We start from the raw sequence: 57,671 nt of genomic DNA on the forward strand, positions 1-57,671 counted from the left end.
GGGATAAACAACAAGATAAAACTAATCAAGCGAATGGGGTATGGGTATCGAGATACCGACTACTTCTTGGAAAGCCGCGATGAACCACAAATAAGCGGCTCTTTTTTAGCCCAACTTTCTGCTCTTAAACCTTATCGACTGTATCCGCCCCATGAACCCACGGGACGATATTGTTAATACGTGAGCGCCGCAATCACACTGTTAGCGCTAAGGAACCTTTGAAACCGTCATCAAAGCTCACTCATAATAAGCTATTATTTACAGTAGATTTCGGTTAATTTTCCAAAGGCCATTATGAAAAACAAACTGAGTTTAGCAATTCAAGCATACTGCAACTGGATTGATTCAAACATTATTGAAATTGCTTATGTCGGTTCCATTCTAGTTGTGATTCTAACGCTCATCATCAATCTTATTTAGGCTTCCATTTCCTAAATATTAGTTTCCTTTACTCATTACCGAGCTTTTCTAAAAGCCTCAGAGTTAAATCAATCACCTCATGGATTTGGAGTTTTACGCCTTCAAATAGCTGCGTGAGCGGATCTATTTTTGAGGTTGCAGCTTCAACAATGACTGATTTACCTCAACGATAAACTGATAACCTCTCATTCAATGAATCCTATCTTTTTAACCATTGCCTTGTTCGTTTGTAGGGGCCCGTCCTCTATACACGACTATTGGTTACGCTTGAATGAGGATACTATTGAATTAGAATGCCCCTCAAACATATATCGCCTTGGTGATTGAGAAACAAACAGAATGAAACAAACAAATCATATCGAACAATGCCAGCAAGAAATTTTGAGCTTTTCGGACCGATTACATCAATCTGGTTGTGCGCCTTACTCGGTAGCTCAATACACTCAAGCTTATGCAAAACGCCAGAACATTGATGTCTCTATTGATGTGACCCCGACAAAAGTCATCACTATTTTTGAGCAACCCACGCAAAAAGTCGTGATGGAAAACAAAAAACCACCCTCGGTTAACTTACGTGATTTAGTCGCAACGCTTAAAGGGTTTTCGACTCATTCCCATTACGAAGGTTCAGAAACCTACTCGAATCGTACCTTGTGCTTTGCCAATTTATTGCTTCCGCCATGTTATTTAATGTTAGTTGGCAGTACTTATCTGGCGGTCGGTTTATCCATTATTCTGGGCGCTATAGCCTGGCTAGCACAAATTTTCCTGACTGGGCCAAGAAGCATTCTTGTCGAGTTCTTTGTCGCCTTAGTAGCCAGTTTTTTAACCGGTATGATAGCGGCACAGGTTCCCGGCTTACCAACATTGGCACTGTGCATTTCTTCCATTGTCCTTTTTATTCCTGGGTTAACCGTCACCAACGGCTTAGCCAGTCTTGCTCTCAATGACTTTCGGTCAGGTATCGAACTGCTTGCACAAAGCGCACTCATAGTAATGAAAATATTCATCGGCATTGTTATGGGGTTAGGCTTAGCCAACATAATCAATCAACCATTATCGGTAGCGGTATTTATTGATGAAATCCCATTCGTTCTTCATGTCACCGCACTGATCGGGATTTCTGTCGCTATTGGCCTTATTTTCAACGCAAGTATGACAGAAATTCTCTTAGGCCTTCCTGTCGCGGCAATTGGCATGTGGGGGCCACATTGGTTTACTTCCGATTGGGTTGTAGGTACATGGGTAAGCACAATACTCATTACGCTTTACGGGTTGGGGATGGGAAAATTGCGTCACGTTCCACCACTCATATACATTATTCAAGGGATCATCATTCTTGTCCCCGGTAGTCGAATCATTGTCGGAGCAAGTGAGTCCTTCTTTGCGACCTCCATTTTACCCATTCCGAATATTGGTCTGTCCGCCTTGCTGATGTTTGGCGCGATTATGGCGGGACAAATCATGGTTTATTCTATATTTAGTCGTCATTTTGATTCCATCATTGAGGACTAACCATCGAGCTAACAATCGCTGATCAACACGCCCCAATAACCCACGATTGAGTCTTTATCTGCTTTTTGACGTTAACCGATTCTGAGAAGGTACTGATGAACAGAGTCTCGAAAATCGATAAGACTATTTTGTTTCAGATGACGAGGGGAATGAGCAATATGGATTTGGAAAAACCGAATAGAATCGAAAGTAGCCAATAATTCAATAAGATAAGGATGCTTAGGATGAGTCAATGCAAACTAGGCAGAGGTAAGCTAGGTGTAGGCAAGCGCTAGGTTGATAGGCTTGCCATCTACTCCATTTCCGTTCTAACTACGCCACCAGTGCGTTCAGTTTTTTACGCATACTCTCTTTATCAAGGCCACCTTTAGGTCCAATGAAGACTAACCGTGACGAACGAGATTCATCATCTTCCCATGCATCTCCAACCGTCACATTGGCTCGCTGGCCCGTGCACTGAAATACACAGCGATGATCAGGACGATCGGTTAAATTTAAAATACCTTTCATGCGATAAGCATCAATTGAAAACTGTTGCAGTAGAGGATACAAACTTTGTAGATTAAGTGGTTGATCAGTTTCAAAGCTGAATGTTTCGAAATCATGGTTCACGTGATGACAGTGCTCATCATGACAATCATGGTGCTGGCATTCCTTTTGATCAGCCGCTATTTTGTTAGTGACAAAGCGCGTACTTTCAGGGGCATCAAATAAGATAGGTAAATCCACTTCGCCGAATGAAATATCAATCAATTTAGCAAACGGAGCTTGTACTCGGCACCATGCTTTGACTTGCTCTAGTTTATCAGCATCGACTAGGTCAACTTTATTAACCAGAACAATGTCAGCCACTTGAATTTGCTGCTTCGACAACGTCTCCATTGGGCCTTCTAGCCCTAAAATGTTTTCCGCATCGATCGTCGTCACGATTGCATTTAAAGGTGCGTGTGCTTGCAGTTCCGGATCTTCAAATTGAAGTGCCACTTCTTTGGGTTCTGCGATACCTGAAGTTTCAACAATAATATGGTCTGGGCGTTCCTCTAATGCGAGTAAACGCATTACCGAAACGACTAGTCCTTCTGCAAGGTTACAACAGATACAGCCATTCTCTAGGCTGATCATATTTTCACTTTCAGATTTAACTAACTCCGCATCAACATTGATTGATCCAAAATCATTGACGATCACAGCCATGCGCATTCCATTTGCATTGGTTAATATATGGTTTAGTAGGGTCGTTTTCCCTGCTCCTAAAAATCCGGCTAAAATTGTTACTGGAATAGGCTTCTTGCTCATAGCATGCTCTCTTTCGATTTTCGTTGTCTATATTTACTCGGTAAGCAATAAAAAAGGTTGAGCTAATGCCCAACCTTTTAAGTCAGGATAACTTAGCCAGTAACTTTGTTGCGAACCGCTTCACCTGGGTTTGAATCTAACAACATTTCACCAGCTTCAATGATAGGTGTCCCGTTTACAAGTACGTATTTCATGCCTGTAGAAAGGGCATTTGGTTTATCAAATGTTGCAACGGCTTTTACTTCATCAAGTTTGAAAATAGCTAAATCAGCATCTTTACCTACTTGAATACGACCTTTATTTGCCATTTGTGGCACAGCATCCTCAAGAATACGACATGCGTTTAAGCTAGTTCTTTCCATCGCTTCTACTAGTGTTACCGCTTTGTATTCCTCGACATATTTTTCAATAAAACGAGAGAAACAAGCAAGTGAGCGAGGGTGAGCTATTGCGTTGCTTGGAAGTGGCCATACATCACCTTCAATTAATACGCCTTTATCATCCATCCAAGGCATTGCATCTGAAGCGATAGCTGCACCTGGGAACAATACTGAACGGTCCATTTTAGCGCGATCTTCTTTGTTCTCATCGGGTTTTAAGAAGTGCATGACAACCACGGTACCGGGCGCTGATGCTTGTAGTTCAGTGACTTTTTCTTGGTTTAGTGCTTTACCATTCGCTTCCATGTAGCTAGCGCTTGGTACACCCCAACGTTGTAACCAATCGTCACCACGGAAAACTTCTGCGCCAATAACGGAAGAGCCAGCACCATAAGGATAAGCTTCAGTAGTAACGGCTAAACCTTGATCAATGGCGGATTGAACTAAATCGGCACAATCTTCGATATCTTGTACTGACGTGCTGTTGAGGTGACAAATGTGCATGTGTGCACCCGTTGTCGCCGACAGGCTAATGAGTTCTTGGTATGCTTCAAAGCTTGATTGTGGCTCTGCGCTGTTTAGGTAACGAACGTGAGTGTAGGTTGGTACTTCATAGCGTTTTGCTAGTTTAGCAAGATCATAGTACTCTTTGTGGCCATAACCTGGTGCGTAACCCGCGTTAATACCAATGCCTAAGCCCCCCTCTTTAAGACCTTGCTCAACCGAGCCCAGAATTTGTTTTAATTCATCTGGGGTTGCTAGGGTATTTTGCCAATTGTTTTTAGAAAAAGCTTTCTGGAACCAAACAATCGTACCATCAGGAGCAGGCATCGTAGGTTCTTTTGCTTGAATACGAGCGTAAGTCCATGCTACAGAAGCGCCGTAATTAATCGGGCGACCTTCAGCAGCAGTAATATCGTAGTACGTTCCGATTGGGAATAGACCAGATTCCATCTCAAGAGCGGTGGTTACGCCATCGAATGCTTGAGCACGGGCAGCAGGAAGTTGTTGTCCGTGAGCGTGCATATCGATAAAGCCAGGTGCAACCACGAGACCTTCAGCATCGATGATTGTTTTGCCTTGCAGCTTTTTGTCTGAGATTGCAGCAATACGCTTACCTTTAATACCGACGTGACGAATTGCGTCGAGTCCAGTTTCAGGATCAACAACACGGCCATTTTCGATAACGATATCAAATGGCCCTTTCTCGTTAGGCATCAGTTTGATGTTTTGGCCAACCAGTTTTTCAGGGGCTGCATGTAAAACAGAGGCAAAAGGCAGTGCCGCAGCCCCAACCGCTAACTTAGTCAAAGTCGAACGTTTATCTGTATCGACACCATCAAGTAATACTTGCGTAGCGTCCAATTCATTTGGGTCGTAATTTTTCATATTGATACCTGTTATGTTTGTTGTAAAAAAATACTAGTTCATGATTGCTATGAAAACTATGCTGCATGTAGAAAAATCAATCGATTGACTAACACCCACCTTTCCATCATTAGAATCCACTGCCAACCGTTATATAAAACGCGCTGTCAACGTCACTAAAAGCGAGGTCTACCCCCATGTGTAACCCATATCGGCAAGCTATCTGATAGCGAAATCCAGCACCATACGCATCGACACTTTCATCGTCTGACAGACTGCCCTCTACTGTCGCTTTACCCAGGCCATAAAACGCAGAAACGGTCCAACGATTATCAATCGCATTATCGTATTCCGCGACAACACCCAGCCCAGAGGTCACCGAGCTTTCGCCCATAAAATATTGAATAACGCCATTGATAGCGTTATTCACATCTTCATTACTGGTCTCAAACTCTACCGAGCTCTGGCCAATAATATGTTTCACACCCAGCATCAATGGTGTGTTTGCCACTCGAAACTGGAGCTGCTGAAGCGCAGCGACTCCCGAGTTTTTTGTGCCGAATTGAATCGTTTTGTTGTACGACGCACCTATACTGAACTCTTTGAAAATATCGAGGTTCGCCTTTCCAGCGCCAACGCCACCCGTATATCGAATGGTATCTTTTAGCCACGACGGTATCACCGTTAATGTCGGTATCAGAACCTGCGCCATATTCAAAGTCCCCACCATGAATAAAGACATACACGGGTAATGACTCTGAACCATTGATCTCCGAAGGACGCCAAATATTAAGATTCAAGCAATCTTCAGATTGCTCTTGCTGGGTTATTTTAAGCTGTGGGCACACGGCGCCAAATTGTGTCGCATCTATAGCGCTATCAGCATTGTGTTCTAATTGACGGAGTGACTGTGCTGAAAACGTTGTTGATCGGCGTAAGTGATTCCTTTAAACGCTTCAATGGATACGCGTTGCTCGTCACCTGCTAAGGTATTGATCACAACAGACTCTCTATTTGCGAAAAGAGTCGCGTCCCCGATGGATACTGAAACCTGCTCTGTTGGTAATGTCTGAAGCGGTTCTGGCTTAATAGGACGTGAGCTGGTTTCATCACTACCCCACGCAGAAAGAGCAACAGTGATAGCGATAACCATGAGTGAGCGATGCGTTAAATTCATGGTTGTACCCATAAATGTGTTCGGCCATCTGACCTGATATTGGTATCATCAAACCTGAGAATCCCTATGCTCAGCCATGCTCATTTCTGGAGTATTTGAAGTATTTTTTCTTTATGGTGCGATATTAATTCACTCTTTAAATTTGAATAAATCGCTTATGCAGGACGTGATCCTACATATATTCACTACCGTGAGTGGATGTCGCTTTTTATTTATCACAAAGACTTCTTGTTGTACCTTCTTTGGCTGACTATCTAGGGTTGATAAAATTTCAACGGGTTCTTGAAACAGCTCTATAGGGGGTTGCTGTGACTCTCCTTCTGAAGCTTCAAACTCATCAAAGAACCCAAATATGTTATTAGAGTCTGATGGCATAGCTAGCACCAAACGTAAGTTTCGAGGCCAAAGCCAATATTGTTGAGGTCGGTTTTGACTTGACCCGAAGAGGTCCAAGGTAGAAGTGCGTCGATATCAGGCTCTGCTTTTGCTAGCTCTTTCATGCACTTGACCATGTAGTCTAAGAGGATAAGACCGTTGGCTTTCGCGGTCTCGATGATGCTGTAAAGCATCGCGCTCGCCTCAGCACCGTTTGGTGTGTTGGAGAATAGCCAATTTTTCCTGCCAATAACCAGCGGTTTAATTGCGCGTTCAGCGCGATTATTATCGATAGATAAGTGACCATCGTCGATATAACGAATGAGTTTAGGCCATTGCCCGAGCTAGTACTTTATTGCTTTGCCTGGTGGGCTAGAGCCTATCACCTTCTGGGTTGTCATCCATTGGTAAAGCTCATCCAGTATCGGCTTGGCATACGCTTAACGCTCTGCTTTGCGTTCTTCAGCAGGCGCACCTTTTAAGCTTGATTCTATCCCGTAGAGCTTTTGGGGTTTAGCCAGCACTTTATCAGCCTTGCCCGATTTACCTTCCCCTTGAAGCTTCTTCGCGTCCATGAACTTGCGTTAAGCACCCCACATTAGTGACGTGATGCAGACCATGATAAGCCGTGTAGCCATCGGTTTGTAGATAACCGTTGTAGTCACCTAAAAAGTCCACGGGGCACACCCTCGCGCGACTGTTTTGATAGTCGTACAAGGCGATTTTTTCACATTCGGCAGTGCCGCTTCGGGCGAGTCAGCGCCTGAGCAGTAAAGCCACATATAACACTGCTTCTCTTCTTTGAGCACATTGAGCGGCGTTTCATCCGCCTGAACCACCACTTGTTGAAGTAGGTTCTCCTTCAAGGCCACATACAGCGGGGCGAACTTCTCACTGACTTGGATAACCCACCTTGCCATGGTGGCGCGTGATAGCTCGATACCCGACTGGGTAAACAGCGATCATCAATCAATGCATTGGGTGCTAACTCTTGTCCTCCACCCGCTAAGCGACCATTACAAAAAGCACCAACAAGGATCTCGCCGGTAAAGCTGCCTTTGTCTATGGGCAACGTGCCACTGTAGGGCTTAAAGCCAAGTGCTTTCACCACACCTGTTAGTGTATACGCACCGCCACCGAGAAAATCTTTAAGCTCGACTGGCGTTTCAGCTGTGACTTCAGCACCAAAACCCGCCGCAGCGACATTCATAAAATAGCGGTCATTCGCACGCGCGCTATCCACCGCAAACGCCTTGCCTTCCAGCGCTAGTTCAAAAGCACCCGAAATATCGTTAGGTATTCCCGTTGCGGTAGCAAAATCATTCGCAGTGCCCATTGGGATAAGCGCCAGTTGTGGTCTTTCACTGGCACGGAACTGGTTGAGCGCGTTAACGGCTTCATTCACCGTTCCATCGCCACCGACAACAATCAGACGCTTAACACCATCGCATATTGCCTCGCTTACCAAACGAAACATGTCCGACGATTCCCAAGTCACTCTAACTTGCAGGTCAATATCATTGTCCCTCGCCGCAAAGATGGCTTGCCTTAATTCCGGGATATTGGCTTTCTTTCCGTTTAAAATCACGCGAATGCTGTCCATGGCTATGTCCTTGTATAGGCTAACTTGATAACTCTTTTGCTGCCGCTTTGATCTTAGCTCGTAACCACTTATGGCTTGGTTCATTAGTACGGCTTGGATGCCAAATCATACACATATCGAGGTCTTCCAACTCGAAGGGCAATGGCAGTGTTTTTACCGCGTACTTTTCAGCAAAACAATGCACTGATGAAATAGGCATTACTCCGATGTACTCAGAGCCTTCGATAACAGGAAGCATCTCTACAACGCCCGCTGCGCGATACACGATTCTACGTTTCTCAAGGTCACTATAGTGCTCAGAGCTTAATAAGCTTTTGCGCGCATGCCACCTAGAGACCACCACATGCTCGAGTGCTAAGAACTGTTCCATATCGATGGTATCGCCAACCGTAGGATGATCACTACTACACACCACCACCAGCTCTTCTGTAGAAATCACCTCGTGCTTAAGCATGGTTCTTCCTTTAGGCGTCATATCAACAATCACGTCGTGTCTTTGCAGCCTTAAATCAGACTCATAGTCTTCGGTAAACAGAGGATGAACCTCTAACGCGATACCTGGTGCGACTTGGCTGATTAACCGCATGACTTTTGGCATCATTTCGTAGCTCGCCGCCGAGACGCAGGCAATGGAAAACACGCGGCCTGAGGTTTTAGGATCGAAGTCTCTTGATGCGGATAAGGTAGAAGTAAAGTTTTTAAGTGCAGCGGCCATTGCAGGATAGATATCAATAGCGAATGTGGTTGGCTCTACGCCTGATGTGGTGCGATGAAACAGTGGCTCATCATAGATATCTCTCAACCTTGCAAGTGCTTTACTCACTGCTGGTTGGCTTATATCCATGCGATTAGCAGCTCTAGATAAGTTCTGCTCTTCATAGATAGCAACAAATATAGGAATTAGATTTAGTTCGGTACTTTTCATACAGTTCCATATTAAAGAAGCAGGTTCCCCATAGTAGAGAACCTGCCGATTATGTTCGATGCGAATAACTAAAGTTTGCTACTTAGTTCTATCTTTTAAGTTTGGCAAGGCTTTAGGGATTTTCAAGCGAGCGGCAATTGAACGAGAATTGCTTGAGTTTGATGTGTCACTGGGCAAGTTACGTAACCCTTTCCATAAACGAGTGAATACGTTTTTATCTTCACATCCTTGTTGAAGGGCTTCGCTATCTTCTAGCCAACGCTTTTGTCCATTTGATTTACCATGTTGCGCTTTATCCAGTTGCACTTTATTCAGTTCTAACTGAGAGGTTTGGTTTCGCAATTGACGGTAGATAAAGGTTCTTAATGCAGCCCAATTACCTTGCTTAACTAAACGACGTAGTACCAGCCAACTCGGTGTTGGGCGGTTTGCGTAGTAACGCTTAACCGAAACAATCAACGCAATGCAGACTAACAACACCAAACCAACACTAATAAACACCGACATGTAGGCCTTGATGAAAGATTGGACTGTGTGTTTGGCTTCAAACACTTCGCCTTTTATCACCACGTTTTCAAGGCGTTGATTTTTGCTGTCCCACCACTGAAATGAAAACTCTGGCAGCGTAAACTCACCACCCTGCTGAATCACATATACAGTCTGTTCAACTCGGCTTGAGCGATAATCACCACGTTCTTGAGTGTCATCCAAACGATTGGGCTGTGGGTAAGCTTGGAACTGCTTAGTGGACTTATTGGTTAGCACATCTGGCAGCAACACAGAAAAGCTGTCTTTTGCCTTAATCGTGATAGTTCGAGTAATAGCATCGCCAACTTTTAGCTCTTCACTTGAGCGTTGCCATTGCTGCTCTATATCTACTTCTGTCGCAGAAAACCAAGGCGTTTCATTATCGAGTAAACCTGAAGGCAACGAAGCTTCAAACTTAATCGGCTGCGTGTAAAGCGTACCGCCCACGTTTGAACCATCAGGAGCAGAAACTTGGATACGAACCGGTACGGTTGGAATAACAAACTCACCGGAAGTCATCGGATAAAGCGTCACTTCCCAACGCTGACGTGACCATGTAGTACCACCGACTCTTTCTGTGTAGTTCGTCGCGAGTTGGTTACGCTGCTTAGCGATAACGTTAGGGATTTCGATACTGCCGATTCGAGTGCCGCCCGTTAACCAGCGCGGTGTCGCCACCTCAATGTTCAGAATGACCTGCTCATTTACGCTCACTTTAGTCGGCGTTATCTTATCGCCTGACTTTGGCTTTTCCCCTACCCAAGCGATAAGCTCAACGTCACCACTTTTTTGGAGGTCGAAGATATCTGTAGCAGAAGCAACAAAAGGAAAAAACCAACTCAATATAAGAATCATCGACAGTAGCCACTTATGGGATCTGAATCGCACTCTCTTTGATTGAATCGCTTCAAGAGCTAAATCATATCGACTCATTGCGTTTGCTCCTGTTTTGACGCTTGTTCGATGGAAGGCGCAGGATCTCTTAACTGAATTTGGAATTTGGATTTCAAGAAGAACTTAGGATCGGCTTCTACTCGCTTTAACCACTTGTCGGCAAGCTCTTGGCTGCCCAAAATCTCATTCGCGTTAAGTGTTTCCTTAAGCATCAATTCCGCTACCGTTTCTTCTTCAGCGCCATCACCCGTTCGCGGCTGATCGTCTTCGAGTTCTAAAGATTCTTCAGGGCCATCTGTGGTTCCAGACTGGCTTTCACTGGTTCGGTTTACCTCTTCGACAATTCCACTAAGCACAGCAAGATTGTTCTCCACATCCGTTCTTAGTTCTGGTGACAGATCCTCTTTCTCACTTAATGATTTCAAGAGGTCTCGTGCGGCAAGGTATTCACGCTGCCTAGCTAACGCACTCGCTGCATTGTACAAACCAAGGTCAGTTTTGGTTTGCAAAAACGCACTGTGAGCGAGCTTAAAATCACGAGCATAGTAATAAGCCGCGCCCTTTCGCATTGGGTCAGTAAAATGTTTGGCAGCTTGAAGATATTCTTTCTGATTCAACAGGCGTTGACCTTGCTGATCGGGCGTTAACCATAAGTCCCACCACCATTGAGCTGTTTTGTCCCAAGTAGTAACCGACTCCACCACAACTGGTTTCTCAGCGGTTAAGTTGACTGTTTTCGCCAAAGTGTCTGGTGAATACATGCTGCTTGTGATCATCAAACCAACGACACACCACTGCACCAACCACCCTTTTCTGAACCATAGCAACATAATGAAAGCCATTGGAATAAGCAGTCCATAGCCCATGTCTTTCCAAGGCATTGAAGATTCGCCGTTGAGCTGCATGTTTCTTTCAACCGCTCTGTTCAGTTGTTGGATATCCGAATCATCAACGGTCACTTCAATCACTCGTCCACCCGTCTTACTCGCTAAGTTACGCAGTGAATCTAGGTCGACAGGGTTATCGCTCACCACATTACTGTTTCCTGCGGCGAGAATGAGCAACTGATACGGATTGTCGTTAAAGAAACTCTCGTACGCCCTAATGGTGCTTGGGTTTACACCATCTGATACCAACAGTACAGAAGAGCCTAACTCACCAGACAGTTGCTGATTAATCAGTGGCAGTGCTTCCTCTGCTGACTTACCTGAAACAGGCATGATATCGGGTGTGATAGCCGCTAGAAACGGTTCAAACACCTTGCTGTCTTGTGTGACGGGCATCGCCACGTGTGCGCTGCCTGCATAAACCACTAAGCCCGTATTACCGCCTTTGCGAGCTGCCAATAAGTCTCTAATTTTCTGCTTAGATCGTTCCAAGCGACTTGGAGGCAAATCTTTAGCAAGCATAGATTCACTATTATCAAGCACAACCAACATCGACGCTTTGTCTTCACCAAAAGGCGATGCTTCACGTTGCCATGTTGGGCCAGAACAGATAATGATGGCGATAGTCACAATTACCACCAATAGCTTCAACGGCAGTTGCTTGCGCCAGCCTGTTTCGCCAATCGTCAATGCATCACGTAAATGTGCAGGTATAATGTCTTTCCACGTTGGTTTGGTCTCTTCTCTCCAACGAACCCATAACAGGAAAAACATTGGAATAAAGGCCAACAACCACAATGGTCGGATAAAATGAAACTGGGTAAAAAACTGTTGTATCGTGAGAGAATCAGGCATCACTCTCTCCTTTCAAATTCTTAACAGAAGAAGCGAGCAGCGATCTTCGGCGTATCGTTGCTAAGCTGAATGCGGTCAAATACATCACTACAACAATCGCCATCAAATAGTGGTGCAGCCCCTGTTTAGGGCGATAAGTGGTACTTTCATATAACTGAGGTTCAAGCTCACCAATCTGAGCATAGGCTTTGGTCAGTTCGTCGCGGTTAAGTGCTTCAAAGGCTTCGCCACCTGACTCTTGAGCGACACGCTTGATGGTTTCCATATCCAGAGCAACCTCTCCAACGGTTTGCGGAGCGCCCATCGCAATAACGTGAATTCGAACGCCTTTAGCCTTGGCGACTTTTGCGGCATCGATAGGCTCAACAAAACTTCCTGTATCATTACCGTCTGTTAATACGATCACGACTTTCTCTTTTTCGTTGGTGTCGACGTTTGAATCTTGAACAGCAGCACTTTGCTTTTCACTCTGTTCAAACACCTTGATCGCCAAGCCAATTGCATCGCCCAAGTGCGTACTTTGCCCTGCCATCGCGACATCGGTTTGATTAAGCAGTTCAAGCCATACATCTTGGTCCGCGGTAAATGGCGTTTGTACAAACGCTGCATCACCAAACAAGATCAAACCGAGTCGGTCCCCTTTTCTGGTTTTCGCAAAATCGGCTAACACCTCTTTGGTCGCATCTAAACGAGAGATTTTATCGCCTTGCTTAGAGGTGAAATCTTGCTCCGCCATTGAACCAGACAAATCGACCACCACCATCACATCACGACCTAATTGTTCGCGAACCTGTGGCTCACCAAGAATGGTTGGTTTCGCTAACGCACACACGACCAATACCCAAGTAATAATGAGCGTGGTTCGTTGCCACCAGCTTGGAGTTAACTGGCTTGCACCTTCTGACGGCGCTTCACCAATCGCTTCTACCAATTCTCGAAAAAATGGCACCTTAATCGCCATTTGCTTAGTTCGATAAGCTGGCACCGCAAAGTAAACCAACAACGGTAAAGGCAGCGCAATAAACCACAGCGGATGCGCAAATTCAAAACTGGCAGATAAAACATCAAACATTGTCTTGCCCCTCAACCGTTACCTGTACATTCGGCTTGTGAAGTTTTAGCCACATCATCGCGGTTTGAATCACCTCTAAACGCTGTTCAAAGCTCAAACGCACATTAGAGTCAATTAGGCTTTGCATCCATAATTCCGAAACTTCATCGGCAAAGAACGCATTGCTGTTTTCACTCGTGTTGGCGCTAACAGGCAAATAAGCGTTCAAACGGTTCACATAAGCTTGGCCAAACAACTTGGCATTACTGCTGTCTAGGTAACGAAGCACCACTTTGAGGACTTTAAAGGTTCGTTCGGTTGAGTTCTTGTCTCTTGCATCCAGTACCATGAGTTCTTGAAGCGCTTCTTTGCGATAACGGTTATTCCACCACCTTAACGCCAAGCGATAAGCCAGATAGATAGCGACCAATAACAGAATAACGCCAAGGATCTTCCAGCCGATCGTTTGAGGAGCCCAGCTCACACTGTCAGGAATGGCGACATCATGTAGGTCGCGAAGGATATAAGTACTTGGAGGCGTATGTTCAACAGCCATTTAGCGCCCTCCCACTAGTTTCTGCAGCTGTGATATGTGATTGCCCGACGTGTCTAATTCTATATAAGGGAGGTTTTTCATCGCCATCAATTTAGCAAGGGACAGTTTCTGAAGTGCCGCTTTTTGGGCAAGGCTTTCACTTGCGAGGTTAACCTTAGATTGGCTATCCAGATTAAGTTGAAAGCGACCATCACCCACCACCCAGTTTGCGCTTGCCAGATCTTGAGGCAATGATTGTTCTAATGGATCGGTGACCATAATGGCTAAGATGTCGTTGTGTTGTTGCAGTTGCTTTAGTCGGTCAAGATGTTGCTCTTGGCAATCTCGCCAATCACTAATAAAGATTAAGGTCGATTGCTTTAATCTCATTCGTTTTATCAGTTCAATCCACTGGCTAAATCCAACACCTTCGCTATCGCTCACACTGACACCTAAGCTTTGATTAGCCTTGGTAAGATGTTTTAACTGAGCCAATAAGTCCGATTGAGAACGCTGCGCTTTGGTATGAAAGAGCTTTTGGTGCGACGCCAAAACGAAACCAACTCGATCACCATCTTTCAGCACTCGCCATCCACACAATGCCGCCACTTCGGCAGCCACAACAGATTTCATGGTGTTTTGAGACGCAAAGAACATCGAACTGCGCTGATCGACACAGATCATCACATTACGGTCTTTCTCTTCGGTATAGCTACGAACATGAGGCTTACCCGTTCGCATCGTAACTTTCCAATCGAGATTACGGATATCATCACCCAATTGGTAATGACGTAATTCTTCGAAGTTCAAACCACGACCACGGAACAAAGAGTTATGTCTGCCTGAAAGTACGCTGCCCGCTTTTAAATGAGGTAACAGTGAAAACGACTCAGCTTGAGCCTGAATTCGCACTAACCTTGAATAATCACAATACAGTCGTGGATCAAGGCCTTGCGATTTGGGAGCTTGTGTTGGCTTCGCCATGACGCCCCCCTAGTTATCCAATCTCAACATTATCGAGCAGTTCTTCAACCACTCTTTGATGGTCAACACCATCGGCCAATGCGTCGTAAGACAACGAGAATCGGTGACCTAATACGGTTGGTAACATGGCACGCACATCGTCCAACATGACATGGTCACGTCCTTGCAACCATGCATAAGCGCGAGCACATTTATCCAACGCGATGGAAGCACGCGGACTTGAACCAATCTCAATCCATTTAGACAAGTTTGATTCTGGGTAACGCTCTGGCTTACGAGTTGCCATCACCAAGGCCACAATGTAGTTCTCAACTAAATCAGAAACGGCAATGTCTGGAAGTTGGCGCCGAGCTTCAAGTACCAACTCAGGTTCAATATGTTGTGGCGTGACTAATTCTGAACTGGTCTCGCTACCGAGTTCCTCACTGCGCACAAGTCGAATGATGTCGCGTTCAGCTTCATCTTCTGGATAGTCGACTGTCACTTTCATAATGAAACGGTCCATTTGTGCTTCAGGCAGTGGATACGTACCTTCTTGCTCAACTGGGTTTTGTGTGGCTAGCACCATGAACAAATCTGGCAGGATGTGAGTTTGACCACCCACCGTAATCGTCCCTTCCGCCATCGCTTCAAGCAGAGCAGCCTGTACTTTTGCAGGCGCACGGTTCACTTCATCGGCTAATACAATGCTGTTGAAAATAGGACCCGGTTGGAAATGCAACTGAGGCTTTCCATCCAGCTCTTGATACACCTCCGTGCCCGTCACATCAGATGGCAGCAGGTCTGGCGTAAATTGAATTCGACCAAAACTGGTGTTCAGTAGATTCGCCAGCGATTTTACTGAGCGAGTTTTCGCTGTACCGGGAAGTCCCTCTAAAAGCACATGGCCATTAGTCAATAACCCTATCACCAGAGCCCGAACGACGTGGCTCTGACCGATAACACTTTTCTCTGTTTGTTCAATCAGTTGGTTTATTGCTTGTTGCGCATGGTTCATAGGTCTTCCCTTCATTCAATCTGGCTGCGTACATCCTACTCACAAGCTCCATAACTATTAGTTATAAACGCGATAATTGGTTACAAGCGGAATAAGCAGCAAGCTCGATAGCCAAGCTCACCTCATCGCTTTATTTAAACCTAGCTTTCAATTGGTTAATGGCTTCCGGCGGTGCCACTTTGCTCAATGATGAAATACATTGCTCAAACGCCTTTGGTACGCCCGGTATATGACTGTTTCGCGCCAACACTTCACACTGGGCATACAGGTGCTGTGGGTTGCGGCTAAATTGGTAAGCCTTATGCAGTGATTGACTTGCCGCAAGCACATCCGATTTTTCCAAAGCCAATCCGTACACATACCAATATTGAGGGTCGGTTTGCGCAGTTTCAGCGGCTTGTTTAAGGTAGTCCGTTGCTTGTTCGTAATCTTTCACACGAAGCAGAGACAATCCTGTGCTGTATGGCAAAACACTCGATTTAGGCTGAGCTTCAATACCTTGCTTCAAGGTCGACAACGCTTTTGCCTCGTTACCTTGCGCTCGATACAAATCCGCTAAATTGGCGTAGCTGTTTTCGAAATAAGGCTCAATCTCGATAGCGCCTAGATAAAACTCAATCGCTTTGTCGTGCTGGCCTAAATCTCGGTAAACGTTGCCTAGGTTAGTACGTCCAAATCCTCTGTCGGCATTAAATTGCTGTATTTCAATGTACTCTTCTAATGCAGGCTTGATTTGGTCTTTCTGCAGAGGGTTCATTTCTCCCCAATAACGCACTAATGCGCCTGCGGTTTCTGAACGAATCGACAATACAGGGTCTTTCAGTAGCGGCTCTAGAATTTGCCAACGGTCAGTGAATGGGAAACCAGACGAGCCTTGTACCACACCCAAACGGATCATTTCATCATCATGTTTCACCGCTCTTGCCAGCGAAATAAGCGTATTCTTACCCGTATTACCGCCCAAACGTTCTAAGCTCGATGCACGAATGATATTGCTTAAGCTAGAGTCCTGAGCCGAGTATGCCAACGCATCCTCTGCACCTCTGTGCCCTATCGAGTCAGCATAAAAGGCAACGGCAAAGTGCTGCTGATTACGATACTTAGAATCTGGGAACCACTCACCGATTTGCTTATCTGCCCACTGGTCGGTTTGATCTGCATGACAGCTAGTGCACACGTTCGGCGTTTTAATGTGTTGGCTAATATCAGGACGTGGGATATGCCAACTGTGGTCACGCCTTGGGTCGACCTCCATGTAAGTCGTCTCTGGCATGTGACAAGTCGTGCATTGTGAAGCTTCAGTATTCGCTTCGTGGAATGTGTGCTTTTCAGGCGTGTATTCTGATGCAATATGACATTGGCTACACACGGCTTCTTCCGCAATTTTTAGTTCAGCGGTATGAGGATCGTGGCAGTTAGTACATGTGACGCCTTTTTCAGCCATCACTGATTGCAAGAAAGATCCGTAAACGTAATCTTCATCGTAGATTTGACCATCGTTGTGGTAAAGCTCTGGGGTAATCAAGCTCAAGCGATACTTATCAAAGAAAGACCCGTTAACGTGATCACCCGTTTCATTTAACTGAGTACGACGGCTGTGGCATTGAGCACAGGTTTGAACTTGATTGGTATGGATGATGTCTTTTGGTTGCAGGGTTGAATTACCCTCTTGATAGATCCACTCTTTGACCGACTTCGACAAGTCGCGGTCAAAACCATAATGCGCCGAGACTGGAGCATCCTTTCCACCGTTAGCTTTTGCTAGCTGAGCCTTTTCAACGTGCTCACTCGCAGGGCCATGACACGCTTCACAACCGACATTAATCTCAGACCAAGTAGTGTTGTAGGTATTACTCGCGCTGTCGTAGTTTTTCTCTAGGTTCGTTGAATGGCAATCAGCACACATGAAGTTCCAGTTTTGACCGCTATTGGTCCAGTAGAATTCATCGGTGTTGGTGGTATCAGGATAGAGGTGAAACCAGCGTTGACCGCCTTCGCCCTCAGTGCGAGAATCCCAAGCGAAAGGAATCAACTGTACACGGCCGTCTTCAAATTCAACCATGTATTGTTGTAGTGGTTCAAAGGCAAAGGTATAGCTGATTTTGTAATCTTTAAAGTGGCCGTCTTGCCCTTCAATATTGACCCAGAACTCTTCGCCCTTGCGGAAAAATCGGTTGGGTTTACCGTCATGAGTGAATGTTTGATCGTTGAAATCGCCTAATACAGATTCGTCTGTAGCGTGCTTCATCGCCATATCATGATGAGAGCCCTCCCACGCTGCGACTTCTTCACTATGACAATCAACACATGCTTCCGAACCGACATAGCTGGCTTTAGAACCGATAGGTAAAGCGTCAGAGCTAACGGGTGACGCTACAGAGTTGGCCTTTGAAATATCAGAGTTGATATTAGGATCTTGCTCGTTGGCATAGGCGTTCAGACTGAACAGCGACAACATCAGTGAAGACAAGATTGCGGATAATACTGCGACTCGCTGGTGTTTCAATCCGTTTACCAGTGAGCACAACCATGCAGACATAACATTCCTTGTTTTTATACATCCTTATGCTTAATAAGGTAGACGTAAAAACAACGAATTTACAATTATTTAGTGGCAATGAGCTCGATTGTTGTGATTCGTATTCACGACCGGGATTTACTCATCGATATGCGCATAAAAAAAGAGCTCCTAAGAGCTCTTCAATCTGTTCAGTTTCACTCAAACAATCACTTACTTGTTATGAGATTCCTGCAGTTTTTCCATTACCTGATCCAAGCTAAAGCTCGCAGCTTTTTGACGTGGCGGATATTCAGCAAAGGTTTCTAGGAACTTGCCCACATACGCTTGTGCTGGAACGAACATATAAGCATGGTCTAACAACCAGTCGTAATATGTGTTCGATGTAATGTCTGCGTTTTCGTATGGGTCCATACGGAGGTTAAACAGCTTAGGAAGACGTAACGTCACGAACGGTTCAGCCCAAATTTGCATAGTACCCGTTGCGCGCTGCTCCATAAACACCGCTTTCCATTGGTTATAACGAAGTGCTGCTAGATCACCGTCATCGGTAAAGTAGAAGATCTCATGACGACGACCTTTTTCTTCTTCGCCAGTTAAGTATGGAAGGAAGTTATAGCCATCTAAGTGAAGCTTGAACGTTTTATCACCAGCGGTGTGGCCTTTAAGTAGCTTCTCTTTGATTTGGTCATCGCCTGCTGCTGCAAGGAAGGTTGGCATCCAGTCCATATGGTGCATGATTTCGTTAGAAACGGTTCCTGGTTCAATCTTACCAGGCCAACGAACCATTGCTGGTACACGGTATGCACCTTCCCAGTTGGTGTTTTTCTCACCACGGAACGGGGTTGTACCCGCATCAGGCCAAGAGTTCATGTGAGGGCCGTTATCCGTTGAGTAGAAAACAATCGTGTTGTCTTTGATACCCAACTCATCCACTTGCTTCAATAGTTGCCCAACGTGTCGATCGTGCTCAACCATACCATCAGCGTAGTTACCGACACCGGTTACGCCTTTACTGTCGGCTTTCACGTGCGTTCTAAAGTGCATACGTGTCGCGTTCCACCACACGAAGAATGGTTTGTCCGCTTTCACTGCGCGATCCATAAAATCAAGTGCCGCGTCTAGTGTTTCTTCATCAACCGTTTCCATACGCTTACGCGTCAGTGGACCGGTATCTTCAATCTTGCCATCAGCGAATGACTTAATGACACCACGAGGGCCAAATTTCTTACGAAACTCAGGATCGGTTGGGTAATCTTCATTCTCTGGTTCTTCTTCAGCATTTAGGTGGTAAAGGTTGCCAAAAAATTCGTCAAACCCGTGTGCTGTTGGAAGGAATTCATCTTTATCGCCAAGGTGGTTTTTACCAAATTGACCTGTCATGTAACCCATAGGTTTCAGCATTTCTGCGATTGTCGCGTCTTCTGCTTGTAAGCCAATGTCTGCGCCCGGCAAACCTACTTTACTCAAACCCGTTCGTAATACACTTTGTCCCGTGATAAAGGTAGAGCGACCCGCAGTACAAGATTGCTCTGCGTAATAGTCCGTAAACATCATCCCTTCTTTCGCGATGCTATCAATATTCGGGGTTTTGTAACCCATGAGACCGAAGGTGTATGCACTCACATTGGATTGACCAATATCGTCCCCCCAAATAACCAATATATTTGGCTTTTCAGCCGCAAAAGTGGCGCTGGACGCGGCCATCATCGCTGTACCCAAAATCGCTAATCGACGTTTAGCGCCATATTTCGCTGTCATAGAAACCTCTTCGTAAGTTATTTGCATCCTGCCCTACAACGTATAGTCCATTTTTTACACATGCGCGAGATACCCTAAGCTATTAATCTTTTTGTCATTTTTATTGAGATACGGATACAGAAATCATCGATAAGGTTTACGCCAACAAACATGATAAGGATCACACATACAAACTAAGGCTTTATTCTACGTACCCACTGGAGCTGATATTAATCAATAGGTTACCTAAGCATCATAACGATTGGTTATAAGCACTATAAAAGGACGTAACGGAATTTTGAGAATAACATTTGCTCATCGATGCGTTGTTCTAACGCATTAATCTTAAAAGTGAATCGGAGTCCTTATGGGTACTAAAATTAATAAACTAGCATTAGGTGTTGGCTTATTAGCAGCTTCTTCAGCGGCAACAGCAGCAGAAAAACCAAACATTCTTGCTATCTGGGGTGATGACATTGGTGTATTCAACATCAGTGCATACAACAACGGTATGATGGGTTACGAAACACCTAACATCGACCGTATTGCTAACGAAGGCGCACTATTTACTGACCACTACGGTCAACAATCGTGTACTGCTGGTCGTGCTGCATTCCTAACAGGTCAAGAACCTTTCCGTACTGGTCTATTGACTATCGGCATGCCAGGTTCGGACCACGGTATCCCTGATTGGGCTCCAACGATCGCAGACCTTCTTAAAGAACAAGGCTACATGACAGCTCAGTTCGGTAAGAACCACATGGGTGACCAAGACAAACACCTTCCAACGAACCACGGTTTTGACCAGTTCTTCGGTAACCTGTACCACCTAAACGCCGAAGAAGAGCCAGAAACATATTACTACCCTAAAGACCCAGAGTTCCGTAAGAACTACGGCCCTCGTGGTGTAATCAAGTCTACTGCTGACGGTAAGATTGAAGATACTGGCCCAATGACGCGTAAGCGTATGGAGCATGCGGATGAAGAGTTCCTAGAAGAATCTCTAGCATTCATGGAAAAAGCGGTAAAAGCTGACAAACCATTCTTCATCTGGCACAACACCACTCGTATGCACGTGTGGACTCGCCTACAAGAGAAATACCAAGGTAAGTCAGGTATCAGTATTTATGCTGATGGTATGTTAGAGCATGATGACCATGTTGGTGTGCTTCTAGACAAGCTGGATGAACTAAAAATCGCTGACAACACTATCGTAATTTACTCTACCGATAACGGTGCTGAAACGGTTTCTTGGCCTGATGGCGGCGCAACTTACTTCCACGGTGAGAAAGGTACAACTTACGAAGGTGGTATGCGTGTGCCTCAGCTAGTTCGCTGGCCTGGGACTATCAAACCTGGAACTAAAATCAACGATATCATGGGCCACCAAGACTGGATTCCTACTCTACTAGCAGCCGCTGGTGATGATAAAGTGGTTGAGAAGCTAGCATCTGACAAAGGTGCAACTTACAACGGTAAAAACTGGCGCGTACACCTAGATGGTTACAACTTCCTGCCTTACTTCCAAGGTAAAGAAGAGAAAGGCCCTCGTGACAGCATGCTTTACTTCTCTGCTAACGCTGAGCTAAACGCAGTACGTTGGAATGACTTCAAGATTTCGTTTGCTGTGATGGATGGTAACATTGTGGATGCAGTTCGTTTCCAACCAAACTGGCCTCAAGTTGTTCACCTACGTGCTGACCCATTCGAAAAAGCACCGCACGAGTCTGGTATGTACCTACGCTGGATGGCAGACAACATGTGGTTATTCGTTCCAGTAGGAAATCAGGTTCAAGAGTTTATGACGACGCTACCAGATTACCCTATGCAGAATAGCCAAGTACTGAACCCAGGTAACTTCAACCAGAATGCATACATGCTTCAAGGTAAACTTAAGCAACTAGAAGCGGCAGCAGCGCAAGCTAAATAAGCTACTCTAGATTAAAAATGTAATAACGAAGCCGTGGTGACTGAATGCAGTGACCGCGGCTTTTTAGTATCCAATACAAATAACATAAGACGCGAACCGCCAACTAGTACAATTCACACCCAACCTACCCTCTCATTTTTCAAAAATAAAAACTCACACTAGTCAATGTGAACCTTAATATATGACCGTTGCGTTAAGATTTCGCAAATTTTTTCAAATCCTTATGACATGACTTGAATTGGAGTTCTTACCATGCGATTGTAGTTCAACTGCCCATAAACAACTGTATGATTATGAAAACATTACAATCCATTGCGCTGCTTTCGACAATTATCGCAGCGCCACAAGTGTTAGCTGACGTAACAATTGAAGTTCCTTCTAGCGCAGATGCTTTAGTCGAAGTCTTAGCTGTTAATGAGGCTAAACCTGATCTCGACGGTGGTTTCTTCTCTTCGAGCAAAACGATCACCGTTCCAGATGGCGTAAACCAAATCGTTTTCAAATATCAACTGGCTTTCAGCCAAGGTAACGACCGAGAGTTTGTCGATAGCGATACCATTATTGCTACTTTTGATGCGACAGACACAGCATTGACGTTTGACATGCCTAAGTTCCGTAACACCAACGAAGCGAAAAAAGGCCTTCAAAACTTAGATTGGAAACTGGTTGATGAAAACCAAAATGCAATCAGTGTTAAGCAAGACAAACTTATCAAAGATGGCATGCAGATTGGTCGTAAGTACCCGCAAGAAGCGAAGGAGTACAACCAGAAAGGCGGCATCGCAGCACTTACAGTAGGTGCTAGCGCGGGCGCAGCAGTTGTAGCACAACCCGTAACGCTTCCAGCAAAGATTGACGGAAATGCGGCGAATACAGCTGAAGAAATGTTGTATTTCTGGTACGAAAAAGCGGATGCTGAAACGAAGCAGAAATTCAAAGACTACGTGAACAAGTAGCTCAATGGTCTTAATTTAAAAACGAAAGAAGCTGGCGCACTGCCAACTTCTTTTTTGTCTTCATCTAGATGATTTAGGCTTATATAGATTAAGCAGACTCAGTCGATAACACTTTTCCATCTACTTTTGTTGGCCACCCTAGCGCTTTGTATTCAGCTGCTAGTAAATGGGCACAGCGGCTAGAAATTCTGGTCAAAATCAGCTTTAGCTAAGTAACCTTGAACAAGCTCTCGATATTGCTGCTTCAATGGCGCTTCAATAAAGCTCGCGTCTATCGCATTCAAACTAAACAGCGCTAACTCCTTATGCGTCATCTCATGAGCTTTGCTCACCGCATTAAAGTTATCCGACATGTAACCACCAAAATAAGCAGGGTCATCCGAGTTAATCGTTACAGCCACACCCTTTCTGAGCAGTTCGACAATGTTGTGGTCTTCCATCACATCGAATACACGCAATTTAATATTCGACAGTGGGCACACCGTCAGTGGCATTTTGGTTTCAATCAGCTCTTCGATTAGAGCTTCGTCTGTCATGCACTGGACACCATGATCCACTCGACTCACGCTGAGCATTTCAATCGCATCGACAATGTTTTGAGCCGGCCCTTCTTCTCCTGCATGCGCCACCGTCAAGAAGCCCGCTTGTTTTGCTTGTTGGAATACACGCTTGAACTTCTCTGGTGGGTGTCCTAATTCAGAAGAGTCCAGTCCAACCCCGACGATCTTATCTTGATGCTTCAATACCTCTGCGAACGTTTGAATGGCGCTCTCTTCAGATAAATGGCGCAGAAAACATGCGATGATTTGAGAGGTAATGCCCAACTCTTTATGACCCTGTTCAAGCGCACGATGAATGCCGTTAATAGCGGTGTCGAATGCAATGCCACGATCGGTATGTGTCTGAGGATCAAAGAAAATCTCAGTATGGATAACATTGTCGGCTTTACAGCGTTCTAGATAAGCCCATGTTAAGTCGTAGAAATCCTGTTCTGTGCGCAGTGCATCAGCACCTTGATAATAGATATCCAGAAATGACTGTAAATCATCAAATTCGTATGCGCGTCTTAGTTGCTCTGGGGATGAATAAGGCAGCTCAATGCCATTGCGTTGAGCAAGCTGGAAAAGTAACTCAGGTTCGAGCGAACCTTCAATGTGTAAATGCAACTCTACTTTTGGGAGCCCTTGAATAAATGCGTTCATATTTCACCTACTATGGATTTTAGGTGTGCACTTACTCTGAATAATAGACAGGAGGTTTTCTTGAACGCCATTACAAAGAGTAAGAACACAATTGTGATCTAAACCCTTCGTAATCAGCACTTTGCGGGAGCTGGTAGAGACCCCCAAACCATATCATTGGGGTTATACGAAGCAAACGGTTGCTACTATACAGAGTTTAATGGGAATTTCACTAATCAATTGCTCATTAACCGATTTCTAAAGCAGGAACCTGTTTGGTTCGATCTCAACGGTAATCTGGTCGTATTCTCGACATCAGCAACATATCGATGTACTTACCCGCTTTGAACGTACTGAGTCTTTTTGTGCCTTCTAACTGAAAGCCTACACGTTCATACAAAGCAATAGCGGCGTGGTTATCGGCATGAACCTCTAACTCAAGACGCACGAGATTAAGCCAGTTATCCGCCTGATTGATCGCTTCTTGCATTAACGCCTTACCGACCCCTTTACCATGCATATCCGGGTGAATAGCAATACCAAGACCAGCGCAGTGCCTGTCTCTTACCTTGGTGGTCATGAATAAAGTAATGTGACCCACTACTTTGCCGGAGACTTCCGCAACCAGAGTGAAATGGTCTGAATGACCAAACAGTCGCTCCACTTGTTCAGAACTAAGATAAGGCTTTTGTGAGGTGTTTTCTGAAACTGAAGGGCGGCGATAAATATCGAAAACATCTTGGCTATCCGTTGCTTCTAAATGTCTAATTTGTATTTCCAAAGCGCTTCCTTATCCTATTATTTCTATCCATAAGCTAATTTTCATATTACGGGTAGCAACGGGAACCTACAACCTTTAAAGGTGTAAGTGCCCGAAATAATTAAACAAATAGTAAGACTGAACTTAAACTTCTGCTTTGATGAGTATTTTTAAAATAGTGTGAATATCAGAATTTATAATCCACACCCACACTCGCTAATACTTGCTCGGAGTTATAGAAATCGATATTAGAATCTATGCTTCTTAAACCCAGTAAAGTAATGAACGCCCAATCTTTATAGCCCATCAAACCACCAAACTCATAAGCTAAGAATGCACCGAATTCATTCTCTTCACGTACTTGCCCGTAAATTGGATTCGACTCATCATATTCACGGTCACTTGCATCTAGGGTAACAACAAAACCGTGGCGACCGACTCTCTTCGCGTAGTTTAATTCAATTCCATAACTATCGAAGCTGAGTGCTCCTCCTTCTGCGTCTGAGTGGAAATACACCATTGAAGGAACAAATAGACCTGCTTGGTTTGGCAAGATAAAGCGGTACCCTGCTTTGGCGTACACATAGGTTCTTTCCCTATCCAGCAGCACAGCATCTTCCGGAGATAAGACTTGGCTACCAGATAGCTCTTCATCAACATCAGATTGCCCAAATGCGAGATCCGTTCGAAAACCAGTTCCACCGATATTAGTGAGCTGCAGTCGTCCTACATTACCTTTCACATCCGTTTCATTTCGATTAACGCCAACAGCATACGGATCCGTCCAAGCCTTGCCCGAGATAAGCGTAGGAAGAACAGAAAAATCCAATATTGTGCCTCCAGATAGCTGATGTCGATAACCAATCTCAAAAGCAATGGTACCTGTTGCAATATCCTCTCGAGTGGTACCCGCATACACTTGATGAGTCAGTGACTCACCAAAGGTATATTGAACCGTACCCAAAAAACCGAGTAGCCCTTGATTTTCGCTGTCCCCCTCCTTGGTGTTAGTTGCTTGATTCGCGTCTTGCTCGGTGCTCAAGTTACTGCTGTCAGAAGATACACCCGTCAAGACACTGAAGTTACCACTGAAACCTTCCGTTGGTGCAAGGCCACTGTATGCAGGCATTGAAGCCAATGCAGAAAAGACTACTGGTAAAACAAACCTCATATTCACATCCATTACTTGAATAATCACCAAATAACTATAAGCATCAAATAACTATAAGCATCAAAATGGAATTATAACAAGCATTTGACAACATAAATTTATTCGCTTGACGCTGTCGATATCGCTAACCATTCACTCAAAGACACAACAAATTGATCTATCACGATTGGGCTTTCGTAATACCTCTCGAAAATAACGGACAAAACTCAAAGGAAGACAATATGTTTAATAAATTAATCAAAACCATGTCAGTGCTAGTTGCGACGCTTCTTTTTACGGCTTTTGCTCACGCTGATCACCACGGAATGAAGAAAGATATCGTTGACGTGGCGGCTGAAAACGGCTCTTTCAACACCTTGGTAGCAGCGGTAAAAGCGGCAGGCTTAGTTGAAACATTGAAAGGTGACGGTCCCTTCACAGTGTTTGCGCCAACGGATGAAGCGTTCGCTGCGCTACCAGAAGGAACGGTTGATATGCTGTTGAAGCCAGAACACAAAGACAAGCTGATTGCAGTACTGACCTATCATGTGGTGCCAGGGAAAATAATGGCGTCTGAAGTGATGAAACTTGATAGTGCCGTAACAGTGCAAGGCGAAGCGGTAATGGTAGGAATTGATCACGGCAACGTGATGGTCAACAAAGCGCAGGTCGTGATGGCAGATGTTGAAGCAAGCAATGGTGTTATCCATGTGATTGATGCTGTATTACTGCCTAAATAATAAAGATGAACACAAATCAAAGGTTCTTAGAGGGTGTGACAGGCTCACACCCTTTTGACGTTTAAATACCAAGTTAAGATCGGTATCAAACTAGCCGAACCTGCCTTTATATAAGCAAGAACCCGGATTACATAAACAAGCGCCCGAATATCAGAAAAGTCGCCATCGATACCACCTTCGTGAAGACCACTACCCAGATGCAGTCACCAATACTAGAGTGCGTCGCTTTCCCGAGTAGGAACACAAACAGAATCAACCCTAACACCCAACCTACTGTTGGAATCAATGACACCAGAGCAACGATAACAGCAATAGTAAGAAGGGATTTAAAATCTGCGACCACGAAAGACATTTTAGAGGCGATGTACATACAACATGCGGTGATTAATGCGTCCATCACAAACGCTAAAGCTTCAATACCCACTTTACTTCCTTCACTGATATTAGTTGAAGTGAATATTATCTCTAAAGAGATGATTTTTCTTGAATAAGAGAACAAAAAGCAGGTGAAAACTGTGTCAAAAATGAGATTACCGTTCGTCTGAAGGCATAGGTTTATTTGTTCGAGTCTTCTAAGCCTTTGACCAGTGCTCGCGACCGAGTCTGATTTGCTTTTTGATAGGCATCAAAGCCATCTTCGCGTTTACCTCCGAACAAACAAAGAAACGAGTTGATGACAAATGAAAAGAATGAGATGACGACAACAAAGAGAGGAAATAACCCCGACACCCCAGCATCTAAGGCAAGAACGCCAACAGCGAAGGACAACATCGACACCAATGTATATAGTTTAGATCTACTCACATGACTCATGAACAACACTCCTTGTATTCATTCAATGTTTAGATTAGACAAATTATCTTGCACACAATTTGAACTCATCGACAATATCAATAGATCAGGAAAAGTTATCCTTAATAAGGTTCATTAATATTTCAAACTCGGTTTCTGTATCCCTAAGAACACGAGTCCGCCTATTCAGCTGCCTTGTCCATCTTCAACTATCTTTTCCATCACGTAATTGGTCAGCTTTACGCCACGCATTTCGACTTCCTGTTCATTTACTACCTTAAAGCCAAGGTGCTCATAAAAAGGCCTTGCGGTAATACTTACTTCAGAGAAATATCTCGATACGCCACGAACTCGACCCACAGTGAAAACATGTTCCATCAACGCTTTCCCGACACCCTTCCCTTGATATTCGTGGTGACAGAAAAAGTGATCAATCAAGCCGTTAGGTTGCAGGTCAGTATAGCCAACAACGCAGCCATCGAGCTCAGCCACAAAGGGTTGTAACCCATTCATACGCTTTTGCCATAACGCAAAGTCAAAGCTACTGGGTGCCCAAGCTTCGACTTGCTGTTGAGAATAATCTCGAACATTCACGTTACGTACGGTATGAAAGAAGATCTCCCACAGTGCTTTGTCATCACTCGCTTGATAGTTTCGAATTCTAACCACAACATACTCCTTTTTGTCTTAAGTCCTTTCTGAGGTGCAAATAAACAGCTGAATCAGCAAGCTTTATAACCTAACAGCCTCAGCTTTAGAGCAAGATATCAACGATAAAACACAGCGAGCCAGATCGTCACCGTATCTTTATCTGTGCCAATAACCTTGTGCTTTTCTCTCGCAGCAATATTGGTGTAATTCCCTTTAGACAAGGTAACAACGCGTCCATCTTCAAACTCGATGACGCCTTGACCTTCTATCACCATCACCCATTCATTCTCATCTTGATCATACCAACCCTCTTCCGGGGAGCTGTGTCCATGCGACAATATTCTTTCAATTCGAGCACTGTCGTTGGCAATCAGGTCATTGAATATTTCATTGGGTATTGATGAAGGAACATCATTGTAAATGTTTGGCATCAAGCTCTCCTAGCTAGTATTGAATTGATTAATAATTTGGGCCTTAGCTTCAGTTGTAAACCTAAGCAGTGGCACTCTTTCTGAAGTAAAAACGGTAATAGCCCACCAAGTTACTGCAGATAAACAGCGCCTCCATAACAACCGCTGTTGGCGAACCAACTAAATAATTGTGAACCAACCAAAAGCTGGTTCCGATGATCATCAATTCTCTTAATCGACGGTCATCTTTATTGAAGGCAGCAAAGGTCTGAAATACGGAGGCAAAGCAACTCAATATGCTGGTCAGCCCTGAGTAAGTCACTGCGGTTGCGACCACCGACATCGAAGAAAACAAATATTTAAACTTAGACGAGGTAGAAAATACGCTCGTCAAATAGCGAATCGTGGCAATCGTCATTAAGCTCGCCGCTGTCCATTGTTCAAGAAGGATAAAGTGACTCGAAATAAGAACGCCAGCAAAGAACAGACAAGTGACGATTTTCTTCCTTTCCTTGAATTGGAATGACAGAAGATCAAAACAAATGGCTATCGCGACTAATACTTGGGAAAGATAAAAGGCAGACACGGTGATTCCTTCAATAATAACATTCCGCCCTAGCCGCTTCTTTCACGGTGAATAATCGAATAAAACATACTAGGCGGTTACAACAAAACAGAGCAAACAGCGCTCTAAAGCTTCTATAAAAATCTAAAGCTTCAACACACCACTAATCACAGTGGTCGCAGAGCCGATTAACTTTATTCGCCCATTAGCCAATAATTCAGTCGACATATAGCCACCACGACGAGACGCCTGATAAGCACTGAAACTGCTTTTGTTGAGCTTTTCTGCCCAGTGTTGCGTCAATGCGCAATGTGCCGAGCCAGTCACAGGATCTTCATTAACCCCAACCCAAGGTGCAAAGTAGCGAGAAACAAAATCAAGTTCCGTATTTGCTGCCAATGCTGTCACCACTACACCTCGCCCTTGAATACCTTTTAACGCATCAAAGTTTGGTGAAAGCTCCAATAACACTTGTTCGTTGGAAACTTCGATTAACTGCTTAGAGTCAAATTCTCTGAATGAAACTACTTGATGCGGATCTAAACCTAGGTGTTCAAGCAGCGTGAGGTTGGGTTCAGAACGCAATGATAGCTGTGTACTAGGAAAATCAAGCTCGATAGACGATTCACAAACGGCGGCAGATAATTCCCCAGATAAGGTGTTAAACACGACCTTATCACCTGTCTCAAGCAGTCCTTGTTCTTTCATCACATGAACCGTTGCCAGTGTGCCATGTCCACACAGCTTCACTTCGACTTCGGGAGTGAACCATTTAAGCGTCATAGTGTTAAGCGCGAGAAAAGCCGTTTCAGATACCGCCATCTCTTCAGCGATTGAAAACATTAACGACTCATCCAACGGCTCTTTGGAGATACAGACCCCGGCAGGGTTCCCTTTAAACGTTTGAGTTGTAAACGAATCTACTTGATATATCTCTAAATCCACAATGGCTCCTAAATGCACAACATTTCCCAAACCGGCAATCATGGCTCGTTGGGACATAACCTAGATATTGCTGCCCACAATAAGCACAATCACCTTGTGCTACAAGTCTTTAGCAACAACTTTATCGATACTTATTGAGAAACGAAACAAATGATAAACAAACGTTATAGAAGTGTTTTTAGGGATAAAAGAACATTGAACATAAGAGTAAATCGCGATGGCAAAACAAAGGAATAACGACGATTAATACGAGCGAAAACCCGAAAAAGGTAATCACCGCATCATTATTTAATGCTTAATAACTTGTAAGAATGGATATTATGATGAATATTAATTTAAATAATCCATTCACGGACAATAAACTGGAATACGTACTTGTGTTGAATACGATACGACGGAGTCATCCTTGCCTCACACGATAAAGGTTCGGTATCAAGTAGGAGTAGCAAGTTGCTATTTGCATGAAATGCATGAAGTTGAAGTTAAATTAAGTGCCTAAATTTGAATCATGTCGCAAACTTTGGGCTACGATTTAGTTATCACGTACGAAAGGGAATCCGTCAGTGAAAGCGTTTTGCGTATCAATACTTGCGTCAACATCCTTTTTGGCTAGCCCTGTATTTGGCCAGCAGCATGATATTTATCTCTACAATTGGGATGAATTTTTATCTGACAGCGTCGTTACCCAGTTGAGTGATACCTACGGCATCTCACTAAAGCAGCAATATTTTTCTGACGAGTCCATTCGTGATGAAGTGCTATTGAGTGAACGACGAGGTGCGTTTGAATTGGTTGTCATTGAAAGTATTAAACTGAAAGCGCTGGCTAAACAGAACTTATTCCACAACCTGAGCGACTTGCAGCAATCCCTTTCAAGCAACTTTGACTCAAGATGGGTGGATGGGTGTGGCGAATATGGAATCCCCTACGCTTGGGGGACATCCGGCATCTTATACCGAAGCGGAAAAGTTGAGACTCCCAAGTCTTGGGGCGCTCTTCTAGACCCTGAAACCAAAACCAGCGGCCGAATCAGCATGTATTATGAGCCTACGGATTTGGTGAGTGCTGCGCTTCTGATGAATCAATTTGAGCCGTTTACCAACAATGAACAAGAACTTCGAGTCGCTTACAAAACGCTACAAGCACAGAAGCCTCACCTTGAAAGTAATGAATACGTTGTCGATTATATTCGTCATCCCGAACACTTAGCCAACATCGACCTCGCCTACGGATACTCAGGTGACAGCTATGTGCTTAATGATACCGAACCTGAGGCATCTTGGGCCTACACAGTGCCTCTAGAAGGAACAACCTTATGGTTAGAGTGTATGGCTGCAATTAACAACGGAGAGCGATCTCCACAGGCAACCACGATTCTCTCCTTCTTATCGCAACCCGAAATCGCCGCTCAAAACGCAATGGATTCATGGTTTGCAACGCCAAGTTCAAAAGCAAAAGCACTCACTTCTCAGGAGTATCAAAACGATCCCGAGCTTTTCCCGAATAAAGAAGTATTAGATCGCAGCTACCTTTATCAGCCGTTAGAACCGAGTAGCATTCAAATTCGCAATCGTATTGTCGACAGTTTGAGATAACTCATGCCAGTATTGAAGAAGCTCTATTTTGTACTTTTACCAACGCTGACATTTGTGCTCCTGATAGCAGGAATCGTGATGTACAACTTCGCATCAAATCATGCTAAGCACATGTATTTGGACAAGGTGCAATCTGATGTGAACACCGCTTTAGTCGCGGCGGAATACGAGCAGCTCGGCTTGTCCTTACTAGTTAAAGATATCGGTTCTTCGTTGCAGTTCCTCCGCTACATTCAAAATCCTGGCGACTACACGACTCTATCGCTATTGGAAAAACGAGTACTCCGAGTATTAAGCCAGAATCACGTCAATCAATTTGGGCAACGCAATGTTTATATCGTGGACCCTAAGTTCAAATTAACGCTTTCGACTCTCAGAGCCGATCCTTTCGAGGGGCTAAAAATCCCTGACAAGATTTATGAAAGAGTCTTCGACATATACACCTCGTTAATCAGCAAGAAGGAACTCTCCTACGAAGGCTTCTCTTATGTCTCGATTAGTGGCGAGCTCAGATATTCGTATGTTGCGGCAATTGACCCTTACCTCCTCCCTCAAGATAAACGTGCAAGTAGCAGTTTAAATCGCTACATTTTGATTGCTGACGGACCTCTGATACAACTCTCTAGCTTATTAATCAAATACAATGACGATGACAATATTCAGTTCTTAATCGAGCCATCCTCAGACGCTGCCAACATTGAAAATACCCAATTCGTTATCAAATCAATTGAGCAAACCCAAGATAAAATCAATGTGCAGATGACCAGCCGACATCTCATCGCGCAAGTAAATATTCGAGAACAAAAGTTCAACCATGAGAAAGCCATCATCGCTAAACAAACCTTGTTAGGTGGCTTTGGTACTCTCTTTACGATCATGTTGATCGTACATTTAGTGGTACGTTACCAACTCGTGCGACCGCTTAAAGACTTACTGCAAGAGATATCGATCGGCGGGCTCAAACTTAGATACTTCAAACGCTCATCAGGGCAAAGTGAAATTGATGGTTTAAAGAACGCGTACATAGACTCATTAACAGAGTTGAAATTCGAAGCCGAATTCGACCAACTCACCAAGCTAGCTAACCGACGCTCTTTCATCAGACACCTTGATGTACGACTAAAAAGCTCGATGAGCCCACACTGCTATGTGGTTTGTTGGGACATCATCGATTTTCGTAAAATCAACGATCTCTACGGGGCAAAAGTTGGTGATAATGTACTGATAAGCTTAGCTAAAGCACTGAAAGAGACACTACAAAACCAACAAGCCTCTTTGGGCTTTAGTTGCAGTGATTACTCTTTAGCCAGACTGGGAGGGAATCAGTTTATCGCGATCTTGGAGATGGGTAAGAACCAAGTGATAAACGAAGAAATTGAGAACATCAACAATACGCTGACCGGCACCACCTTCCTTGACTACTATGGGTTTCGATTATCACTCGCAACAGGTGTTTTACCGCTCGACACGCCAAAGTTCGATGAGATTTGGCACCGATGCATCGATGAAATGTTAGCTAATGCGAAGTCTCATAGTGATGGCGAAAGTCGTATTGTTTATGGCGAAGAGTTGTTACATACCTTGGAACGCCATGACGTTGTAGAGAAAAGACTCTTAGAGTGCTGCGAAAGTGACAACTTTGAACTTCGCTTTATGCCTATTTTTAACGCCAAGACACTTCAGATAGATGGCGCGGAGTGCCTGATTCGTTGCCCAGCCTTATTTGATATCGATGCGGGACCAGAAGAATTTATCCCAGTTGCAGAAAAGAGTAACCTTATTGCCAGGCTCGACATGTGGGTCATTGGCACCGCGATCAAAAGCTATAAAGAGCTTTCAGAACTTCATAAATACAAGGGCACTCTGTCAATTAATATCTCGGCGATGGAGCTCTACAACCGTAATTTTGCCGACAACATCCGTAAAGTACTCGAACGTTATCAAGTGCCACCTGGCAACATTATTATAGAGATTACCGAGACCAGTTACGTGAAAAGTACCAAGCTTACGGTGCAGACTATCGAGAGCCTCAGAAGCTTAGGTTTAAAGGTCTCCCTTGACGATTTTGGTACGGGCTACACAGCGTTTAACCAACTTCTCCACTACCCTGTGGATGAGCTCAAAATTGATAAGAGCTTTATCGATAACATGGTAGACGACAAGGCCGCCCGCAAGATGGTCGAATCTATGGTTAACTTAGGCCACTCTTGTGACACGCTAGTCGTCGGAGAAGGTGTTGAGTCGATAGAACAGTATCATTACCTCAGAAAAGCCAACTGTAACCTAATACAAGGCTACTTCTTCAGTCAGCCACTCACTTATCTGGAATTCATCGAGTTTGTTCGAAACCATAACCCGCAAGCAATTTTAAACCCGCAGTCTGTTAGCAGTTCGAGATCTAACGAGCGAATCGTTGCACTCACTCAAAAGCAGTAACCTCAAACCTAAACCTAAACCTAAACCTCAAAGCCTCTCTTCCTATTCAAGCGCGGAAAGCCACTATAGCTATAACTAGTAGTAGAACTATCTTCATCAGAGCAGGAGCTCTCTATTGGCTGCACATTGAATGAGGAGGCAAATAAAGAATGGCAAAAGCCATGATAGTGAAGCGGGAGAATGGTGAGCGTACAGTCAACAAAACCTAATGATCTAACTTATCGCTGATGCGGGGATTAACTCTGCATTGTCGTTAGTAGCTCCATCATATCTTTAGAGCTGATGTTCTTCTTATGCCTGACTACAGCGTCAATCATCAATTCTAAATTCCCCGCCGAGATATAATCCTTGAGCACGTCATTAAATTTTTCTTGTATTTCATCACTCGTGTACAAGTGCTCAGGAATAAAAAATAAAAATTGGCTGCCACTACTACGAAACGAGATAGTACTTTCTGGAACCTTTGCCGTCAGAGACTTAGCCGCTGAACTCACCACCAAGTCTCCATATTCAAGCCCATACTTTTGGTTAATCTCATTGAGGTTTCTGATTCGTACAAAGTAAAGGTCGAAATTACCGTTTGTTGGATAGCTGTTCTTAACAAACTGCATGAGCGAGACTCGATTGCGAAAGCCTGTAATAAAGTCCGTAGAATGAAGTTTTCGTTTGATGGAAAAATCGATATAGAAAATGATGCCCGTCATCAACAAAATCAAGACAAGAAAGGCGCTGCTGATTTGGTGAACAACAACAAACTTGCCTACCATGGACGTATTTTCTTCAATAACTGGGCTTTGTAATCGAAACTTTTCGTTAATGAATTCGACTAAGGTGGTGTAGCAAATATCGACTTTCTTCTGCAGCGATTCTTTGGGTAGCTGACCTTGGCTGACCAATTTGATTGACGATTCTAGCGACTTAAATTTTTCAAACTCTGCGGTAAAGTAAGGCTTAAAGTTTGCTGAGCGAATAAAATTAGACGATTCAGTGCTGTTGAACAGAATATCAAAACGACTCCAAGTAATGTCATATGCCAACCAAAGTTCATCATAATCAATCGTCTTTGCATGGCTAACCATCAAGAAGTTTGCATACTCTTTGACAAGTTGAAAAACAAACCATGTTGCCTCATTTTGGCGATTAGAAAAGCTCTTGTTGATGTCATTAATTCGAGTAACGCTGTAGATATTGACGGATAGAACAACCACGGCCAAAGACAAAACAACGACTTTGATTGCGGCCATAGACAACAGCTTCTTCATAATTAGCCTCTACAGGTGAATATCACGAATCTGCCAAATCATCTTGGCATGGAAATCAGGGGTATTAGTCTCAGGATTCGCAGAGAGTGGGTAAATCAACCAAAACGGGCCTTTCTCTCTCACAGACATAAACTCCCCATTCTTTTTAATCGCAATGATGGGTTCATAGGTATCAAAATCTTCTTTGGGCACCGCAATTTTATAGTCATTCAATGCTACGAAAGTGACTTGTGATGATATCGGTAGATCCATATTTTCAAGCACCGTTTGTAACGTCACACCACTATAAACGGTCAGACCCTCGACCCAAGGCAAGGTGGTAGTAATTTCTGTCTGAGGAAGTGACAGGAGTTGCTCTCTACTAAAACCATGCTTTTGCCCAGAGTGGTCGAAAACCGTTAACTCTGAGGCTGCAAAAATCGAAAACGAGCAAAGCCAAAGCATCAACAAGAATACAGTTCTCATTCTAAACTCCATTTAAAAGGTCACTAAATTGAGTCTAGTATAAATTGACCATTTAACTTGTACCGATACCACTCAGATTGATTGGTATCACTTTATTCCGAATGCTCCTACACCTCGCTGTTTTTCAATAACTTCGCCGTTTCTCTGTCTCTTCCATCACCGCTCTCGCTCAGCACTCCCTACCCGCTTGACGTATTCCTTCTCAACCGTCTAGTAACAAAAACTCGTATTTTACTCTGCGTAAGTAAACCAATAAGCCCTATGAATACGTATGAAACAACAAAATTAACAATAAATATGAGTAATTCAGTAGCGAGAATGCTGGTTGCTGCATAACCTTTAATCGAACGTAAGCAGCTTTAAGAGACTTAATAACGAGTTCCAGTCGTTTCTACTTCACCAGTTGATCTCGTGTATTGATCTTAGAAAGCTTACTCATTTCATAATCAAGGGAATCGAGAATGAGTTTGAATATAAAAAAATTTAACCCCATGGCGACACTTTCTACCCTAGTAATGACGCTGGTCATGTTTCCTGTTTCTGCTGAAGTTAATCAAGAACAATTCGAATTAGGTAAACAAAAAGCCAAAGTGTGTATGACCTGTCATGGCGCTGATGGCATCTCAACACAAGATCCCTACCCGAACCTTCGCGGTCAAAAAGTGGGTTATCTCATCTCTTCATTGAAAGATTATCAGACTCGAGAAAGAACCAGTGGTTTAGCGATTCTCATGCAGCAACAAGCCGACACGCTCTCAGACCAAGACATCCGTGACATTTCCTATTTCTATTCTGTGCTCGGCAACGAAGCAGGCTCGCTCAGCGATTCAAATTAAGTCAGCGATTCAAAACCTCTAGGCAAGGAGCCTTGTTATGGAACAAGTGACAACGCAATACAGCATTAAGGTCGTGAAGTACTTCATCATTGCATCCTTAGTGTGGGCGATTGTAGGTATGATCATCGGCGTGATTCTCGCCGCGCAATTATATTGGCCAGTCTTAAACTTTGATTCTCAGTATTTCCAATTTGGTCGACTGCGTCCGCTACATACCTCTGGAGTAATTTACGGCTTCGTCGTGAATATCTTGATGGGGACGTCTTTATACATTGCCCAGCGAACAGGCCATTGTGACTTGTTCAACAAAAGCCTTTCATGGATGGTATTTTGGGGCTGGCAATTCATCCTGTTACTTGCGGTCATTTCCTTACCCGCAGGCCACACTACCTCAAAAGAGTATGCGGAGCTTGAATGGCCAATCGACTTGATGATTGTGTTGGTTTGGGTGCTGTACGCGGTGTTGTTCTTTGGCACCCTTGCTAAACGAAAGGTCAGCCATATCTTTGTGGCTAACTGGTTCTTTGCTGCATTCATTATCGTCGTTGCAATGATTTTCATCGTGAACAACCTCGCGATGCCTGTGTTGGCGATGAAGTCCTACTCTGTGTTTGCAGGCGCTCAAGATGCGATTGTTCAATGGTGGTGGGGACATAATGCCGTCGGTTTCTTGCTGACCGCTGGTGTGATTGGTATGAACTACTATTTCATACCCAAAGCGGCGGATCGACCTATCTACTCGTACCGTTTGTCTGTGATCCATTTCTGGGGCTTGGTCGGCTTTTACACGTGGGCCGGAACGCACCATTTGGTTTATTCTTCTGTTCCCATCTGGATTCAGAACATCGGCATCGTTATGTCTTTGATCCTGTGGCTCCCTTCTTGGGCAGGCGCGTTCAATAGCGCAATGACCCTCCTACAAAATAAAGAAAAGCTGAAGTCCGACTACATTCTTTTATTCTTTTTCTCAGCGATTCTTTACTACTGCTTGGCAACATTCGAAGGTCCGCTACTCGCTATTCGCTGGTTCAACATGGTGGCACACAACACCGAATGGATCATCGGGCACGTACATTCCGCGGCTCTCGGATGGGTTGGGATGTCAGGGATAGCGGTTTTTTACTACTTCATTCCACGCTTATGGGGCCAAACCGATCTATGGTCACGACGACTGATTAAATGGCACTTTTGGCTTGCTCATGCTGGCGTCGCCATCTATGCAATAGCACTTTGGATCGCAGGCATCGGCGAGGGATATATGTGGCTCGCTCAAAATGAAAATGGCGAACTGATTTACAGTTTTGTAGAAGCTATGGACTTTAAAGCACCTTGGCTATTCATGCGTTTCTTTGGTGGCGCGCTGTTTGTACTTGGATTGTTCTTAATGGCTTTCAACTTGTACAAAACGGTTCGTATGCCCGTAACAAATGATGCTAAACACACTGTTAATGAAGGAGCTTAAATGATGAGTAAAGACTTTACACATTCAATCGTCATTTTAATTTTGACCACTGTTGTCGTGGCCTCCTTCTCTTTATTGGTCTGGGTAGTGCCAAGCATTGTCCGTGGCGATGATATTGCCAAAGGCAGCTTAGCGATGCCTCTCACACCGACTGAGTTAGCAGGCCGAGACATATACATCAGTGAAGGCTGCCATGTTTGTCACACACAAATGGTTCGCCCTCTAGAGCCAGAAGTGAAGCGTAATGGTCGCCCGAACCAAGAAGCAGACGATATCTATGAGTTTCCTAACTTGTGGGGCTCTAAACGTACTGGTCCTGACCTCACTAACTTAGGTAGAAAGTATTCTGACCAATGGCATGCTATTCACTTAATTGACCCTCGAAAAGTCGTACCGACCTCGATCATGCCCTCTTACCCGTGGCTATTTGAGCAGACTCTGACTGGCGATGATATTAGCGCCAAAATGGAAGTGTTACGTACCTTAGGTGTGCCTTATACCGATCAAGAAATTGGTGATGCCCGTTTGCAAGTAAGAGGCAAAACCAAAGGTGAAGCTCTGATTCGCTATTTACAAAGCCTGGGTAAAGATACGTCACAGGAGGTATCACAATGAGCACATTCTGGAATCTATGGGCGGTACTCTTAACCTTAATATTCTTTGTTCTGATGGTGTCTGTTGTCGTTAAATACTGGCGTAGCAATCACAAGGCCGATCACGACCACACCATTGGCACCTTTGATGGTATTGAAGAGAAAGATGCGCCTCCACCTAAGCTGTTATTTATCAGTTATGCAGTGGCATTTCTTTTGTCTGCGGGTTATTTGGTGCTCTACCCCGGGCTTGGAGAATGGGAAGGCTTAGTCGATTGGGAACAAAGCGACGATAAGCTCAGTTCACCATCCACCACTCTCAATGAGCAATTTGCACAAACCAGCGAAACCACGTTAGAGGGATTAGCTGCTGTCCCAGAGATCGTGAACAGCGGTAGGATTCTATTCCAAACTCACTGTGCCGCTTGTCACCGAGATAATGCACAAGGTCAGAAACACTTCCCTAATCTTATCGACCAAGAATGGTTATACGGCGGCAGTGATGAAGCTGTGATCCATTCGATTGCCAAAGGGCGAAATGGAGCGATGCCGGGTTGGAGTGAAATCATGCGCCCAGACGAGGTGGCAAAAGTCTCCTACTATCTAGCCTCCCTCAACCAACGTCATACCGATGTGCCGAAGATTAAAGTCGAGCTCGGTAAAACCTTGTTCGTCCAATACTGTTCGTCTTGTCATGCCGATGGTGCTGTCGCTAACCCAGCGATTGGCGTACCTGATCTTTCCGATGATATCTGGCTTCACGGAGGGAGTATTGAAGAGATTCAGCACACCATCAATTACGGTTTGAACAACCTAATGCCTGCGTTTGATGAGCAGCTCAGTGAGAACGAGATACTCGCGCTTGGGGCTTATATCCGACACGCTGGTGACGTAGAGCAACAACGGCTCGCGAGTTTGAAAGCATCATCTGTTGAGCGCGGAGAATATCTCGCTTATGCCGGTGACTGTGTGGCTTGTCATAGTGCAGAAGGTGGCGAACCCTTTGCTGGCGGCCTACCCTTTGTCACCCCCTTCGGCACCGTGTATTCAACCAACATAACGCCACACACTACCGAAGGTATTGGGACTTATGACTTCGATGATTTCCGAGCGGCGTTAGTCGCAGGTAAAGGCAAGAATGGTTACCTGTACCCTGCAATGCCTTACACCTCCTATCAATACCTCACCGACCAAGACATGGTGGATTTATGGGAATACATGCAGTCAATCACCGCCGTGCCGCGACGCAATGATGACAACAGCATGATGTTTCCATCCAATATTCGCTTAGGTTTGCTTGGCTGGAACATCGTATTCATGGATACCGACCCTATTGATTATGAAGTGCCAGAGGAACTCAAAGGAGAAATTGAGAATGTCGATAAGTGGCAACAAGGCAAATATTGGGTCGCAGGACTTGGTCACTGTTCGGAGTGCCATACACCTCGAAATATTGCCCAAGCACTGATACCAGAACGTATTTTCCAAGGTAACTTGATCGACGGTTGGAACGCGCCTGATATTACAGCCAATGAGCTCTATATCGATGGTTGGGATGAAGCAACACTCACAGACTTTTTACACACAGGACATTCAGACAAAGGCACCGCTTTTGCGGGTATGGCTGATGTAGTGAAAAACAGCCTAAGCTTGATGACGCGTGAAGATATTGAGTCGATGTCCTATTACCTACTCAGTGGGGACATCAACAACACCATTGCCAGTGATGCCGTTCAGTTACAGCCTAAAGGGTTTGATGAAGCTGCGTATGCCAGTGAAATCTACACCACGTATCGTCAAACCTGTGGGGCCTGTCATGGTGACGATGGTAAAGGTCGCGATCCAATCGCCCCTACTCTGTTGAACAACGGTATTATCATGCACAGCGACCCATTCAATACCATTGCGGTAACGGTGCGCGGCTTGCAACCCACCTATCTCGACAAAGACAGAAATTTCATGCCAATGGCAAGTTTTGAGGATGTACTGTCGGATCAACGCTTAGCTGAGTTAATCACGTTTGTGCGTTTAAACCTTGGCGACAGAAATGAACCGGTCACGGCTGAGCATGTTCGAGAGGTAAGAGAAACACTTGAAGCAGCAGGCTATGCAGGTGGATTACACACCACACCTGAAATGTACGAAAATCGAGATAAGAACATTAACATACGATAGGCGCTGTAGCTGTGCGTAGCCGATTGGCCCAACAAGCAGCGAACAGCACGTAACTTTTATGTTTGCCTAACAAGCCAAAAGGAGACCACTGTGTCTCCTTTTCTTTTGCCCAAACCCAAGTTTTCGATACTTTGCCGTACAACACAATTGTAACTAACTGATTACACAATTAAGCAGAGCTGCACATAATGCGATCAATCTCGCAGAACAAAGATGACACCAAGTGCATAATATGCAAAATTTTCTAAAGATGTACTAAGGACAGTTATGGATACAACTACACTCATCTACGATACGTTGGAAGGCCTGTCGAGCGCAAAGCCTCAGCAACACGCTCAAATCCGCCAAAATCTATATAACCAATTAGATTTATCATTTGAGAAGCAGTTGGCTTTGTATTCATCAGTTCTTGGTCCAGCAAGTGCTGGTAGATTGACCGATTTGGATAGTGCAGTGATGTCTGCACGCAAGATTGTTGGCTTAGAAAACAGCTAAGCAATCTTCAACCTATCTCAACTTTAACGCTGCCATTGTGCAGCGTTTTTTTATGGACGCTATTTACGATAAGTAAGGTTGGTTACGATAAATGCTGTTAGTTGCGATAAATACGGTTAGTTGCGATAAACGCGGTTAAGAAGATAAGTGCAGTTGGGTCTGTTTTTCAAGTTACACGCATTCTCATTTGGTTAATCTTATGTTCCATTTTTAACAGGTGTGTAACCACAATAATGGCGCTAATGTTAGTAGCACGTTAACCACACATCGGATGGAAGAATCATGAGAGTACTTATTGAATATACACAGACAGGCAAATACCGTGATCATGCGTGGGAAGCATTAACGATTCGTTCAAAAGGCGAAATTCAAGCTGTGACTCCCTCTTATGCGGCTCAGCTTATCGAACAAAACCGCGCCAGCTTATCGACCACTGAAAATCAAGATATCGTCATCCAACCTTAATGGCTTCAAGGGCTACCCCTCCTAGTTCCTTAAATCGAATAGTTCGATGACATAAAAAAACGCTGCACGGATGCAGCGTTTTCTTGTTTCTGGCGTGCCTTGTCTCTAACGTAAAGAGCTTCTAACTTAGATAGCTTCTAACCTAGATAACCTACACAGAGAATTGGATTATTTTGGCAAGTTTTCTAATGCATCAACCATCGTCATTAGCTTATCGACGATTCGCTCACCATCCACTCTCAAACCGTTGTGCTCATACTCGTTGGTAATCCACGCTTTCGAGTTTGGAATATTAGCCAGTGTTTCGCGGCTGTAATCCAGTTCTACGTACATGTCGTCTGCGTAAACGGCACACGCCATCGGAACCGTATTCTTGCTCAACTGCTCTGCATTGTACAAAGTACCCCAATCCGATTTCTCAGCTAATAGATTGGCGGCTTCACGCAATGGCTTCAACGTTTCTAGTTGGTCGAACATCCATGGGTACACCATTTCTCCGGTAAACCAGAACTCACTACCCGATTGGTAGTTGAAGTGTGGGTACTGCTCACGAACACGATGTGCAGACCAGTTAGACGCTGTACCTTGACAGTAAATCGATTCATGCAAGATTGCGTAAATTGGGTTAGTTAAGTAACCCTGCTCTTGCTGCATTTGATTTAGGAAGCTGTAGCTCAGCTGTCTGTTACCGTTCACTTCAACAAACGCACTCTCCAGTGTGAAATACATTGGAAGGTTTGCTTCGCCGCCACCAAGATTAATACCTATTAGCTGGAACTGTTCAACTGTGAACACCTGACCGTTTGGCAGTCTCACATCGTTGTTGAGCAGGTAATCAGAGATCTCGCGACACATAGCTTGTGCTTGTGGGAACTGAGCAAAGAAAGCTCTGTTTTTGTCTTCTACACGCTTGTAAGTCGCACGATAAACATCGTCAGCTTCTCGTTCAATAGAAGGAATGCCGCCCGTCACATAACAACGCTGCAAGCTCTGTGGGAACAGTGACAAATAGCTCAGTGTACAGAAGCCACCAAAGCTTTGACCAATCGTCGACCATTGCTTAATACCAAACTGTTCACGAATCGCTTCAGCGTCACGAACGATGTTATCCGCTCTGAAATGCGTTAAGTATTCGACTTGTTGTTCTGGAGACAAATGCGCCAAAGTTTCAAGGCTGATAACCGTGCTGTTGCCAGTACCACGTTGGTCTAGAAGCAGAACACGGTAGTTTTGTAATGCACGCTTTAGCCAACCCGATTGACCACTCACCCGTGGAGAAGGAAAACCTGGGCCGCCTTGAAAGTAGATCAACCACGGCAGCTCTTGCTCATCTTTAGCGAGATCAACCAGCTCACGTGCGAAGACTTGGATCTGTTGTCCATCTTTGGCTTGATAATCAAGTGGCAACTCGAAAGAGTGCTGACGGTACAGGGTGGTTCCATCAATAAAGTTAGCTTGCACGCTTCATTCCTTTTTATCTGATTCTAAAGTCATTGGTACGAATAAAAATGGCACCCTTTGGCACCGTAGTTAGCAAGATACGCATACTAGCTTGTAAATGAAACCGTTTGTTGAACCTGAATGTGAAGGTACTTCATTAAATCGCCAAATTAGCTTTATACGCGTAACAACTTGTGTCAAAACAGAGAGTTTAAGATGTGATCTATTGAGAAGAAGAACAAAAGTGGGACACAAATAAAAAGAGCTTAACGAGGTGAGGATACGTTAAGCTCTTTGGTTTCATCTGTTGTAAATGAGGTTTTTAGGTTGAACAAGCTCAGGCTTTATAGGTTTAGTTTCTATAAGCCAAAGATCTATAAACTGAGCTTCTGTAACTTATAGCTCTATAAAACAAAGCTAAGAAGCCTCGAGCTCACCTGCACCTTGAATTGAACGTTGGCTGTTTTCAACAAGGATAGCCGTCGCCGTTTCTTTCAACGCGCCCCACTCTCCATCGTCAACTTCAATGCCCTCGTTCCACGCCTTCTCTTGAGTTTTAAAAAGCGCTTCCGATTCAATGTGTGTTTGGTAGCCATCTGACAAACGTTCGATATCGAAATCCTGGACGGAAAGCTCGATGGTCATATTGTGGATATGATCGTCCGATGCCAGAGGCAAATCTGATAAAAACAGTTCTGGTGCAACGCAACCACGGTTAAGCACATACAAGGTGCTCTTAGGATTTGAGCCATTATCCCAACGTGCGGTACATGCGATGCCTTTCGCTGCCAGTTTTACAAGCTCACTGTACGCTAACCAACGGTTATGGCAGTTGTTTAGCTCGATTTTCAGCGTCTTTTTACCGACCATTTTTTCAATGGCGTAATCCATCACCACAGGAAGATGACACGCTAAGCTCGCCTTGTGCAGGTCCACTTCAACTGTGTTGTCGCTTGTCACTTGGATGTCTACAGGGCAATCGTCTTCTAGCCCCATAAAGTTGCTCGCATTGTTAAAATGACGAACACCATCCAAGCCAACCATTTGTAAATCTGCCACCATGTTCGCTATCACATCGGCTTCACCACATGTACGACGCATACCCAGAAAGGCTTTATTAACGGCCGCGACCAATTCATTGTGAGAAACGATCATAGCGATTTACCTCCATGTTGAGCATTGATATGTGTAGGAACGTTATGAGAGCCAGCAAGCTCCGCTTCACTTGGTAAGACTGGGAACACCCACTCGTCTTGATGAATTTCGTCAAGCAGCGGTGCGCCTTGGAAGAAGGTCACGCGAACCCAACGATCTGAGCGAGGATCAAACTTAGTAGCACCAAACATAGCTAGCTTGCAACGTAACAGATGCATCGGCAGCGACTCTTTATGAAGCACGTTCATTTGAATGTCGCCCATCGCTTTGTTGCCAAGCGTCCATACACGACGTGCTATCGCACGATGTTGCGGTTGTTTTACCAAGAACTCTGCTAGAGAAAGCTCTGGTGTGAACTGTAATAAGGAGTGGTACAGACGGTAAGCTTGACGACCAATATCTAATGGCAGCTCACGCTCTTCACCAATTTCTTCTCCTCGAACACCGAGCCTTGGCTCTTCTTTGTCCTGAGAGCGATACCAGAACCAGTAGTTGTTATCTGCTTTCGTAAAGTCGGTGGTGATTGCCCAACGGTACTTTTCTTCTAACACAACCAATAGGTCTTGGATCTTTTTGCCACTAGGAAGCGAGAGTGTTTCGCTACAATTCATATGCTCTTGATCGGCGTCCACTAATTCTGGGTACAATTCCATCAAGCATGAGATAAGGATTTCTTGGGCTTCCATACTCATGTGCTTAGATTGTTCAACTAACTGCGCCCATGTATCGCAATGGTTTACAGAAGCTTCTAGTGACTGTTCTGCGTGTTTTAACTCATCAACAGCGGTTTTGTTCAACTCTTGCTGGTTTTCATTGATGGTAACAACTTGTTCTAAATGACAAATCGCTTTTTTAACGTATCTACGTAGTGGCTCGATCAACGCCGTATCGGTCTGACTAGCCAACACGTCCGCCAATGCATGTTCACGGGTTGTCATCCATTGATCGACAATACTTGGGTGGTTAATAAGGTATGGCGCCATGCCTAAACCAGTCGCATTACCAACACCAAGGTAACGCTGTAATCCTCTATGCAAGGTAATCGCTTGTTCACCGCCTTGTTGCTCCGCTAGGTAATGAACCCAATCTAGGCTGAACTCACGCAGCATATAAACAGCACACATTTGAGCACTGAACGATTGATTAAAATCTGGATTCTTTTCCAAGATTTTAAAGTCAGCAATACCAAACTTACCATTACCATAAACCGCTGTGGTTCGTAGGATGTAGCCAACTTCCGCTAGCTCTTTTGGCGTTGGTTGAACACCTTTAGCCAAGTGACTAACAATATGTTCAAACACTCGTACACTTTTGTTGGCACGCGCTAAAACAAGCACATTGTTAGGGTTACGGCCTGCTTCTTGTAGCGGTACATTCGCACGAAGTCTCTCAAGTAGGGTGACATCAACATCACCAAGAACAAGCGCAAACGTTACGTCCCACTTTTCAGCAATTACACGGTCATTTCGTTCGTCATCTGCAATCTCATCGCAGAAAACAACCAAATGATAAACATGATTTGGCGTCTCTAGCTTATAGATAACATGACCAAAACCTCGAGCGTCTAGTTGCCACTCATGCTTAGTCACTTTCCATTGCTGTTGCGCCATTTTACGAATCAGAGTTCTTACGAAGCTGATGCGTGTTTGGTGCATAGCACCCAGTCTTTCCGGTGCCATGACGACCGTTGCGTCACGTAGTGCTGATTCAGTGTAGGTAGAACGATGTGCATCCATTTTGCTCACCACCTTATAGTTATAGGATTTTGCTAGCCATTCAGAACCGATCGTTGCTGTCTTTTGAAGCATATATAGCGACAGTATGTTGGTTAGCTTTCACGTTTTTAATCGTTATTGATATTATCGAGGCAAGCGAACTCGCCACTTATTATTTGTCCTGACTAGATCGATTGACCTAAATACGTGCCGCCCGGTGTATCTTCACCAGTACGGTTTTTATCTTCCTTCCGGAATCTTGTATCAGCCTTCTTTCAAAGGCTCACACCTTGTTTATCTTCAGTTTTTAGAGATCTTTATCTCTACATTTTCTTCTTTATACCGGCATTGATGTTTTATAAGCCTTGATCTTTCGCCATCTTGATTGCGATTTGAGGCGCATTCCAAAGTGATGGCAGCAAGATTAAGGACACCGGTACCGCTGTGATAACTATGAATGATTGCAGCGCTGAAATACCGCCGGAACCTAGGGAAATCAGAATCAATGCTGTTACCCCCATCATCACACCCCAGAAAGTACGAATAATTGCGTTAGGCTCTGTCTCACCGCTGACTACCACACTGATGGTGTAAGTCATTGAGTCACCTGTCGTTACGATGAAGATCGTCGTCAAGATCAAGAACAGAATAGAGATAAGCATTGGCATTGGTAGTTGCTGAGTTACTGCCAGTAGCGCGCCAGGTAAATTAAAGCCTTCGAACGCTTTACTTACGCTGCCTGGGTCTGCAATTTCAAACGCAAGGCCAGAACCGCCAACAATGGTGAACCAGAAACATGTTACGAACGGTGCAATAAGACTGATGGTTGATACCAATTGGCGAATACTACGACCGCGTGAAATACGTGCGATGAAGATTGCCATCATTGGGCCGTAACCTAAGAACCAACCCCAGAAGAATACTGTCCACCAGCTCAACCAACCTTCGTCACCACGGTATGTTGCCATTGGGATGAAGTTGTCTATCATGCTGCCTACACCTTGGATGTAGCCATTGAAAATGAAGTTTGTTGGGCCGAAGATCAGAATGTAGACCATCAATGACATTGCTAAAATTACGTTGTAACGGCTTAGCATTTGCATTCCGCGGTTAAGACCACTTAATGCCGACAATGTGTATAGAACGATAGCGAACAGGATGATGATAAGCTGCGTCGTGAAGCCATCAGGAATATCAAACAGTGCGTTCAGTGCGTAGCTCACTTGCAAGCCTAAGAAGCCGATAGGACCAATGGTGCCCGCCGCTACTGCGACAATACAACATGCATCAATCAATGCGCCGGTGTGACCTTTCAATGCTCGCTCGCCTAAAACTGGGTAAAGCAAAATACGAGGTTTAAGCGGTAAGCCTTTGTCGTAGTGAAGGTGCATAACCACAATAGACGTTAAGCTACCGACAATGGCCCATGCTAGAAAACCCCAGTGCATGAAGGATTGCGATAAAGCATTCACCGCGCCTTGCTGTGCGTTTTCTTGTGCGCCGTACAATGGTGGTGGGCTAACGTAGTGAGCGATAGGCTCTGCTGCTGCCCAAAATACACCGCCACCTGCCAGTAGCGTACAGAAGATGATCGCCATCCAACGGAAGCCGTCCATTTCAGGTTTAGCGATGCCGCCTAGGATAACCTTGCCTGTTCGCCCTGCCGCCAGGCCAAGACCAATAAGAAAAGTCAGAAGAAGAAGCATTTGCCAGTAAGGACCGAATACTTTTACAGACCATGCAAAGCCCGTATTTACTAGGCTTGATAACAGCTCGCCATCAAATAGAGCAAGTGCCACGAACAGAGCGATAAAACCGCCGCTGTACCAAAGTGCTGGGTTGGATAGGCCTAATTTGTCTGACGTAGACTCAGACTCGTTTGTGTTGCTTTTTGCATTAATTGTTGTGTGTGCTTGACCCGCATTTAAGCTTGAAGATTTCACGCTATTGGTTAAATCAGACATACTCTGACTCCAGAGGTTTCTTTGCAGCTGTCATTTGAATGATGACTACAAGGGTGTATTTAACACCTGCCCTATTGTTTTTTGTGTTGGGCAGGCTAATCCATGTTTGGGTTACCGCGTTGCGAAATAGACCGTTGTTCCTTTTGAATAGTGAAATTGGTTTAAGCAGCACTTGCTTATTGAACGTTTGTTAGAAGGCTGCTAATTCGATGATGGCTCGCGAGAAACCGTTAACCCTTGGTTTGAGGCTCTAGGCCATCTTTCAAGAAGTTAAACCAGTTTTCTCCCAAGACTTGCCCAGCTTCAGACTCGCTGAAACCATGACGCATCAATCCGTTATATATGTTTTCCATACCCGCACTACCACAGAACCAAGGCAACGCATCTGGCCAACCTGAGTTGTTCGCAGAGCCTTCGCCGTAGTCCATTGCTTTAGACCAACGACCATTTCTCATCCATTCAAGAACGGCTTGAGGTTGGTTTATGCATAGGTCACTGCCAATACCGAGGTGCTCTACGCCGACCATGTCAGCCGTAGTCGCAACCATCTGGCAGAAATCTTCCAAGGTACATTGGCTGCCGTTTGGTAGGTGGAATGGGTACAAGCTGAATCCGATTAAGCCGCCGCGTGCGGTTAGAGCTTTAATTACATCGTTTGATTTATTTCGTAGTGCATCATGAGCAAACGTCGGGTTCGCATGGCTGATACAAATAGGACGAGAAGACAAGTCGATAGCTTCAAGTGTTGAGCGCTCTGCACTGTGAGACATATCTATGATCATGCCCACTCGGTTCATCTCTTCGATGGCTTGTTTACCAAAGCGAGTAATACCTGTGTCGTTCTTCTCGTAGCAACCCGTCGCCAATAAGCTCTGGTTGTTGTACGTCAGTTGCATGATCAAAAGACCTTGCTTACGCATCACTTCGATAAGACCGATCTCATCGTCGATTGGAGAACAGTTTTGAGCACCAAGGAAAATGCCGACTTTGCCAGTCGCTTTTGCAGTCTCGACATCAGCCATTGAGTGAATCGGCATGATAAGGTCTGCGTTCTGCTCGAATCTTAAATTCCATTCTGCAAAGCGAGATAAGGTTTCACGAGCCGTCTCGTGGTAAACCGCGGTAGCGTGAACTGCTGTAATGCCGCTCGCCTTTAGTATTTGGAAATATTCTCTGTTCCAATTGCAGTATTGCAATCCATCTATAACAATCCGTTGCTGGTACATAACCACTCCTATTGAAAGCTCAGTGTTCTAGCTCGGTTTTGAAAACACGCTCAAATAACATGTTTTCAAAAATGGGTTAAATCACTTGTCTAAGTTCGTTTGCTGCTTTGGTTTGAATGTTGGCCTGACTCTGTGAATCAGGCCAATTCGATAGCTGGATAGCTAGGAAGTTAATTCAGCTATCCAATTCTTATTTAGAAAGTGGATTAGTAAGGACGTTGGTAAGCCGTCTTAACCACTGTGTAGAACTCTTTCGCGTATTGACCTTGCTCACGAGGACCGAAGCTAGACTCTTTACGACCACCAAACGGTACGTGGTAATCCGTGCCTGCTGTTGGTAGGTTGACCATCACACAACCGGTCTGCGCTTGTTGCTTGAACATTGCGCTAGTACGTAGGCTCTGAGTAATGATGCCGCCTGTTAGACCGAAGCGAGTGTCGTTGGTTGTCGCAATCGCTTCTTCTAGGTCAGCGACACGAATCACACTTGCCATTGGTGCGAACACTTCTTCTTGGTTCACTTCCCAATCGTTCTTAGTGTTCAAGAACAGCGTTGGAGACATGTAGAAACCTTCGTGCTTCATACTCAAGCGTTCGCCACCAAATGCCAGCTCACCGCCGCTTTGACGTGCTTTCTCAACCCAACCTAGGTTTGCTTCAAGTTGGTTGCCATCAACGACAGGGCCCATGAACACACCCTCTTCCAGTGCGTGACCCACTTTCAGCTCGCTCATACGTTTAATCAGTGCTTCAACGTATTGGTCGTGAATGCTATCCATAACCACAAGGCGAGAAGACGCGGTACATTTTTGGCCTGCGCCAGAGAAAGAACCTGCAATCGTTGCATCAACCGCAGTTTGGATATCAGCATCGTCAGCAATAACAAGTGCGTTCTTACTGCCCATTTCTAGTTGGCATCGAACGAAGTTTGGCGCTGTAGCCGCTGCCACTTTACGACCCGTATCAACAGAACCGGTAAAGCTCACACCGTTCACTTCTTTAGAGTTGATCAGTGCATCACCTACTGTTGAACCGCTACCCAGTACAAGGTTAAACGTACCTGCAGGGATACCTTGGCGGTGGATGATCTCTGTAAGCGCGACCGCACTTGCTGGTGTTAGGTTTGCTGGTTTCCAAATAACGCTGTTACCGAAAGCCAATGCTGGAGCAATTTTCCAAGCTGCTGTTGCTGTCGGGAAGTTCCAAGGAGAGATAATGCCGATAACGCCCACCGCTTCGCGAGTCACTTCAACAGAAACACCCGGGCGTACAGAATCTGCGTTGTCACCAATTTGGCGAAGCACTTCAGCCGCAAAGTATTGGAAGAACTGACCTGCACGGTAAATCTCACCGCGACCTTCAGCAAAAGGCTTACCTTCTTCACGAGATAGCAAAGTGCCCAGCTCATCACAACGGGCAATCAGCTCATCACCAATCGCTTGAAGCACCGCTTGCTTGCGTTCAATCGGCGTTTTTTCCCACTCTGGTTGAGCGTGTTTCGCCGCTGAAATCGCTTGTTGAACTTGTTCAGCACTTGCTTGTGCAAAGTTGCCAATATTTTCAGAAATATCTGATGGGTTAATGTTCGCTACGGTGCTTACACCCGCTTGCCATTCGCCGCCAATGTAAAGTGCGTTTTCTGCTTGAACATTCTGTAAGTGAGTCATCATTCTGTCCTTGTAACGTTAGGTTGCGGTTGAGTCTGGCAACCATCGGATTAATTAATAAATTGTTAATTCATATAGAGAATAAGTATTAATTTTGTATCTAGACGTAAAACTATTCGCTTGTATTAGTAAAGATCTGCGTAGACAAACAGCTTTGATTGGCAAATTGCCTCAGTTCACAGTCCATTTATTCAGGTTGAGACGCCGATGCATAAACCACGAACTCTACCAACATCTCTTCTCTAGCTAGCCCTGCAACAACGACTGCTGCACGATTTGGATAAGGTGCGTTGAAGTATTCTCCGTATACGCTGTTTACCGTTTTCAGGTATTCACGGTCAGTCACGTAAATCAGAACCTGCAGCACAGAATCCATCGATTCGCCTGCACACTCCAAGGTATGAACAAGGTTGTTAAAAGTCTGACGCGTTTGCGCTTCAATACCGCCTTCTACTACTGCGCCCGTTTCATCGATTGGAATCTGCGCAGTGTATAGAGTGCCGTTATTAACGATTGCCCACTCTAGTGGTGCTTTTGAAGCAAAAAGAGAGGTTTTTACTGGGTGTTTTTTAGTTTGTGCGTTCACGATTTCATCCAACTTTGTAACAACTATGTTTCAAGATGGTTAAATACTGCACCTTGACGTCTGATAAATCTAACGGTAAATTTTGTGCATTTGATAAATAAAATCTATCACCTTGCAAAAAGTAAGGTATAGCAAGGGCTAGAGAAGGATCGGAGTCATGAGTATTAAGCTACAACAGTTAAAACATTTCGTTTTGGTGGTCGAAGAAGGTGGATTTAGAGCGGCATCTCACCGTGCAAATCGATCGCAAGCGGCACTTTCGACTTCGATAAAAGAGTTGGAAAAAATACTCGGCCAACCTCTGTTTGAAACAGGCAACAAATCGACACTGACGCCTTTTGGAGAAATATGTTTGCCCAAGATCATTCAATTTCTGAACGTTTACAAAGCATTAGACAATGACTTACGCGCAGCGGCAGCAGGACAACAAGGAAGAGTTCGAATAGCGAGCGTGCCTTCGGTGGCCGCAAAACTCATCCCTAGTGTTTTAGGGGCATTTTGTGAGCAGTACCCGAATGTAGAAGTGAGTTTGATTGATGATAATGCGGCAGGGGTAGAAGCAAGATTACTCTCTGGCGAGGTGGATGTTGCCCTCGGTAATAGCTCCCATTTAGAAGAAGAGAGCATCGACTTCACGCCTTTGCTTTCTGATCCTATCGGTGTGGTGTGCCTCAAAGATAACCCTATCGCCTCTCAACGGGAAGGAATCGAATGGCAAACCTTGTTAAAGCAGCCCTTCATTCGTAACGGGACTTGCACCCTACTGGACCCAACACCTGCGCGCATGCTCAGCGAACAAGCCCTGTACTCTGTCGAGAACATTACCTCGCTTTTTTCGGTGTTAGAGCTCGGGATAGGCGTGACCACGCTACCTAAGCTGGCTTTCCCAACCAATGAAACCCGCTTGGTGTGGATTCCGCTAATTGACCCACCCTTGCAACGACAAATCGGCATTTTCAGACTGTCTGATCGTACGATCTCGCCACAAGCACAGGCTTTCCATGACTTATGTATTCAATACCTCAGTTATGAAGAGTCATAAGAGAGCCTAGATTAAGTAAATTAGGCAGCGCTCTGCTGCCATTTACTTCCTCAAAACTCGGTGTTTCTTCTCCGCACCATGCTTCTCGCACACCCAGTCCCCCATTTCACTCCTATATCATCAACATTTAGGCGCTGAATTTTCACTCTCGCGCACGCAAATAGTGACAAGCTGACGACAATATAAAAAATATTCGCTTATTGATAAGGAGCTACGTACGTTTAATTTACCAGAAAAACCAGATCTTCCATCATTGCCTCAAACAAGCTTAACCCCTACCAAAATCACACTTCACAACTCAGCTTGTAAATGAACCTAAGTGTTTGAATAGTCTTAATTGATAAGATCATAAGTTGAAAATTTAGCTCGCTACTCCCTTCTAAAAAGACCCTCTTTTTCACAAGGATAAAGCATCTTAAATATTCATGAATAAAGTGATAGAACTATTACTTTCATAAATGAAAAACATTAATTTCAAAAATGGAATTATTGATATCAATATTTGTCGTTTTGATCACATAATTTTAGGCGTAGTTTATATTTTGTCGAAACGAGAGCGAACTAGTTTATATCGTTCTATTTCGTCAGGAGATATAAAACCAGCAAGATTATCTCTTTGTTAACAAGCAAAGTTTTATTAACAAGTAAATGCGAGTAGCAAGACATATTCAAACTGTGTTTTATATGAGCTTACACTGTTAAATATAAGGTTTTATTATGAGGCTTAATGGGATAAGTGGTGACATTCTTGTTGCTGCTAAAAGAGTTGTTCTCTGCCAAGTAGTATTAGCCGTCGGTGTAGTTTTATATGAAGTGTTTTTTGGTAATAAAGTAGATATGGAATCGTCGGCTTTGGGTATCGGAATTGCGATGCTACCTCCGCTGTTTGGTTTTATATATGCAAGCCTAAAGGTGCGCAAGAATCCTAATTATAGTTTACGTGACTTAATGCAAATGAGTCGTGTCGTGAAAATAACTTATACGTTCTTAATGTTTATCTTGGCGTTCCAGTTTTTCAAATTGGATAACCCAGTAATATTGTACGCATATATTCTCACTATGGTTGGGTACTTCTTAACACCATTTATTACTGCCTCTACAAGATCGGAGTACGTGTAGTATGGATCAAGTAACTACCGCTCACGAATACATAGAGCATCACTTAACCTTCTTAACTACAGGTGATGGTTTCTGGGCGTTCAACATCGACTCGATGTTGGTATCTTGGATTACGGGTTTACTGTTTATTGGAGCTTTTCGATACGTAGTGACTAAGGGCACCAGCGGTGTTCCAGGTCGATTTCAATGTTTTATCGAACTGATATTTGATTTTGTAAACAACCTAGTAAAAGAGATTTTTCAAGCGGAGGATAAATTAATAGGGCCACTGGCATTAACCACTTTTGTTTGGGTGTTGTTAATGAACGCGGTCGATTTATTACCAATAGATTTCATACCAGCATTAAGTCGTGCAATGGGTCTAGAACACTTTAGAGATCTACCAACGGCGGACGTAAATATTCCAATGTCGATGGCACTCGGTGTATTTATCTTACTGTTGACTTATACATTTAAAAATAAAGGATTGAAAGGCTTTATCAAAGAGCTTACTACGCAGCCATTTGATAACCCTCTTTTATACCCTGTTAACTTAGCTCTTGAATTAATAACATTAATTTCAAAACCTATATCACTAGGCTTACGATTATTTGGAAACATGTATGCAGGTGAGATGATATTTATTCTGATCGCATTAATGCCATGGTGGATGCAATGGGCACTGAGTGTTCCTTGGGCACTATTCCACATATTAATCGTATTCTTGCAAGCATTTATATTTATGGTACTGACCGTTGTTTATTTAGGTATGGCAACAGAAGAACACCACTAATTAATAACTAAAAAATTTAACTAACAAATTATTTATCGGAGATACAAATGGATATCGTAAGCGCAGTTTTATATGTAGCAGGTGCATTACTGATCGGTTTAGGTGCAGCAGGTGCAGCATCTGGTATTGGTAACTTAGCAGGTAAATACCTTGAAGGTGTTGCGCGTCAACCAGACCTTACTCCAATGCTTCGTACTCAATTCTTCATCATGATGGGTCTTGTGGATGCAGTACCGATGATCGGTGTTGGTATCGGTCTATACATCATCTTCGCCGTGGCTTAATCAAACCGCTTTGAAAGATCGATTTGTAAATAATCAAGATTTAGTGAGGAAGGTATGAACTTAAATGCAAGCATGTTTGGACAAGCAATCTCATTCGTGATTTTTGTTTGGCTCTGCATGAAATATGTATGGCCCCCTCTCACCGCGATGTTAGACGAGCGCCAAAAAGAAATCGCTGATGGTTTACGCCACTCAGAGAACGCTGCGAAAGAGCTAGAACTAGCAAAATCAAATGGCGCGCAACTCATCGAAGATGCAAGAAAAGATGTGACTGAACTGGTTGAACAGGGCCGAAAACGCCGCAATGAAATCATCAGCTTAGCGCAACAAGAAGCCGAGCAAGAAAAGGCACGCATCTTAGAACAAGGTAGAGCTGAGCTAGAAGGCGAACGCCAAAAGATACGCCGTGAACTTCAGGCAGATATGGCAGACGCAGTAATTCAAAGTGCACAGAAACTGATTAGCAAAAACCTAGATTCCGCAACGAACCGAGCGCTAGTTGACCAAATGATTAGCGAACTCTAAGGAGAGGCAATATGTCAGATTACACCAATATTGCTCATCCCTACGCCAAAGCATCGTTTGAATTTGCTTTAGGTGAAAACCAGTTACAAGAGTGGCACTCAATGCTGTCCATTCTTGTGGCTGTCGCGGAAGAAGAAACGATCGCTAGTCAGATTTCTTCAGCAGAAGGTGCTTCTACACACCAAACAGAAGAGCTGGCAAACCTCATCATTCATATTTGCCAAGGACTCGTTGATGACCACGTCATTAATCTTATTCGAGTCTTGGCCGAGAACGGCCGCCTTTCTGTTGTAAGAGACCTGTTTGAATTGTACTGCGAGCTAAAGGACGAACATGAACGTGTAGTGCCTGTCACTGTCACCAGTTCAGAAATGCTGACACAAGATCAAGTTACGTCACTAACAGCTGCACTTGAGAAGAAATTAGAGCGTCAGGTTGAAATGAAGCAGGTTATTGATGACACGTTAGTAGGTGGAATGGTCATCAAGGCGGGTGAAACCGTTATCGATGGTTCTTTAAACACATCAATTGACCGATTGGCTCATCAACTTCACGCGAGATAGGTAACAATTATGCAATTAAATTCAAATGAAATCAGCGATCTAATCAAAGAACGCATCTCGAAATTTAATGTGAGCACCGAGGCTCGCAATGAAGGCACTATCGTATCGGTTCGTGATGGCATCATCACAATCAATGGCCTTGCTGATGTTATGCAAGGCGAGATGATTGAGCTACCAGGTGGCAAATACGCACTCGCACTTAACCTCGATACGCACTCAGTAGGTGCGGTGGTTATGGGCCCCTACACTGACCTATCTGAAGGTATGAAAGTGAAAGGTACAGGTCGTATCTTGGAAGTCCCCGTCGGTAACGGTCTTCTTGGCCGTGTTGTGAACACATTAGGCGAGCCAATCGATGGCAAAGGCCCAATAAGTTGTGACCGACTCGACCCTGTAGAAGTGATTGCACCCGGTGTAATCGAACGTAAGTCTGTTGATCAGCCAATTCAAACTGGCTATAAAGCGGTTGATACCATGGTGCCAATCGGTCGTGGTCAACGTGAACTTATCATCGGTGACCGTCAGACGGGTAAAACAGCGTTAGCTATCGATGCGATCATCAATCAGAAAGATTCTGGCATCAAATGTGTGTATGTAGCGATTGGCCAAAAAGCCTCCACTATCGCTAACGTGGTTCGTAAACTCGAAGACCACGATGCGCTTAAAAACACCATCGTAGTCGTGGCATCAGCATCAGAGTCTGCAGCGCTTCAATACCTAGCCCCTTATGCGGGTTGCACCATGGGTGAATACTTCCGTGACCGCGGTGAAGATGCACTGATCATCTATGATGACCTATCAAAACAAGCCGTTGCTTACCGTCAAATCTCGTTGCTATTGAAACGCCCACCGGGTCGTGAAGCCTTCCCTGGCGACGTATTCTACCTTCACTCACGCCTTCTAGAACGTGCAGCACGAGTGAATGCAGAGTATGTAGAGAAGTTCACTAACGGTGAAGTGAAAGGTCAAACTGGCTCATTAACGGCGCTTCCGATCATTGAAACTCAAGCGGGTGACGTATCAGCGTTTGTACCAACCAACGTAATCTCAATCACCGATGGTCAGGTTTTCCTTCAAACCCAATTGTTTAACTCAGGCTTACGTCCTGCAGTAGACCCAGGTATCTCGGTATCTCGTGTGGGTGGTGCGGCGCAATGCAAGATCATCAAGAAACTGTCTGGTGGTATCCGTACTTCATTAGCTCAATATCGCGAGCTGGCGGCCTTTGCTCAGTTCTCTTCTGACTTAGATGAGATGACGCGCAAACAGCTAGACCATGGCGAGCGTGTTACCGAATTAATGAAGCAAAAACAATACTCTCCAATGTCAGTCGCTGAGCAAGCAACGGTTATCTACGCAGCAGAGAAAGGCTACTTGGTCGGTGTTGAGCTAAACAACATTGCCCGTTTTGAAGAAGAGCTGATTGCTTATGCCAAAGGTCAGAACCCTGCGTTGTTCGAAAAAATCAACGCGACAGGCGATTACAATGACGAAATCGACGGTGCTCTTAAAGAGATCCTAGAAGGTTTTGTTGGGATGAAAGCTTGGTAAGTGCTCCGGTTTGTTAGCTGGAAATCAAAACAAATAGGAGCAGATTATGGCAAGTACTAAAGAAATTCGCACCAAGATAGCCAGTGTTAGTAACACTCAGAAAATCACTAGCGCAATGGAAATGGTTGCAGCAAGTAAGATGCGCAAGGT

53 protein-coding genes, 2 pseudogenes and 1 riboswitch (1 of these 56 running past the window's edge) are annotated in these 57,671 nt (G+C 44.5%); of the genes and pseudogenes, 21 read left to right on the forward strand and 34 right to left on the reverse strand.

Going from position 1 to position 57,671, the window contains the following annotated elements; all coding sequences use genetic code 11:
* Both AB4486_RS18855 and AB4486_RS18860 read left to right on the forward strand, forming a co-directional pair.
* On the forward strand, window positions 1–177 hold a 177-nt coding region (locus AB4486_RS18855), incomplete at its 5' end, for a transposase (RefSeq protein ID WP_347232009.1).
* Between the two features lie 582 nt (window positions 178–759).
* Window positions 760–1,935 carry a threonine/serine exporter family protein gene (locus AB4486_RS18860; protein ID WP_372118148.1) on the forward strand — a complete coding sequence of 392 codons (1,176 nt, stop codon included), beginning with the start codon at window positions 760–762 and terminating at the stop codon, window positions 1,933–1,935.
* A 312-nt stretch (window positions 1,936–2,247) separates the two neighbouring features.
* Here AB4486_RS18860 and AB4486_RS18865 read toward each other — a convergent pair whose 3' ends face one another.
* The 16 genes and pseudogenes from AB4486_RS18865 to AB4486_RS18940 all read right to left on the reverse strand — a co-directional run bounded on the left by AB4486_RS18865 (window position 2,248) and on the right by AB4486_RS18940 (window position 20,069).
* Complete coding sequence (locus tag AB4486_RS18865) at window positions 2,248–3,231, reverse strand: GTP-binding protein (RefSeq protein WP_065584640.1); 984 nt, start codon at window positions 3,229–3,231, stop codon at window positions 2,248–2,250.
* Window positions 3,232–3,323: 92 nt separating this feature from the next.
* Window positions 3,324–5,000: an amidohydrolase family protein gene (locus AB4486_RS18870; RefSeq protein WP_017062008.1), complete on the reverse strand. Its 1,677-nt coding sequence runs from the start codon at window positions 4,998–5,000 to the stop codon at window positions 3,324–3,326.
* 109 nt (window positions 5,001–5,109) lie between these two features.
* The gene (locus AB4486_RS18875; RefSeq protein WP_136974460.1) at window positions 5,110–5,745 is read right to left on the reverse strand and encodes a hypothetical protein; all 636 of its coding nucleotides are present in this window, start codon (window positions 5,743–5,745) and stop codon (window positions 5,110–5,112) included.
* Window positions 5,705–5,827, reverse strand: a pseudogene (locus AB4486_RS18880) (carboxylesterase family protein); the annotation flags it as partial. The gene AB4486_RS18875 and the pseudogene AB4486_RS18880, both read right to left, overlap by 41 nt.
* 44 nt (window positions 5,828–5,871) lie before the next feature.
* Window positions 5,872–6,156, reverse strand: coding sequence for a hypothetical protein (locus AB4486_RS18885; protein WP_017062010.1), 285 nt, complete (start codon window positions 6,154–6,156; stop codon window positions 5,872–5,874).
* 377 nt (window positions 6,157–6,533) lie between these two features.
* Window positions 6,534–7,493: pseudogene (tnpC, locus tag AB4486_RS18890) on the reverse strand (IS66 family transposase); the annotation flags it as partial.
* Window positions 7,394–8,134, reverse strand: coding sequence for a lipid kinase YegS (gene yegS / locus AB4486_RS18895; RefSeq protein ID WP_108111935.1), 741 nt, complete (start codon window positions 8,132–8,134; stop codon window positions 7,394–7,396). The pseudogene tnpC and the gene yegS, both read right to left, overlap by 100 nt.
* 19 nt (window positions 8,135–8,153) lie before the next feature.
* The gene (locus AB4486_RS18900) at window positions 8,154–9,059 is read right to left on the reverse strand and encodes a LysR family transcriptional regulator (RefSeq protein WP_017059228.1); all 906 of its coding nucleotides are present in this window, start codon (window positions 9,057–9,059) and stop codon (window positions 8,154–8,156) included.
* Between the two features lie 78 nt (window positions 9,060–9,137).
* Window positions 9,138–10,520, reverse strand: coding sequence for a BatD family protein (locus AB4486_RS18905; protein WP_372118151.1), 1,383 nt, complete (start codon window positions 10,518–10,520; stop codon window positions 9,138–9,140).
* Entirely contained in the window at window positions 10,517–12,223 is a 1,707-nt protein-coding gene (locus AB4486_RS18910) for a VWA domain-containing protein (protein WP_372118153.1), read from the reverse strand. Before AB4486_RS18910 ends, AB4486_RS18905 begins: the two co-directional genes overlap by 4 nt.
* Window positions 12,216–13,295, reverse strand: coding sequence for a VWA domain-containing protein (locus tag AB4486_RS18915; protein ID WP_372118155.1), 1,080 nt, complete (start codon window positions 13,293–13,295; stop codon window positions 12,216–12,218). The genes AB4486_RS18910 and AB4486_RS18915 overlap by 8 nt, the downstream gene beginning before the upstream one ends.
* A complete protein-coding gene (locus tag AB4486_RS18920; RefSeq protein ID WP_065584635.1) occupies window positions 13,288–13,830 on the reverse strand; it encodes a DUF4381 domain-containing protein in 543 nt (180 codons plus the stop codon). The genes AB4486_RS18915 and AB4486_RS18920 overlap by 8 nt, the downstream gene beginning before the upstream one ends.
* Window positions 13,831–14,793 (reverse strand): DUF58 domain-containing protein, encoded by a 963-nt coding sequence (locus AB4486_RS18925; protein WP_017060006.1) that lies wholly within the window; start codon window positions 14,791–14,793, stop codon window positions 13,831–13,833. It lies immediately after the preceding gene.
* Window positions 14,794–14,806: 13 nt separating this feature from the next.
* Window positions 14,807–15,790, reverse strand: a complete 984-nt coding sequence (locus tag AB4486_RS18930; protein WP_372118158.1) for an AAA family ATPase — start codon at window positions 15,788–15,790, stop codon at window positions 14,807–14,809.
* A gap of 130 nt (window positions 15,791–15,920) precedes the next feature.
* Window positions 15,921–18,329, reverse strand: coding sequence for a tetratricopeptide repeat protein (locus tag AB4486_RS18935; RefSeq protein WP_065584632.1), 2,409 nt, complete (start codon window positions 18,327–18,329; stop codon window positions 15,921–15,923).
* A gap of 192 nt (window positions 18,330–18,521) precedes the next feature.
* Window positions 18,522–20,069 carry an arylsulfatase gene (locus AB4486_RS18940; RefSeq protein WP_372118161.1) on the reverse strand — a complete coding sequence of 516 codons (1,548 nt, stop codon included), beginning with the start codon at window positions 20,067–20,069 and terminating at the stop codon, window positions 18,522–18,524.
* 346 nt (window positions 20,070–20,415) lie between these two features.
* Between AB4486_RS18940 and AB4486_RS18945 the strand changes: the two genes are divergently transcribed.
* Together AB4486_RS18945 and AB4486_RS18950 are read left to right on the forward strand one after the other, a co-directional pair.
* Window positions 20,416–21,978 (forward strand): arylsulfatase, encoded by a 1,563-nt coding sequence (locus tag AB4486_RS18945; RefSeq protein ID WP_017064704.1) that lies wholly within the window; start codon window positions 20,416–20,418, stop codon window positions 21,976–21,978.
* Between the two features lie 293 nt (window positions 21,979–22,271).
* Window positions 22,272–22,934: a DUF2057 family protein gene (locus tag AB4486_RS18950; protein WP_371721767.1), complete on the forward strand. Its 663-nt coding sequence runs from the start codon at window positions 22,272–22,274 to the stop codon at window positions 22,932–22,934.
* Window positions 22,935–23,113: 179 nt separating this feature from the next.
* Here AB4486_RS18950 and AB4486_RS18955 read toward each other — a convergent pair whose 3' ends face one another.
* From AB4486_RS18955 to AB4486_RS18965, 3 genes are all read right to left on the reverse strand, one after another.
* Window positions 23,114–24,136 (reverse strand): adenosine deaminase, encoded by a 1,023-nt coding sequence (locus AB4486_RS18955; protein WP_372118164.1) that lies wholly within the window; start codon window positions 24,134–24,136, stop codon window positions 23,114–23,116.
* A 90-nt stretch (window positions 24,137–24,226) separates the two neighbouring features.
* A riboswitch (purine riboswitch) is annotated at window positions 24,227–24,326 on the reverse strand.
* A 75-nt stretch (window positions 24,327–24,401) separates the two neighbouring features.
* Entirely contained in the window at window positions 24,402–24,896 is a 495-nt protein-coding gene (locus AB4486_RS18960; protein WP_017066469.1) for a GNAT family N-acetyltransferase, read from the reverse strand.
* Window positions 24,897–25,062: 166 nt separating this feature from the next.
* On the reverse strand, window positions 25,063–26,046 hold the full coding sequence (locus AB4486_RS18965; protein WP_372118167.1) for a DUF2860 family protein: 984 nt from the start codon (window positions 26,044–26,046) through the stop codon (window positions 25,063–25,065).
* 221 nt (window positions 26,047–26,267) lie between these two features.
* On the opposite strand from AB4486_RS18965, the gene AB4486_RS18970 reads away from it, so the two are divergent.
* Window positions 26,268–26,765, forward strand: coding sequence for a fasciclin domain-containing protein (locus AB4486_RS18970; protein ID WP_372118169.1), 498 nt, complete (start codon window positions 26,268–26,270; stop codon window positions 26,763–26,765).
* A gap of 127 nt (window positions 26,766–26,892) precedes the next feature.
* On the opposite strand, the gene AB4486_RS18975 is transcribed toward AB4486_RS18970, so the two are convergent.
* The 6 genes from AB4486_RS18975 to AB4486_RS19000 all read right to left on the reverse strand — a co-directional run bounded on the left by AB4486_RS18975 (window position 26,893) and on the right by AB4486_RS19000 (window position 30,128).
* Window positions 26,893–27,189 carry a hypothetical protein gene (locus tag AB4486_RS18975; RefSeq protein ID WP_372118171.1) on the reverse strand — a complete coding sequence of 99 codons (297 nt, stop codon included), beginning with the start codon at window positions 27,187–27,189 and terminating at the stop codon, window positions 26,893–26,895.
* A gap of 131 nt (window positions 27,190–27,320) precedes the next feature.
* Window positions 27,321–27,578 carry a hypothetical protein gene (locus AB4486_RS18980; RefSeq protein WP_017060020.1) on the reverse strand — a complete coding sequence of 86 codons (258 nt, stop codon included), beginning with the start codon at window positions 27,576–27,578 and terminating at the stop codon, window positions 27,321–27,323.
* Window positions 27,579–27,743: 165 nt separating this feature from the next.
* Window positions 27,744–28,226 (reverse strand): GNAT family N-acetyltransferase, encoded by a 483-nt coding sequence (locus AB4486_RS18985; RefSeq protein ID WP_017064712.1) that lies wholly within the window; start codon window positions 28,224–28,226, stop codon window positions 27,744–27,746.
* Window positions 28,227–28,324: 98 nt separating this feature from the next.
* Complete coding sequence (locus AB4486_RS18990) at window positions 28,325–28,639, reverse strand: cupin domain-containing protein (RefSeq protein WP_372118174.1); 315 nt, start codon at window positions 28,637–28,639, stop codon at window positions 28,325–28,327.
* Between the two features lie 61 nt (window positions 28,640–28,700).
* Window positions 28,701–29,204 carry a YgjV family protein gene (locus AB4486_RS18995; RefSeq protein ID WP_017071337.1) on the reverse strand — a complete coding sequence of 168 codons (504 nt, stop codon included), beginning with the start codon at window positions 29,202–29,204 and terminating at the stop codon, window positions 28,701–28,703.
* A 123-nt stretch (window positions 29,205–29,327) separates the two neighbouring features.
* Window positions 29,328–30,128 (reverse strand): PhzF family phenazine biosynthesis protein, encoded by an 801-nt coding sequence (locus AB4486_RS19000; protein ID WP_372118176.1) that lies wholly within the window; start codon window positions 30,126–30,128, stop codon window positions 29,328–29,330.
* Window positions 30,129–30,691: 563 nt separating this feature from the next.
* Between AB4486_RS19000 and AB4486_RS19005 the strand changes: the two genes are divergently transcribed.
* Both AB4486_RS19005 and AB4486_RS19010 read left to right on the forward strand, forming a co-directional pair.
* The gene (locus AB4486_RS19005; RefSeq protein ID WP_372058252.1) at window positions 30,692–31,723 is read left to right on the forward strand and encodes a PotD/PotF family extracellular solute-binding protein; all 1,032 of its coding nucleotides are present in this window, start codon (window positions 30,692–30,694) and stop codon (window positions 31,721–31,723) included.
* Window positions 31,724–31,726: 3 nt separating this feature from the next.
* Entirely contained in the window at window positions 31,727–34,159 is a 2,433-nt protein-coding gene (locus AB4486_RS19010; RefSeq protein ID WP_372058253.1) for a putative bifunctional diguanylate cyclase/phosphodiesterase, read from the forward strand.
* A 236-nt stretch (window positions 34,160–34,395) separates the two neighbouring features.
* Here AB4486_RS19010 and AB4486_RS19015 read toward each other — a convergent pair whose 3' ends face one another.
* Both AB4486_RS19015 and AB4486_RS19020 read right to left on the reverse strand, forming a co-directional pair.
* Window positions 34,396–35,421 (reverse strand): GGDEF domain-containing protein, encoded by a 1,026-nt coding sequence (locus AB4486_RS19015; protein WP_372058254.1) that lies wholly within the window; start codon window positions 35,419–35,421, stop codon window positions 34,396–34,398.
* A gap of 9 nt (window positions 35,422–35,430) precedes the next feature.
* On the reverse strand, window positions 35,431–35,886 hold the full coding sequence (locus tag AB4486_RS19020; protein ID WP_372058255.1) for a hypothetical protein: 456 nt from the start codon (window positions 35,884–35,886) through the stop codon (window positions 35,431–35,433).
* Between the two features lie 461 nt (window positions 35,887–36,347).
* Between AB4486_RS19020 and AB4486_RS19025 the strand changes: the two genes are divergently transcribed.
* From AB4486_RS19025 to AB4486_RS19050, 6 genes are all read left to right on the forward strand, one after another.
* The gene (locus AB4486_RS19025; protein WP_029235248.1) at window positions 36,348–36,722 is read left to right on the forward strand and encodes a cytochrome c; all 375 of its coding nucleotides are present in this window, start codon (window positions 36,348–36,350) and stop codon (window positions 36,720–36,722) included.
* A 37-nt stretch (window positions 36,723–36,759) separates the two neighbouring features.
* Window positions 36,760–38,184, forward strand: coding sequence for a cytochrome-c oxidase, cbb3-type subunit I (ccoN, locus tag AB4486_RS19030; RefSeq protein ID WP_017069846.1), 1,425 nt, complete (start codon window positions 36,760–36,762; stop codon window positions 38,182–38,184).
* On the forward strand, window positions 38,185–38,799 hold the full coding sequence (locus tag AB4486_RS19035; RefSeq protein ID WP_372118180.1) for a cbb3-type cytochrome c oxidase subunit II: 615 nt from the start codon (window positions 38,185–38,187) through the stop codon (window positions 38,797–38,799). It abuts the gene before it with no gap.
* Window positions 38,796–40,952, forward strand: a complete 2,157-nt coding sequence (locus AB4486_RS19040; protein ID WP_372118183.1) for a c-type cytochrome — start codon at window positions 38,796–38,798, stop codon at window positions 40,950–40,952. The genes AB4486_RS19035 and AB4486_RS19040 overlap by 4 nt, the downstream gene beginning before the upstream one ends.
* A gap of 267 nt (window positions 40,953–41,219) precedes the next feature.
* Complete coding sequence (locus AB4486_RS19045; protein ID WP_004730426.1) at window positions 41,220–41,447, forward strand: PAS factor family protein; 228 nt, start codon at window positions 41,220–41,222, stop codon at window positions 41,445–41,447.
* Window positions 41,448–41,729: 282 nt separating this feature from the next.
* Window positions 41,730–41,912 carry a hypothetical protein gene (locus tag AB4486_RS19050; protein ID WP_004730424.1) on the forward strand — a complete coding sequence of 61 codons (183 nt, stop codon included), beginning with the start codon at window positions 41,730–41,732 and terminating at the stop codon, window positions 41,910–41,912.
* A gap of 168 nt (window positions 41,913–42,080) precedes the next feature.
* Here the strand turns inward: AB4486_RS19050 and AB4486_RS19055 are convergent, their stop codons facing one another.
* From AB4486_RS19055 to AB4486_RS19085, 7 genes are all read right to left on the reverse strand, one after another.
* The gene (locus AB4486_RS19055) at window positions 42,081–43,373 is read right to left on the reverse strand and encodes an alpha/beta fold hydrolase (RefSeq protein WP_372118185.1); all 1,293 of its coding nucleotides are present in this window, start codon (window positions 43,371–43,373) and stop codon (window positions 42,081–42,083) included.
* A gap of 396 nt (window positions 43,374–43,769) precedes the next feature.
* Window positions 43,770–44,507, reverse strand: coding sequence for a DUF3726 domain-containing protein (locus AB4486_RS19060; protein ID WP_017064722.1), 738 nt, complete (start codon window positions 44,505–44,507; stop codon window positions 43,770–43,772).
* A complete protein-coding gene (locus AB4486_RS19065) occupies window positions 44,504–46,315 on the reverse strand; it encodes a hypothetical protein (RefSeq protein ID WP_372118188.1) in 1,812 nt (603 codons plus the stop codon). Before AB4486_RS19065 ends, AB4486_RS19060 begins: the two co-directional genes overlap by 4 nt.
* Window positions 46,316–46,578: 263 nt before the next feature.
* Entirely contained in the window at window positions 46,579–48,186 is a 1,608-nt protein-coding gene (locus AB4486_RS19070; RefSeq protein ID WP_017066850.1) for a BCCT family transporter, read from the reverse strand.
* Between the two features lie 230 nt (window positions 48,187–48,416).
* The gene (locus AB4486_RS19075) at window positions 48,417–49,412 is read right to left on the reverse strand and encodes a membrane dipeptidase (protein WP_372118191.1); all 996 of its coding nucleotides are present in this window, start codon (window positions 49,410–49,412) and stop codon (window positions 48,417–48,419) included.
* Window positions 49,413–49,618: 206 nt separating this feature from the next.
* Complete coding sequence (locus tag AB4486_RS19080) at window positions 49,619–51,079, reverse strand: aldehyde dehydrogenase family protein (RefSeq protein WP_017060834.1); 1,461 nt, start codon at window positions 51,077–51,079, stop codon at window positions 49,619–49,621.
* A 187-nt stretch (window positions 51,080–51,266) separates the two neighbouring features.
* Window positions 51,267–51,665 (reverse strand): RidA family protein, encoded by a 399-nt coding sequence (locus tag AB4486_RS19085; protein WP_017060835.1) that lies wholly within the window; start codon window positions 51,663–51,665, stop codon window positions 51,267–51,269.
* 157 nt (window positions 51,666–51,822) lie between these two features.
* Between AB4486_RS19085 and AB4486_RS19090 the strand changes: the two genes are divergently transcribed.
* The 8 genes from AB4486_RS19090 to atpG all read left to right on the forward strand — a co-directional run.
* Window positions 51,823–52,707, forward strand: coding sequence for a LysR family transcriptional regulator (locus AB4486_RS19090; RefSeq protein WP_017060836.1), 885 nt, complete (start codon window positions 51,823–51,825; stop codon window positions 52,705–52,707).
* A 717-nt stretch (window positions 52,708–53,424) separates the two neighbouring features.
* Window positions 53,425–53,826, forward strand: coding sequence for a hypothetical protein (locus AB4486_RS19095; RefSeq protein ID WP_017060837.1), 402 nt, complete (start codon window positions 53,425–53,427; stop codon window positions 53,824–53,826).
* Window position 53,827: 1 nt separating this feature from the next.
* Complete coding sequence (atpB, locus tag AB4486_RS19100) at window positions 53,828–54,598, forward strand: F0F1 ATP synthase subunit A (protein ID WP_372118193.1); 771 nt, start codon at window positions 53,828–53,830, stop codon at window positions 54,596–54,598.
* A 47-nt stretch (window positions 54,599–54,645) separates the two neighbouring features.
* Window positions 54,646–54,882, forward strand: a complete 237-nt coding sequence (gene atpE / locus AB4486_RS19105; protein ID WP_004730405.1) for a F0F1 ATP synthase subunit C — start codon at window positions 54,646–54,648, stop codon at window positions 54,880–54,882.
* Between the two features lie 54 nt (window positions 54,883–54,936).
* Entirely contained in the window at window positions 54,937–55,407 is a 471-nt protein-coding gene (locus AB4486_RS19110; protein WP_017060839.1) for a F0F1 ATP synthase subunit B, read from the forward strand.
* An 11-nt stretch (window positions 55,408–55,418) separates the two neighbouring features.
* Window positions 55,419–55,970 (forward strand): F0F1 ATP synthase subunit delta, encoded by a 552-nt coding sequence (locus tag AB4486_RS19115; protein ID WP_017060840.1) that lies wholly within the window; start codon window positions 55,419–55,421, stop codon window positions 55,968–55,970.
* Window positions 55,971–55,979: 9 nt separating this feature from the next.
* Window positions 55,980–57,521: a F0F1 ATP synthase subunit alpha gene (gene atpA, locus AB4486_RS19120; protein ID WP_102332884.1), complete on the forward strand. Its 1,542-nt coding sequence runs from the start codon at window positions 55,980–55,982 to the stop codon at window positions 57,519–57,521.
* A 46-nt stretch (window positions 57,522–57,567) separates the two neighbouring features.
* On the forward strand, window positions 57,568–57,671 hold the 5' portion of the coding sequence (gene atpG, locus AB4486_RS19125; protein WP_017064727.1) for a F0F1 ATP synthase subunit gamma. 766 nt of this gene lie beyond the right edge of the window; the window shows 104 of its 870 coding nt (coding positions 1–104); it begins with the start codon at window positions 57,568–57,570; its stop codon lies beyond the right edge, outside the window.

Origin of the sequence: Vibrio sp. 10N.222.55.C6 (assembly GCF_041473395.1) — a bacterium.
In the GTDB taxonomy this organism is placed as follows: Bacteria; Pseudomonadota; Gammaproteobacteria; order Enterobacterales; family Vibrionaceae; genus Vibrio; species Vibrio crassostreae_C.

Bases quoted from the DNA above. Each gene is read 5' to 3' on its own strand.
- AB4486_RS18860 (WP_372118148.1), top strand. From the start codon at position 760: ATGAAACAAACAAATCATATCGAACAATGCCAGCAAGAAATTTTGAGC.
- AB4486_RS18865 (WP_065584640.1), bottom strand. From the start codon at position 3,231: ATGAGCAAGAAGCCTATTCCAGTAACAATTTTAGCCGGATTTTTAGGA.
- AB4486_RS18870 (WP_017062008.1), bottom strand. From the start codon at position 5,000: ATGAAAAATTACGACCCAAATGAATTGGACGCTACGCAAGTATTACTT.
- AB4486_RS18875 (WP_136974460.1), bottom strand. From the start codon at position 5,745: ATGGTTCAGAGTCATTACCCGTGTATGTCTTTATTCATGGTGGGGACT.
- AB4486_RS18885 (WP_017062010.1), bottom strand. From the start codon at position 6,156: ATGAATTTAACGCATCGCTCACTCATGGTTATCGCTATCACTGTTGCT.
- yegS (WP_108111935.1), bottom strand. From the start codon at position 8,134: ATGGACAGCATTCGCGTGATTTTAAACGGAAAGAAAGCCAATATCCCG.
- AB4486_RS18900 (WP_017059228.1), bottom strand. From the start codon at position 9,059: ATGAAAAGTACCGAACTAAATCTAATTCCTATATTTGTTGCTATCTAT.
- AB4486_RS18905 (WP_372118151.1), bottom strand. From the start codon at position 10,520: ATGAGTCGATATGATTTAGCTCTTGAAGCGATTCAATCAAAGAGAGTG.
- AB4486_RS18910 (WP_372118153.1), bottom strand. From the start codon at position 12,223: ATGCCTGATTCTCTCACGATACAACAGTTTTTTACCCAGTTTCATTTT.
- AB4486_RS18915 (WP_372118155.1), bottom strand. From the start codon at position 13,295: ATGTTTGATGTTTTATCTGCCAGTTTTGAATTTGCGCATCCGCTGTGG.
- AB4486_RS18920 (WP_065584635.1), bottom strand. From the start codon at position 13,830: ATGGCTGTTGAACATACGCCTCCAAGTACTTATATCCTTCGCGACCTA.
- AB4486_RS18925 (WP_017060006.1), bottom strand. From the start codon at position 14,793: ATGGCGAAGCCAACACAAGCTCCCAAATCGCAAGGCCTTGATCCACGA.
- AB4486_RS18930 (WP_372118158.1), bottom strand. From the start codon at position 15,790: ATGAACCATGCGCAACAAGCAATAAACCAACTGATTGAACAAACAGAG.
- AB4486_RS18935 (WP_065584632.1), bottom strand. From the start codon at position 18,329: ATGTCTGCATGGTTGTGCTCACTGGTAAACGGATTGAAACACCAGCGA.
- AB4486_RS18940 (WP_372118161.1), bottom strand. From the start codon at position 20,069: ATGACAGCGAAATATGGCGCTAAACGTCGATTAGCGATTTTGGGTACA.
- AB4486_RS18945 (WP_017064704.1), top strand. From the start codon at position 20,416: ATGGGTACTAAAATTAATAAACTAGCATTAGGTGTTGGCTTATTAGCA.
- AB4486_RS18950 (WP_371721767.1), top strand. From the start codon at position 22,272: ATGAAAACATTACAATCCATTGCGCTGCTTTCGACAATTATCGCAGCG.
- AB4486_RS18955 (WP_372118164.1), bottom strand. From the start codon at position 24,136: ATGAACGCATTTATTCAAGGGCTCCCAAAAGTAGAGTTGCATTTACAC.
- AB4486_RS18965 (WP_372118167.1), bottom strand. From the start codon at position 26,046: ATGAGGTTTGTTTTACCAGTAGTCTTTTCTGCATTGGCTTCAATGCCT.
- AB4486_RS18970 (WP_372118169.1), top strand. From the start codon at position 26,268: ATGTTTAATAAATTAATCAAAACCATGTCAGTGCTAGTTGCGACGCTT.
- AB4486_RS18980 (WP_017060020.1), bottom strand. From the start codon at position 27,578: ATGAGTCATGTGAGTAGATCTAAACTATATACATTGGTGTCGATGTTG.
- AB4486_RS18990 (WP_372118174.1), bottom strand. From the start codon at position 28,639: ATGCCAAACATTTACAATGATGTTCCTTCATCAATACCCAATGAAATA.
- AB4486_RS19010 (WP_372058253.1), top strand. From the start codon at position 31,727: ATGCCAGTATTGAAGAAGCTCTATTTTGTACTTTTACCAACGCTGACA.
- AB4486_RS19015 (WP_372058254.1), bottom strand. From the start codon at position 35,421: ATGAAGAAGCTGTTGTCTATGGCCGCAATCAAAGTCGTTGTTTTGTCT.
- AB4486_RS19020 (WP_372058255.1), bottom strand. From the start codon at position 35,886: ATGAGAACTGTATTCTTGTTGATGCTTTGGCTTTGCTCGTTTTCGATT.
- AB4486_RS19025 (WP_029235248.1), top strand. From the start codon at position 36,348: ATGAGTTTGAATATAAAAAAATTTAACCCCATGGCGACACTTTCTACC.
- ccoN (WP_017069846.1), top strand. From the start codon at position 36,760: ATGGAACAAGTGACAACGCAATACAGCATTAAGGTCGTGAAGTACTTC.
- AB4486_RS19035 (WP_372118180.1), top strand. From the start codon at position 38,185: ATGATGAGTAAAGACTTTACACATTCAATCGTCATTTTAATTTTGACC.
- AB4486_RS19040 (WP_372118183.1), top strand. From the start codon at position 38,796: ATGAGCACATTCTGGAATCTATGGGCGGTACTCTTAACCTTAATATTC.
- AB4486_RS19045 (WP_004730426.1), top strand. From the start codon at position 41,220: ATGGATACAACTACACTCATCTACGATACGTTGGAAGGCCTGTCGAGC.
- AB4486_RS19050 (WP_004730424.1), top strand. From the start codon at position 41,730: ATGAGAGTACTTATTGAATATACACAGACAGGCAAATACCGTGATCAT.
- AB4486_RS19060 (WP_017064722.1), bottom strand. From the start codon at position 44,507: ATGATCGTTTCTCACAATGAATTGGTCGCGGCCGTTAATAAAGCCTTT.
- AB4486_RS19065 (WP_372118188.1), bottom strand. From the start codon at position 46,315: ATGCTTCAAAAGACAGCAACGATCGGTTCTGAATGGCTAGCAAAATCC.
- AB4486_RS19070 (WP_017066850.1), bottom strand. From the start codon at position 48,186: ATGTCTGATTTAACCAATAGCGTGAAATCTTCAAGCTTAAATGCGGGT.
- AB4486_RS19075 (WP_372118191.1), bottom strand. From the start codon at position 49,412: ATGTACCAGCAACGGATTGTTATAGATGGATTGCAATACTGCAATTGG.
- AB4486_RS19080 (WP_017060834.1), bottom strand. From the start codon at position 51,079: ATGACTCACTTACAGAATGTTCAAGCAGAAAACGCACTTTACATTGGC.
- AB4486_RS19090 (WP_017060836.1), top strand. From the start codon at position 51,823: ATGAGTATTAAGCTACAACAGTTAAAACATTTCGTTTTGGTGGTCGAA.
- AB4486_RS19095 (WP_017060837.1), top strand. From the start codon at position 53,425: ATGAGGCTTAATGGGATAAGTGGTGACATTCTTGTTGCTGCTAAAAGA.
- atpB (WP_372118193.1), top strand. From the start codon at position 53,828: ATGGATCAAGTAACTACCGCTCACGAATACATAGAGCATCACTTAACC.
- atpE (WP_004730405.1), top strand. From the start codon at position 54,646: ATGGATATCGTAAGCGCAGTTTTATATGTAGCAGGTGCATTACTGATC.
- AB4486_RS19110 (WP_017060839.1), top strand. From the start codon at position 54,937: ATGAACTTAAATGCAAGCATGTTTGGACAAGCAATCTCATTCGTGATT.
- AB4486_RS19115 (WP_017060840.1), top strand. From the start codon at position 55,419: ATGTCAGATTACACCAATATTGCTCATCCCTACGCCAAAGCATCGTTT.
- atpA (WP_102332884.1), top strand. From the start codon at position 55,980: ATGCAATTAAATTCAAATGAAATCAGCGATCTAATCAAAGAACGCATC.